37 protein-coding genes and 1 pseudogene are annotated in these 48,537 nt (G+C 70.9%); 17 read left to right on the forward strand and 21 right to left on the reverse strand.

Annotated features, from left to right (window positions below):
• Positions 1-25: 25 nt before the first annotated feature.
• The gene (locus tag IEZ17_RS12045) at positions 26-1,687 is read right to left on the reverse strand and encodes a Stk1 family PASTA domain-containing Ser/Thr kinase (protein WP_189299342.1); all 1,662 of its coding nucleotides are present in this window, start codon (positions 1,685-1,687) and stop codon (positions 26-28) included.
• A 313-nt stretch (positions 1,688-2,000) separates the two neighbouring features.
• Here IEZ17_RS12045 and IEZ17_RS12050 point away from each other — a divergent pair, with 313 nt between their 5' ends.
• The gene (locus tag IEZ17_RS12050; protein ID WP_189299344.1) at positions 2,001-3,596 is read left to right on the forward strand and encodes a protein kinase domain-containing protein; all 1,596 of its coding nucleotides are present in this window, start codon (positions 2,001-2,003) and stop codon (positions 3,594-3,596) included.
• A gap of 29 nt (positions 3,597-3,625) precedes the next feature.
• On the opposite strand, the gene IEZ17_RS12055 is transcribed toward IEZ17_RS12050, so the two are convergent.
• From IEZ17_RS12055 to IEZ17_RS12065, 3 genes are all read right to left on the reverse strand, one after another.
• The gene (locus tag IEZ17_RS12055) at positions 3,626-4,669 is read right to left on the reverse strand and encodes a phosphotransferase (protein ID WP_189299346.1); all 1,044 of its coding nucleotides are present in this window, start codon (positions 4,667-4,669) and stop codon (positions 3,626-3,628) included.
• A gap of 52 nt (positions 4,670-4,721) precedes the next feature.
• Complete coding sequence (locus IEZ17_RS12060) at positions 4,722-5,138, reverse strand: pyridoxamine 5'-phosphate oxidase family protein (protein WP_189299348.1); 417 nt, start codon at positions 5,136-5,138, stop codon at positions 4,722-4,724.
• Between the two features lie 127 nt (positions 5,139-5,265).
• The gene (locus IEZ17_RS12065; RefSeq protein ID WP_308427636.1) at positions 5,266-5,925 is read right to left on the reverse strand and encodes a response regulator; all 660 of its coding nucleotides are present in this window, start codon (positions 5,923-5,925) and stop codon (positions 5,266-5,268) included.
• 325 nt (positions 5,926-6,250) lie between these two features.
• Here IEZ17_RS12065 and pdhA point away from each other — a divergent pair, with 325 nt between their 5' ends.
• The 3 genes from pdhA to IEZ17_RS12080 are packed head-to-tail and all read left to right on the forward strand — an operon-like array spanning position 6,251 to position 9,951.
• The gene (pdhA, locus tag IEZ17_RS12070) at positions 6,251-7,468 is read left to right on the forward strand and encodes a pyruvate dehydrogenase (acetyl-transferring) E1 component subunit alpha (RefSeq protein WP_189299352.1); all 1,218 of its coding nucleotides are present in this window, start codon (positions 6,251-6,253) and stop codon (positions 7,466-7,468) included.
• A 2-nt stretch (positions 7,469-7,470) separates the two neighbouring features.
• Positions 7,471-8,454, forward strand: coding sequence for an alpha-ketoacid dehydrogenase subunit beta (locus IEZ17_RS12075; protein ID WP_189299354.1), 984 nt, complete (start codon positions 7,471-7,473; stop codon positions 8,452-8,454).
• 21 nt (positions 8,455-8,475) lie between these two features.
• On the forward strand, positions 8,476-9,951 hold the full coding sequence (locus tag IEZ17_RS12080; protein ID WP_189299356.1) for a dihydrolipoamide acetyltransferase family protein: 1,476 nt from the start codon (positions 8,476-8,478) through the stop codon (positions 9,949-9,951).
• Between the two features lie 88 nt (positions 9,952-10,039).
• On the opposite strand, the gene IEZ17_RS12085 is transcribed toward IEZ17_RS12080, so the two are convergent.
• Complete coding sequence (locus IEZ17_RS12085; RefSeq protein ID WP_189299358.1) at positions 10,040-10,216, reverse strand: hypothetical protein; 177 nt, start codon at positions 10,214-10,216, stop codon at positions 10,040-10,042.
• Positions 10,217-10,421: 205 nt separating this feature from the next.
• On the opposite strand from IEZ17_RS12085, the gene IEZ17_RS12090 reads away from it, so the two are divergent.
• The 3 genes from IEZ17_RS12090 to IEZ17_RS12100 all read left to right on the forward strand — a co-directional run bounded on the left by IEZ17_RS12090 (position 10,422) and on the right by IEZ17_RS12100 (position 13,455).
• Positions 10,422-11,282: a GNAT family N-acetyltransferase gene (locus IEZ17_RS12090; protein ID WP_189299360.1), complete on the forward strand. Its 861-nt coding sequence runs from the start codon at positions 10,422-10,424 to the stop codon at positions 11,280-11,282.
• Between the two features lie 137 nt (positions 11,283-11,419).
• Complete coding sequence (locus IEZ17_RS12095) at positions 11,420-12,112, forward strand: GntR family transcriptional regulator (RefSeq protein ID WP_189299362.1); 693 nt, start codon at positions 11,420-11,422, stop codon at positions 12,110-12,112.
• 89 nt (positions 12,113-12,201) lie between these two features.
• Positions 12,202-13,455, forward strand: a complete 1,254-nt coding sequence (locus tag IEZ17_RS12100; RefSeq protein ID WP_373299800.1) for an MFS transporter — start codon at positions 12,202-12,204, stop codon at positions 13,453-13,455.
• A gap of 303 nt (positions 13,456-13,758) precedes the next feature.
• Here IEZ17_RS12100 and IEZ17_RS12105 read toward each other — a convergent pair whose 3' ends face one another.
• Positions 13,759-14,583 carry a maleylpyruvate isomerase family mycothiol-dependent enzyme gene (locus tag IEZ17_RS12105; RefSeq protein ID WP_189299366.1) on the reverse strand — a complete coding sequence of 275 codons (825 nt, stop codon included), beginning with the start codon at positions 14,581-14,583 and terminating at the stop codon, positions 13,759-13,761.
• A gap of 242 nt (positions 14,584-14,825) precedes the next feature.
• The gene (locus IEZ17_RS12110) at positions 14,826-15,356 is read right to left on the reverse strand and encodes an LURP-one-related/scramblase family protein (protein WP_189299368.1); all 531 of its coding nucleotides are present in this window, start codon (positions 15,354-15,356) and stop codon (positions 14,826-14,828) included.
• Between the two features lie 64 nt (positions 15,357-15,420).
• On the opposite strand from IEZ17_RS12110, the gene IEZ17_RS12115 reads away from it, so the two are divergent.
• A complete protein-coding gene (locus tag IEZ17_RS12115) occupies positions 15,421-17,247 on the forward strand; it encodes an NHL domain-containing thioredoxin family protein (protein WP_189299370.1) in 1,827 nt (608 codons plus the stop codon).
• A 52-nt stretch (positions 17,248-17,299) separates the two neighbouring features.
• Here the strand turns inward: IEZ17_RS12115 and IEZ17_RS12120 are convergent, their stop codons facing one another.
• The 7 genes from IEZ17_RS12120 to IEZ17_RS12150 form a co-directional block, all read right to left on the reverse strand.
• A complete protein-coding gene (locus IEZ17_RS12120; protein WP_189299372.1) occupies positions 17,300-17,920 on the reverse strand; it encodes a DUF4232 domain-containing protein in 621 nt (206 codons plus the stop codon).
• A gap of 145 nt (positions 17,921-18,065) precedes the next feature.
• Positions 18,066-18,947 carry a helix-turn-helix domain-containing protein gene (locus IEZ17_RS12125; RefSeq protein WP_189299374.1) on the reverse strand — a complete coding sequence of 294 codons (882 nt, stop codon included), beginning with the start codon at positions 18,945-18,947 and terminating at the stop codon, positions 18,066-18,068.
• 158 nt (positions 18,948-19,105) lie between these two features.
• Positions 19,106-20,008 carry a hypothetical protein gene (locus tag IEZ17_RS12130; protein WP_189299376.1) on the reverse strand — a complete coding sequence of 301 codons (903 nt, stop codon included), beginning with the start codon at positions 20,006-20,008 and terminating at the stop codon, positions 19,106-19,108.
• Between the two features lie 353 nt (positions 20,009-20,361).
• Positions 20,362-21,189: a DUF4232 domain-containing protein gene (locus tag IEZ17_RS12135; protein WP_189299378.1), complete on the reverse strand. Its 828-nt coding sequence runs from the start codon at positions 21,187-21,189 to the stop codon at positions 20,362-20,364.
• Positions 21,190-21,352: 163 nt separating this feature from the next.
• On the reverse strand, positions 21,353-23,320 hold the full coding sequence (locus IEZ17_RS12140) for an AfsR/SARP family transcriptional regulator (protein ID WP_189299379.1): 1,968 nt from the start codon (positions 23,318-23,320) through the stop codon (positions 21,353-21,355).
• A 1-nt stretch (position 23,321) separates the two neighbouring features.
• Positions 23,322-24,617, reverse strand: coding sequence for a M18 family aminopeptidase (locus IEZ17_RS12145; protein ID WP_189299381.1), 1,296 nt, complete (start codon positions 24,615-24,617; stop codon positions 23,322-23,324).
• Positions 24,618-24,924: 307 nt separating this feature from the next.
• Positions 24,925-26,751, reverse strand: coding sequence for an acyl-CoA dehydrogenase (locus tag IEZ17_RS12150; RefSeq protein ID WP_189299383.1), 1,827 nt, complete (start codon positions 26,749-26,751; stop codon positions 24,925-24,927).
• 191 nt (positions 26,752-26,942) lie between these two features.
• On the opposite strand from IEZ17_RS12150, the gene IEZ17_RS12155 reads away from it, so the two are divergent.
• The 3 genes and pseudogenes from IEZ17_RS12155 (at position 26,943) to IEZ17_RS12165 (ending at position 29,684) form a co-directional block, all read left to right on the forward strand.
• A complete protein-coding gene (locus IEZ17_RS12155; RefSeq protein WP_043265151.1) occupies positions 26,943-27,419 on the forward strand; it encodes an SseB family protein in 477 nt (158 codons plus the stop codon).
• Between the two features lie 144 nt (positions 27,420-27,563).
• Positions 27,564-28,359 (forward strand): annotated as a pseudogene (locus IEZ17_RS12160) (pirin family protein).
• Between the two features lie 161 nt (positions 28,360-28,520).
• Complete coding sequence (locus tag IEZ17_RS12165; RefSeq protein ID WP_189299385.1) at positions 28,521-29,684, forward strand: AI-2E family transporter; 1,164 nt, start codon at positions 28,521-28,523, stop codon at positions 29,682-29,684.
• Here the strand turns inward: IEZ17_RS12165 and IEZ17_RS12170 are convergent.
• Positions 29,600-31,786, reverse strand: a complete 2,187-nt coding sequence (locus IEZ17_RS12170; RefSeq protein WP_189299387.1) for an ATP-binding SpoIIE family protein phosphatase — start codon at positions 31,784-31,786, stop codon at positions 29,600-29,602. The genes IEZ17_RS12165 and IEZ17_RS12170 overlap by 85 nt on opposite strands.
• 270 nt (positions 31,787-32,056) lie before the next feature.
• Here IEZ17_RS12170 and aspS point away from each other — a divergent pair, with 270 nt between their 5' ends.
• Positions 32,057-33,844, forward strand: a complete 1,788-nt coding sequence (gene aspS, locus IEZ17_RS12175; RefSeq protein ID WP_189299389.1) for an aspartate--tRNA ligase — start codon at positions 32,057-32,059, stop codon at positions 33,842-33,844.
• A gap of 126 nt (positions 33,845-33,970) precedes the next feature.
• On the opposite strand, the gene metG is transcribed toward aspS, so the two are convergent.
• The 3 genes from metG to IEZ17_RS12190 all read right to left on the reverse strand — a co-directional run bounded on the left by metG (position 33,971) and on the right by IEZ17_RS12190 (position 39,244).
• A complete protein-coding gene (metG, locus tag IEZ17_RS12180) occupies positions 33,971-35,686 on the reverse strand; it encodes a methionine--tRNA ligase (protein ID WP_189299391.1) in 1,716 nt (571 codons plus the stop codon).
• A 285-nt stretch (positions 35,687-35,971) separates the two neighbouring features.
• The gene (locus IEZ17_RS12185) at positions 35,972-37,567 is read right to left on the reverse strand and encodes an MFS transporter (protein WP_189299393.1); all 1,596 of its coding nucleotides are present in this window, start codon (positions 37,565-37,567) and stop codon (positions 35,972-35,974) included.
• A 186-nt stretch (positions 37,568-37,753) separates the two neighbouring features.
• Entirely contained in the window at positions 37,754-39,244 is a 1,491-nt protein-coding gene (locus IEZ17_RS12190; protein WP_189299395.1) for a vWA domain-containing protein, read from the reverse strand.
• 743 nt (positions 39,245-39,987) lie between these two features.
• Here IEZ17_RS12190 and IEZ17_RS12195 point away from each other — a divergent pair.
• Positions 39,988-41,271: an alpha/beta hydrolase gene (locus IEZ17_RS12195; protein ID WP_189299397.1), complete on the forward strand. Its 1,284-nt coding sequence runs from the start codon at positions 39,988-39,990 to the stop codon at positions 41,269-41,271.
• A 120-nt stretch (positions 41,272-41,391) separates the two neighbouring features.
• On the opposite strand, the gene IEZ17_RS12200 is transcribed toward IEZ17_RS12195, so the two are convergent.
• A complete protein-coding gene (locus tag IEZ17_RS12200) occupies positions 41,392-42,195 on the reverse strand; it encodes a polysaccharide deacetylase family protein (protein ID WP_189299399.1) in 804 nt (267 codons plus the stop codon).
• Between the two features lie 286 nt (positions 42,196-42,481).
• Here IEZ17_RS12200 and IEZ17_RS12205 point away from each other — a divergent pair, with 286 nt between their 5' ends.
• From IEZ17_RS12205 to IEZ17_RS12215, 3 genes are read left to right on the forward strand one after another with little or no spacing between them, the layout of a single operon-like run.
• Positions 42,482-43,213, forward strand: coding sequence for an ABC transporter permease (locus IEZ17_RS12205; protein ID WP_189299401.1), 732 nt, complete (start codon positions 42,482-42,484; stop codon positions 43,211-43,213).
• On the forward strand, positions 43,210-43,884 hold the full coding sequence (locus IEZ17_RS12210) for an ABC transporter permease (protein ID WP_189299403.1): 675 nt from the start codon (positions 43,210-43,212) through the stop codon (positions 43,882-43,884). Before IEZ17_RS12205 ends, IEZ17_RS12210 begins: the two co-directional genes overlap by 4 nt.
• Positions 43,881-44,873 carry an ABC transporter substrate-binding protein gene (locus tag IEZ17_RS12215; protein ID WP_189299405.1) on the forward strand — a complete coding sequence of 331 codons (993 nt, stop codon included), beginning with the start codon at positions 43,881-43,883 and terminating at the stop codon, positions 44,871-44,873. Before IEZ17_RS12210 ends, IEZ17_RS12215 begins: the two co-directional genes overlap by 4 nt.
• A gap of 128 nt (positions 44,874-45,001) precedes the next feature.
• On the opposite strand, the gene IEZ17_RS12220 is transcribed toward IEZ17_RS12215, so the two are convergent.
• A complete protein-coding gene (locus IEZ17_RS12220; RefSeq protein WP_189299407.1) occupies positions 45,002-46,159 on the reverse strand; it encodes a betaine/proline/choline family ABC transporter ATP-binding protein in 1,158 nt (385 codons plus the stop codon).
• Between the two features lie 185 nt (positions 46,160-46,344).
• Here IEZ17_RS12220 and IEZ17_RS12225 point away from each other — a divergent pair, with 185 nt between their 5' ends.
• Positions 46,345-47,286, forward strand: a complete 942-nt coding sequence (locus IEZ17_RS12225; RefSeq protein WP_229852180.1) for an NADP-dependent oxidoreductase — start codon at positions 46,345-46,347, stop codon at positions 47,284-47,286.
• Positions 47,287-47,467: 181 nt separating this feature from the next.
• Here the strand turns inward: IEZ17_RS12225 and IEZ17_RS12230 are convergent, their stop codons facing one another.
• Entirely contained in the window at positions 47,468-48,439 is a 972-nt protein-coding gene (locus tag IEZ17_RS12230; RefSeq protein ID WP_189299409.1) for a hypothetical protein, read from the reverse strand.
• Positions 48,440-48,537 lie beyond the last annotated feature (98 nt).

Consider the following 48,537-nt stretch of genomic DNA (forward strand, 5'->3'; position numbering starts at 1 on the left):
CTCCGCCGTCTGCTGTCCGCTGCCGTCAGTTGCTGCGGCCGGTCGAGATGGTCAGCTGGATGGTGTCGCCGCTGTTCGGGTCCCACCAGCTGATGGCTGCCGGGGTCTGGTCCGTGACGGTGTTCTTGGCCCAGAGCGAGTCGTTCTCTTCCCTGACGACCTTGTACTTCCAGCCGGCCGCCTGGATGCACGCCTTGACCGAGTCCAGGTTCTTGTACTTGAAGGACGGGACGAGGATCTTGCCCTTGTCGCTGTAGCTCTTGGCCGGGCTGGTGCACTCGGACGCCAGGATCGTCGCCGTCTTGTCCTCGGGCCGGACGCTGTTGGTCGGCGACGGGGTGTAGGAGTACGGCGTGTACGACGACGACGGGGAGCCACCGCCGTCGTCACCCGAGCTGCCGGCGCTCAGGCCGATACCGATGGCTATCGCGGTGACCACGACCACGCCGACCACCGCCGCGACGATGATCACCGGGCTGTTGTTCTTCCGGGGCCGCGGGCCACCGGCCGACGGCATCGAGCCGGTCACCGGCGGCACCGGCGGCCCGGTGAACGGCGGCGGGGCCTGGAAACCGGCGTTGGCGAACGGCGCCGGGGTCGGCGCCGGCGTCGGGAAGGCGTTGTTCACCGGCGGCGGCGTCGAGGGACCGAAGGCCGCCTGCGTCGGCTGGTACGGCTGCTGGACGTTCGGCGGGACCGGGGTCTGCGGGGTGCCCGACGCGGTGGGGAACACCGCGGAGGACACCGACGAGCCGCTGGTGCGGGCGCGCGGGCCCTCGCTGATGATCAGCGGCGTCGCCCCGGACTGGGCGGACCCGGCGATCCGCAGGCACTCGTCCCGCATCGCCTCCGAGGTCGGGAACCGTTCGTTGGGGTTCTTCTTCAGCGCGCGGGCCACCAGCGCATCCACGGCCGGCGGCAGCGAGCGGTTGATGCTCGACGGGACCGGCGGCTCTTCCTGGACGTGGGCGTAGGCGATGGCCAGCGGGGAGTCCGCGTCGAACGGCAGCTGGCCCGTCAGCAGCTCGAAGAGCATGATGCCGACGGAGTAGAGGTCGGAGCGCGCGTCCACACCGCGGCCCAGTGCCTGCTCGGGCGAGAGGTACTGCGGGGTGCCGACGACCATGCCGGTCTGCGTCATGGACGTCACGCCGGACTGCATGGCGCGGGCGATACCGAAGTCCATGACCTTGACGACATTGCGCTTGGTCATCATGACGTTGCCCGGCTTGATGTCCCGGTGGACCAGGCCCATCTCATGGCTCGCCTCCAGCGCGGCGAGCACATCGGCGGTGATTTTCAGCGCCTTTTCCGTCGGCATCGCGCCGTGCTGGGCGATGTCGGTGTCCAGCACGGAGCGGAGCGGCTGCCCGGAGACGTACTCCATGATGATGTACGGCACCATGCCGCCGTCGAGCTCGTCCTCGCCGGAGTCGAAGACCGAGACGATGTTGGTGTGCGTGAGCTTCGCCACTGACTGGGCCTCGCGCCGGAAGCGTTCGCGGAACGCCTGCTCGCGGCCGAGTTCGGTGTGCAGGGTCTTGATTGCGACCTCGCGGTCCAGCACGCTGTCGTAGGCGAGGTGAACGGATGCCATGCCGCCGGCTCCGAGAAGATCACGAAGCTGGTAACGTCCACCGCCGACCGAACGGCCCTCGAATTGGCCCTGAGCGCCGTCCTGGCTCATGGTTCCGCTTCCCCCTAGGCGCACTGCCCATATGTGTGGCAATCAAAATCTGGAATTCCGCAGCCAAGTCTGCCCCAGGCCGCGGACACGTCAAGCTGTGTGCCCGTTCCGTGACCAGATGTGCAAGATCCGATCACGGGTAGGAGAGGTTTCGGCCTTCCGGTCACCCCTGGTGAACTTGCCACACTTGGTGGGTGGAGGGTTTGATGGCCGGTCCACGACGGACCGGTGGGTGCCGAGGAACCTGTAGCGTGCTCTAGCGAAGACCGAGACCTTACCGCTGTAACGCGGATCGATTCGACGGCGAGGACCGATGGCACCGACGCAGCGCCCCCAGGGGCCGTCCGATCCTGACGCCACCGGCTCCAATGTCCCGGACGCACCGGAGATGTGGGGTAACGGCGGACTGGTCGGCGACGGCCGCTACCGGCTGACGCGCCGGCTGGGCCGCGGCGGCATGGCGGAGGTGTTCGCGGCCGAGGACGTACGGCTGGGCCGGACCGTCGCCGTCAAGCTGCTGCGCGCCGATCTCGCCGAGGACCCGGTGTCCAAGGCGCGCTTCACGCGTGAGGCGCAGTCCGTGGCCGGGCTGAACCACCACGCGGTCGTCGCGGTCTACGACTCCGGTGAGGACTTCGTCGGCGGCAACACCGTGCCGTACATCGTGATGGAGCTGGTCGAGGGCCACACCATCCGCGATCTGCTGCTCAATGCGGACGCCCCGCCGCCGGACCAGGCGCTGATCATCGTCTCCGGCGTCCTGGAAGCGCTGGCCTACAGCCACCAGCACGGCATCGTGCACCGCGACATCAAGCCCGCGAACGTGATCATCACGAACAGCGGCGCCGTGAAGGTCATGGACTTCGGCATCGCTCGTGCGCTGCACGGTGCGCAGTCGACCATGACCCAGACCGGCATGGTCATGGGCACGCCCCAGTACCTCTCCCCGGAGCAGGCGCTCGGCAAGACCGTCGACACCCGCTCCGACCTGTACGCGACCGGCTGCCTGCTGTACGAACTCCTCGCGCTGCGGCCTCCGTTCACCGGTGAGACCCCGCTGTCGGTCGTCTACCAGCACGTCCAGGACATGCCGGTGCCGCCCTCCGAGGTCGCCGAGGCGGTGCCGCCGGAGCTGGACGGCCTGGTCATGCGGTCGCTGGCCAAGGACCCCGACGACCGCTTCCAGACCGCCGAGGAGATGCGCGGTCTGGTCCAGTACTCGCTCCAGATGCTGCACGAGCAGGGCGGCCACACCGGCACCTGGAACACCGGCCCGGTCGCGATGCACGACGGCGGTCACACCATGGCCCTCCGCGGTGGTGGCGGCGCCGGTGAGACCACGGCGCTGTCGCACCCGGACGCCGGCCGGACCGCGGCGCAGCCGATCGTCGCGCCCGGGATGCGGGACGACGAGGGCGGGCACCGGTCGGGCAAGGGCGGTCGCGGCAAGGTCTGGCTGATCGCGGTGCTCGCACTGATCGCCATCGCGGTGGGCGTGGCCTTCGCGATGCAGAACACCAGCGGCCAGAAGCGCAAGCACCAGCCCCCGGTGGTCCAGTCGCCGTCGGTGTCGCAGTCCGAGGAGTCCAGCGCGCCGCCGACGGACGAGCAGACCACCCACGAGACGTTCCCGGGCAGTTCGACCGGCGGCGGGAACACCTACACCCACCGGCCGAGCCACCGGCCCAGCGCCCCGCCGTCGTCCGAGCCGCCCAGCTCGGAGCCGCCGACCTCGGCACCGCCGAGCTCCGAGCCGCCGACCTCGGCGCCGCCCAGCACCACCACCGGCGGGACCACCAACGGTGGCACCACGAACGGCGGGACGACGAACGGCGGCACGACGAACGGCGGGACCGGCAACGGCGGGATCAACAACGGCGGTACGACGCTCGGTACGACCGGCGGCTGACCCGCCGCGGACGGGCTGACCCGCGTGGGTCAGCCCGTGAACGCCTTGCGTACGGCCGGGTATTCGCGGGTCCACCACACCGCGAGCGCCGCTGCCGCGGGGAACTGCGGATCGGTGCGGCGGTCGCCCAGCCGGTAGCGCCAGGTGAGCATCCAGAAGTCGTTCAGCCGCTCCCACCACACCCGGTGGACGGCCGCGGCCAGTTCGTCGGCATCGGCCCCGCAGACGGCCCGGTAGGCGCTCGCGTACGCCGCGACCTTGGCCAGGTCCAGGGTGCCGCAGGGGCGGACGAAGAAGATCGCGGCGGCGCGTACCGCTTCCTCGGCGCGTGGTTGGACGCCCAGCCGGTCCCAGTCGACGATCGCGGTCGGTTCCGTGCCGCGGTAGAGCACGTTCAGCGGATGGAAGTCGCCGTGAACCCAGCCCGCCGGGGGTTCCGCGCCGGCCGGCGGACGGCGGTGCGCCTGCCGGTCCAGCAGGGCCCGGCGTTCCAGGAGCCGGTGCTCGGCGAGCTCGTCGAAGCTGGTGCGGGGGCGGGCGCCGCGGGCCAGGGCCAGCAGTTCGTCGATGGTCTCGAAGGTGCGCTCGGGGTCGGCGGCGGCGTCCGTGCCGGGTGGCCGCGGCGGGGCCGGCTCGTCCGCCATGACCTGGGCCAGCGCGGTGTGGACGAGGCCGAGCAGGGCGCCGAGCCGGCGGGATTGGGCGGCGGTCAGCGCGGTGCCGCCCAGGTGCCGGCCCTCGATCCAGGGGTGCAGGGCGTAGCAGCGGCCGTCCAGGACGGTGACGGTGCCGCCGTCCGCGTCGGCGACCGGCGGGGCGACGGGCAGGCCGAGCCCGGCGAGCCGGCGGGAGGCGCGGTGCTGGCGGGTGAGGGCGGCGCGGTCGCCGTCGAGGTGGTGCTTGAGGAAGTAGCGCCCGCGGGTGGTGGCGAGGAAGTAGCCGTGGTTGAGCAGGCCCTCGGCGACGGGTTCGCAGGAGAGCGGCGCGCCGGCGCGGTCGTAGTGGCGCAGCAGGGATCCGAGGGTGTCACGGTCGGGCGTCGCCGCCGGCCGGACTACAGATGAGCGCAGCACGCGCCAGATGTTAGATCAACTACGCCCACTGGAGTGGGTATTCCGGAAAGCCTTACAGAGGGTGTGCATATCGGAAGACCGGTACGTCCGTGAGGTAATGCATCGTCACGAACTCCGGCTCGATCCGCAGGAAGACCGGGTCGAAGGGCGCCCCGTCGGCCAGCCGCGGGGTGCGGCCGAACAGCTCGCGCTCGGCGGGGGTCGGCAGGATGACCCGGGCGGTGCCGGTGAACTGCACGGACCAGGTGTCGGGTTCGCCGCTGTTGACGTTGTCGGCCTCGTACGCGACGACGCTGCCGTCCAGGGCCTGGTGGTAGCCGTAGCCGCGGTGCAGCCGCAGGATCAGCCGGCCGTCGACGACGATGTGCCGGGTGACGGTGGTGAAGGGGAGCGCCCGACGGCTGGCCGATACGCGCCCGTAGGGGGTGCGGCTGAGCAGCTCGATGGAACGGAAGTCGTCGGTGGGCATGGTTCCACCCTGCCCGCCGGGCGCGTCGGTGGGTAGGGGCGGCAGCCCCGGAGCCGTGGGACGTTGGTCCTTTTCCCCGGACGCGGTCTCGCCGGTGCCGCGGCCGTGGCCTGCGCTCAGGGCCTGGTCAGCGCCGTTCGGCCTGCATGCGGGCGACATAGGCGGCGGCCTGGGAGCGGCGTTCCATGCCGAGCTTGGACAGCAGGCTGGAAACGTAATTCTTGATCGTTTTCTCGGCGAGATGGAGCCGTTCGCCGATTGCGCGATTGGTCAGGCCCTCGCCGATGAGATCGAGGATCTTGCGTTCCTGCTCGGTGAGATTCGCCAGCCGGTCGTCGCCTTTCGCGGTGTTCCCGTCGCGCAGCCGTTCCAGGACGCGGGCGGTGGCCACCGGATCGAGCAGCGACTTTCCGGCTGCCACGTCGCGGACCGCGGAGAGGAGTTCGCTGCCCCGAATGGCCTTGAGGACATATCCGGACGCACCGGCCATGATCGCATCGAAAAGCGCCTCGTCATCGGCGAACGAGGTGAGCATCAGGCATTTGATGTCCTCGTTCTGGGCGCGGATCTCACGGCAGACCTCGACGCCGCTGCCGTCCGGGAGCCGGACGTCGAGCACCGCCACGTCCGGACGCGTCGCCGGGATCCTGACCAGCGCGTCTGCGGCCGTGCCGGCCTCGCCGACGACCTCGATGTCCTCCTCGACCGACAGCATTTCGTGGACGCCCCGCCGGACCACTTCGTGGTCATCGAGCAGGAAAACCGTGATTTTTCCGTCTTCGCGCACCTTCCCAGTCTCACACATCAACCCTTCCCGTGCTCCAGGTCACCGATATAACGTGCCGTTGTCCCGGTGGCCTGCAACGCTGTGACCAGGAGTTGTTACCGGCCTTCGCGATTTACTTGGAAATCCAAGCAAAATCGCAGGTCAGAGCGGTTTCCACTTACCCATTGGCAATGGGTAACGTGCAATGAGCAGGCCACTCCGGGCGCTTTGTTCCACCCGGATCCGGCCGCGTTCGCACACACCCCGTGCGCCGTATCGGATACCGGGTGAGCCGCAATACGGCCACCGGCGGACCCCGGGGGCCGGACAGACGGAGGAGCAGCACGTGACCGTGGAAGGCACTGCCGAGCGGAAAACCGCCCGCGGCGGCAGCAAGCGCACCACCGCCAAAAAGGCGACGCCGACGAACAAGGCGCCGCAGTCCAAGGCCGGGAACAGCGGCCGTGCGGACCAGGCGGAGCAGGACCAGCTCGTACAACTGCTGACCCCGGAAGGGAAGCGGGTCGAGCACCCGGATTACGCGATCGATCTTTCTCCCGAGGAACTGCGCGGGCTGTACCGCGACATGGTGCTGACGCGGTGCTTCGACGCCGAGGCGACCACGCTCCAGCGCCAGGGAGAACTGGGCCTGTGGGCCTCGCTGCTGGGCCAGGAGGCCGCCCAGATCGGCTCCGGCCGGGCGCTGCGCGACGACGACTATGTCTTCCCGACCTACCGCGAGCACGGTGTGGCCTGGTGCCGTGGCGTCGACCCGACGAACCTGCTGGGAATGTTCCGGGGTGTCAATCACGGCGGTTGGGACCCCAACAGCAACAACTTCCACCTCTACACCATCGTGATCGGTTCGCAGACGCTGCACGCGACCGGCTATGCGATGGGCGTGCAGAAGGACGGCGCGGATTCCGCGGTCATCGCGTATTTCGGTGACGGCGCCTCCAGCCAGGGCGATGTCGCCGAATCCTTCACTTTCTCCGCGGTCTACAACGCTCCGGTCGTCTTCTTCTGCCAGAACAACCAGTGGGCGATTTCCGAGCCCACCGAGAAGCAGACCCGGGTGCCGCTCTACCAGCGCGCCCGCGGCTTCGGCTTCCCCGGCGTACGGGTCGACGGCAATGACGTACTGGCCTGCCTGGCGGTGACCAAGGCGGCACTGGAGCGGGCCCGCACCGGCCAGGGCCCCATGCTCATCGAGGCGTTCACCTACCGGATGGGTGCGCACACCACCTCCGACGACCCGACGAAGTACCGGGCCCACGAGGAGACGCTGGCGTGGGAGGCCAAGGACCCGATCCTGCGGCTGCGGACGTATCTGGAGTCCGAGGGCTTCGTCGACGAGGCGTACCTCGCCGCGATCGACGAGGAGAGCGAGGCCCTGGGCAAGCGGGTCCGCGATGTCGTACGGGCGATGCCCGACCCGGACACCATGGCGATCTTCGAGAACGTCTATGCCGACGGGCATGCGCTCGTCGATGAGGAGCGCGCGCAGTTCGCCGCGTACCAGGCGTCGTTCGCCGACGCCGATGCCATCGCGGAGGGGAACTGACCATGGCCGTCTTCGAGAAGATCACCATCGCCAAGGCGATCAACGCCTCGCTGCGTGCCTCCATGGAGGCCGACCCCAAGGTCCTCGTCATGGGCGAGGACGTCGGCAAGCTCGGCGGCGTCTTCCGCGTCACCGACGGCCTCCAGAAGGACTTCGGCGAGGAGCGGGTGATCGACACCCCGCTCGCCGAGTCCGGCATCATCGGCACCGCGATCGGCCTGGCCCTGCGCGGCTACCGCCCCGTTGCCGAGATCCAGTTCGACGGCTTCGTCTTCCCCGCCTACGACCAGATCGTCACCCAGCTCGCGAAGATGCACGCGAGGGCGCTCGGCAAGGTCAAGGTGCCGGTCGTCATCCGCATCCCGTACGCGGGCGGCATCGGCGCGGTCGAGCACCACTCCGAGTCCCCCGAGGCGCTGTTCGCGCATGTCGCGGGCCTCAAGGTGGTCTCCCCCTCGAACGCCTCCGACGCCTACTGGATGCTCCAGCAGGCCATCGCCGGCGACGACCCGGTCATCTACTTCGAGCCCAAGCGCCGCTACCACGACAAGTCGCGGCTGGACACCGAGTCGATCCCGGACCCGCTGCACAAGGCCCGGATCACCCGCACCGGCTCCGACCTCACCCTGGCCGCCTACGGTCCGATGGTGAAGGTCTGCGAGAACGTCGCCAACGTCGCGGCCGAGGAGGGCAAGTCGGTCGAGGTCGTCGACCTGCGCTCGATCTCCCCGATCGACTTCGACACCGTGCAGTCCTCGGTGGAGAAGACCGGCCGGCTGGTCGTGGTCCACGAGGCGCCGGTCTTCTTCGGCTCCGGTGCGGAGATCGCGGCCCGGATCACCGAGCGCTGCTTCTACCACCTGGAGGCACCGGTGCTGCGGGTCGGCGGCTTCCACGCCCCGTACCCGCCGTCCAGGCTGGAGGACGAGTACCTGCCGGGACTGGACCGGGTGCTTGACGCCGTTGACCGCGCGCTGGCGTACTGAGGGCTGAGGAGAGCCGTGACCATGACTACAGGAACCGCCGGCGCCGCGAACGCGCAGCGCATCCGCGAGTTCAAGATGCCCGACGTGGGCGAGGGGCTCACCGAGGCCGAGATCCTCAAGTGGTACGTCAAGCCCGGTGACACCGTCACCGACGGCCAGGTCGTCTGCGAGGTCGAGACCGCCAAGGCCGCCGTCGAACTGCCCATCCCCTACGACGGGGTGGTGCATGCGCTGAACTTCGACGAGGGCACCACCGTCGACGTCGGCACCGTGATCATCTCGGTCGACACCGACCCGGGCGCCGGGCCCGTCGCGGGGCAGCCGGGCGAGGCCGCCGCGCCCGCCGAGGAGGAGGCCGAGCCGCAGGGCCGGCAGGCCGTGCTGGTCGGCTACGGCGCTGCGCCGGCCTCGACCAAGCGCCGGGCGCGCAAGGTGCCGCCGGCCGTCCCGGCGCAGCCGGAGCCGGTGACCGCCGGGCTCCAGGCGGAGCTGAACGGGCGGACCGCATCCGCTCCGGTGGCCACCCCCGTGGTCGTCCCGGAGGTGCCCGCGGTGCCGGCCGCTCCTGCGCCGTCCGCCGACCGTCCGCTGGCCAAACCGCCGGTCCGGAAGCTCGCCAAGGACCTCGGCATCGATCTGGCGACGGTGGTCCCGACCGGCGCGGGCGGGATCATCACCCGCGACGACGTGTACGCGGCGGCCACTGCCGCCGCGGCTCCGCCGGCCGCGGTGCCCGTCGTCGCCGAGGTGAGCGCACCGGCCGCGGCGGCGCCCGCCGGGACCTTCGACGCGGCGGCCCGCGAGCGCCGGGTGCCGGTCAAGGGCGTGCGCAAGGCCACCGCTCAGGCGATGGTCGCCAGCGCCTTCACCGCGCCGCATGTCACGGAGTTCATCACCGTCGACGTGACCCGCACGATGAAGCTCGTCCAGGAGCTGAAGCAGGACCCGGACATGGCCGGGCTGCGCGTCAATCCGCTGCTGCTGGTCGCCAAGGCGTTCCTGGTCGCGCTCAAGCGCCACCCGGAGGTCAACGCGGCCTGGGACGAGGCGAATCAGGAGATCGTCTACAAGGACTACGTCAACCTCGGGATCGCGGCGGCCACGCCGCGCGGGCTGATCGTCCCCAACATCAAGGACGCGGGCGCCAAGACGCTCCCCCAACTCGCCGCGGAACTGGGCGAGCTGGTGGCGACCGCCCGCGAGGGCAAGACCTCTCCGGCGGCGATGTCCGGCGGTACGGTCACCATCACCAACGTCGGCGTCTTCGGCGTCGACACCGGTACGCCGATCCTCAACCCGGGGGAGTCGGCGATCCTCGCCTTCGGTGCGGTCAAGCTCCAGCCGTGGGTGCACAAGGGCGAGGTCAAGCCGCGCCATGTCACCACCCTCGCGCTGTCCTTCGATCACCGGTTGATCGACGGCGAGTTGGGCTCCAAGCTCCTCGCGGACATCGCGGCGATTCTGGAGCGGCCCAAGCGGTTGATCACCTGGGGCTGAGCCGGCGGAGCCCATAGCGGCATCAGGGGCGGTGTTCCACGTGAAACGGTCGGCGCGTTTCACGTGAAACACCGCCCCCGGCCATTGCTCAGCCCCGGATGATCTCCACAGCGCGACCGAAGTGCGCCACGGGCCCCGTCGGGGCGGACGGATCGGCCTGTGCGGCGCCGCGGGTCAGTGCGGTGCCTGCCCACAGGGCGGCGACGATCAAGGCCAGTACGACGGCGTTCCGGGCGCGGCGGCCGGTGTTCGTGCTGGGCTGCATGGTCAACTCCCCTTGTCCTGCGGAGCCGCATCGACTCCATGCCTCCATTCACCCACGGCATCCCGGCCCGTCCGTACGCGCCAGGTACGGACTCTCGTCAGCCTTGAGTCGGACCGGCGGTCCTCCTGGAGACCCCCTTCCGGCCGGGGCGCGGTCGGCCGGAAAGGGTTTGCCGCCGTTGGCCGGGCTGCCTACGGTCGGCGAAATGAGCAGTCAAACGATCATCCGGCGCTATCGGCCCGCCGACCAGGACGCGGCGACCGACCTGTGGTCCCGGGCTTCACGGCAGGCGCATCCGTTCATCGAGGGGGAGGGCGGGGGCGAGCGGGCCCGCCTCCTCCGTGAGGTGCATCTCGTCGAGGCCGAGAACTGGGTCGCCGAGCGCGACGGCACCGTGATCGGGCTGCTCGGTCTGCTGGGCGGCGGGACCGGGAACGACGGGGGCGCCGAGGTCGGCGGGCTGTTCGTGGCGCCCGAGGCGCAAGGCGGCGGCACCGGGCGGGAGCTGCTGGAGCACGCGGCGGCGCGGTACGGCGCGCTGTCCCTGGAGGTCTTCGAGGAGAACGCCCGGGCCCGCCGCTTCTACGCGCACCTGGGCTTCACGGAGCGCGGGCAGCGGACCGACGAGCAGACCGGCCATCCGCTGATCGCCCTGGAGCGCCAGGCGCCGCTGAAGTCGGTGTCCTGGCTGCATGTCCGCGACGGCCGGCTGCTGAGCGTACGGACGCGGGGGAACGACACCTTCTACCTCCCGGGCGGCAAGTACGAGCCGGGCGAGACCGCCCGGGAGGCGCTGTCCCGTGAGCTCTCCGAGGAGCTCGGCCTGCGCATTCCCGTGGAGGAGCTGACGGAGGCGTTCGTCGTCCACGCCGTCGCGCACGGCAAGAACGGCCGGCGGCTGCACATGACCTGTTTCACCGGCGGGCCCCAGGACATCGCACCGGCTCCCGGCCGGGAGATCGCCGAGTACGCCTGGTTCGACCGCGAGGGGGCGCGGACGCGGTGCGCGCCCGCCCATGGCCAGGTGGTCGAAAGGCTGATCGCCCAGGGGCTGATGCACGGCTGAGGTGTGGGCGGCCGGTGCCCGTGCGCGGGCCCCGGCCGTTCCGCTCATAACGCTTCTACCAGGACAAACACCCTGTGGATTGTCCGTATCGCGGAATGGCGTGACGGTCGCATACCTGTTGTATCTATCCTGTGCGCATGCCGTCAGCGTCCACGCCCACCGCTCCCACAAGGGAGACCGGTCCCGTTCCCGCCAAGCAGCCCCCCGCCGCCGAGCGGGTCTACGCGCACATCAAGGACGCCGTTCTGGAGCGCCGCTACGAGGGCGGCATGCTGCTCACCGAAGGGGAGCTCGCCGACGCCGTGGGGGTGTCGCGGACCCCGGTGCGCGAGGCGCTGCTGCGGCTGGAGGTCGAGGGGCTGATCAAGCTCTACCCCAAGAAGGGCGCCCTGGTCCTGCCGGTCTCCGCGCAGGAGATCGCCGATGTCGTCGAGACCCGGCTGCTGGTGGAGAAGCACGCGGCGGCCAAGGCGGTGCCCGCGAGCGAGACGCTGATCGAGGAACTCGGCGCGCTGGTGGAGACCATGCGCGAACAGGCCGCGGCCGGCGATCTGGCCGCCGTCTCCGTCACCGACCGCGCCTTCCACGCCGCCATCGTGCGCAGCGCCGGCAACCAGATCCTGGACCGGCTCTACGAGCAACTGCGCGACCGGCAGCTGCGGATGGGCGTCGCGGTCATGCACGCCCACCCCGACCGGATCGCCAAGAACATCGCCGAGCACACGGAAATCCTCGAAGCGCTGCGCGCGGGCGACGCCGACGCGGCCACCGACGCCGTACAGCGGCACGTCAGCTGGGTCCGCAATCTCGCGCAGGGGGACGTGCGATGAATGAGAGTGCCGACACCTCCGCCGGCGGTGGCATAGGCGGAGGCGCCGCCCGGCTGCTGCCCTCGGACCCGCCCGGCGGCCGTAAGGCGATGGCGGTCTGGGGCATCGGCGTCGCGGTGTACTTCGTCGCGATCACCTATCGCACGAGCCTGGGCGTGGCCGGCCTGGACGCCGCGGAGCGCTTCCACATCAACGCCTCGGCGCTGTCCACCTTCTCGATCCTCCAACTGCTCGTGTACGCGGGCATGCAGATACCCGTCGGGCTGCTGGTCGACCGGTTCGGCGCCAAAAAGGTGCTGACCCTCGGCGTCGTCCTCTACACCGTCGCGCAGTTCGGCTTCGCGCTCTCCGCGTCGTACGCCATGGCGCTCGGCTCCCGCGCGCTGCTCGGCTGCGGTGACGCGATGACCTTCATCAGCGTGCTGCGGCTTGGCTCGCGGTGGTTCCCGGCCCGCCGCGGCCCGATGATCGCGCAGATCGCCGCGCTCGTCGGCATGGCGGGCAACCTGATCTCCACCCTCGTCCTGGCCCGGTTGCTGCACACCTTCGGCTGGACGACGACCTTCGCCGGCAGCGCGCTGGGCGGTATCGCCGTACTGGTCCTGCTGCTGCTCTTCCTCAAGGACCACCCCGAGGGCTTCGCGCCGCCGCCCGCGCCCGCCGAGCACAGCGGTGCCGTGTTCGTGCGCCGGCAGATCGCGGACGCCTGGCGCGAGCCGGGCACCCGGCTGGGGATGTGGGTGCACTTCACCACCCAGTTCCCCGCGATGGTCTTCCTGCTGCTGTGGGGGCTGCCGTTCCTCGTCGAGGCGCAGGGCCTCTCCCGCGGCACGGCCGGTGAACTGCTCACGCTCGTGGTGCTCTCCAACATGGGAGTGGGCCTGGTCTACGGGCAGGTCATCGCCCGCCACCACGCGGCCCGTACGCCGCTGGCCCTGAGCACCGTCGCCGCCACCGCCCTGCTGTGGACCCTCACCCTGTGCTGGCCGGCCGCCCACGCCCCGATGTGGCTGCTGGTCGTGCTCTGCGTGGTGCTGGGCGCCTGCGGTCCCGCCTCGATGATCGGCTTCGACTTCGCCCGGCCCGCCAACCCGCCGGAGCGCCAGGGGACCGCCTCCGGCATCGTCAACATGGGCGGCTTCACCGCCTCGATGACGACCCTGCTGGCCATCGGCGTCCTCCTGGACGCCACCGGCGACGACTACCGGATCGCCTTCTCCTCGGTCTTCGTGCTGGAGGCCATCGGCCTCTCGCAGATCCTGCGGCTGCGCCGGCGCGCGGCGCGGCGCGAGCGGGAGCGGCTGGTCGTTAGCAGGGTGGAGGCGGTTCACGTCCCCGCGTGACGGGCGCCGGTGCCGGTGTCGCCGTGCGCCGGTGCGCCCAGGAGCGCCGTCCGGGGATGCCCCATCTCCCGGAAGGCGGCGGGGAGTTGGCGGCCCGGGTGGGGAGTGGCTCCGGTTTCACGTGAAACCGCGCAGGCCGTTTCACGTGAAACGGATAACTCCCCGCTCGTCGTCCAGTCGACGGGCAGCAGCCTCGGCGCATTGAGGCTGTGCTCCGCGGGGCCACGGGTCCGCATGTCCGCGTCCAGGGGAACGCCCCGTCAGGACCACCCGTTCCCGCCGGGGCGTGCTGCCGGGGAGCCGCTACGGCGTCACCGCGAAGTTGTCGAGGATGGCCTGGGCCAGCTCGTGGTCTCCGTCGATCTTGATCTGCTCGGCGATGGCCGCCGGGCGGACCCGGCCGCAGGCCAGCCGGTGGAAGGTGTCCCAGTCCATGGCGAGCGTCACTGTCGGGCCGAGCGAGACACTGCCGTCGATCGTCGCCTTGCCGTCGGCGCCGACCCGCACCGTGCGCATGAACTCCACCGGGCCGGTGATGTCGAAGACAACGGCCGAATCAGCGGGCGCCTGCGCCCGCTTGGCGACGATGCCGGGCAGCACCCGCACCAGCAGATCGCGGGTCACCTGCGCGCCGGGGGAGTCGGCGTTGCCGGGCTTGCCGAGCGCCCGGCGCAGATCCTGCTCGTGCACCCAGACATCGAACGCTCGCTGCTCCAGCACGAATTCCAGCGTCCGGTCCTCGTCGAGCGGGCTGCGCACCACGGCGTCCGGCTGGCGGGACTCGTTGCGCAGCTGCCGGGACCGCCGGATGACGGTGTATTCGAGCTCGCTGAGCATCTCCGGTGCGGTGTGGTGCCGGCGGACGTCGACCTGGACCTCCATGCGGCGGGCCGACTCGCTCCGTACGTGGTAGAGGTCGCGCGGCAGTGTGTGGATCGGCCGCGGGTCGCCCAGCATCTCGCATTCCAGGCCGATGACGTGGGAGACGACATCGCGTACGGACCATCCTGGGAGGTCCGTCGCCCTGCTCCACTCCCCCTCGACGAGCGGCGTCACCAGCTCTGTTATCGCTTCTATGGAATGCGTCCAGGCATCGATGGAGGACTGAAGGCTGGGATGGACGGTCACGGGACCCCTCGGACGGTTCGTACGCGGGCTGCTGTCTGTGCAGTTAAGTTACTTTGCGCACGGGCACCCCGGCAGTGCTTTCGGGTGACCATCGTAGGTGGATGTTTGACGGGGGAGCCGTTCGAAAGCTTTGGCGGTGGTACTGTGCGCGGTTCGCCGATCCCGAACGGTACGGAACTGGCGAAATCGGTCAATTCCCTTCGGAGGTGGGCCGCTTGGCCGCACCCGCCCCGGCGGCCGGCTCAGTGGTCCCCGCGCTCCCGCTCGGCCATCCGGATCACGCATACCGCGATGGCGATCAGCAGCGGCGGATCGGCGTCCTCCCGTACGACATTGACCGCATAGGTGTCGCGTACGGTCAGCCAGCGCCGGGAGATCTCGGCGAGCAGTTCGCCGTCGTACTCGACCGCGAACTCCCGGTCCAGGATCTTGCCGCTGACGTCCAGCTCGGTGCCGTCGACCAGCTCCACGCGGTAGTGGTGGCGCAGCAGCGACAGCCGCTTGCGCCTGATCGTGGCCAGCGGTGCGTCGTCCCGCTCGATCGTCATCGCATCGCGCAGGCCGAGCATCTTCTTGCGGATGGTGATCAGGACCCGCCGCTCGGTGTCCTTGAGCTCGAAGGTCTCCCGCAGGCGCAGCGCCTTCCCGTCCACCAGGAAGGCGTGCCGACCGTGGTCGTCGTCGACCCAGTAGTCCTCGCCGATGCCGAAGATCCGGTCGTGCACGAAGTACTTGCGGGAGCGCGGGGAGTGCTCCCCGTGGGATTGCAGCATGGGTGACGTGTTCCCCCTGGCCCCTGCGGAATGCGGGCGCACCGGAGTGACGTTGAATGTCCACATGGCTTCACGTGCGCGCGTCCGGGCCCCCGAGCTGATCGGCAAGGGCGGCTGGCTCAACACCGGCGGAAATGATCTCACCCTCTCCGACCTGCGAGGACGCATTGTCATCCTCGATTTCTGGACCTTCTGCTGTGTGAACTGCCTGCATGTCCTGGACGAGCTGCGGGAGCTGGAGGAGCGGCACCGCGACTCGGTCGTGATCATCGGCGTGCACTCCCCGAAGTTCGTGCACGAGGCCGAGCACCAGGCGGTCGTGGACGCCGTCGAGCGGTACGGCGTCGAGCACCCGGTCCTCGACGACCCCGAGCTCGCGACCTGGAAGCAGTACGCGGTGCGGGCCTGGCCGACGCTCGTGGTGATCGACCCCGAGGGCTATGTGGTCGCCCAGCACGCGGGCGAGGGCCATGCGCACGCCATCGAGAAGCTCGTCGAGGAGCTGATCGCCGCGCACGGCGCGAAGGGCACGCTGCGGCGCGGCGACGGCCCGTACGTACCGCCGGAGCCGGTCGCCACCGACCTGCGCTTCCCCGGCAAGGCGGTGCGGCTGCCCGGCGGCACCTTCCTCGTCTCGGACACCACCCGGCATCAGCTGGTGGAGCTGGCGGCCGACGGCGAGCAGGTGCTGCGCCGTATCGGGAGCGGTGAGCGCGGGCTGGGCCCGGACTCCTTCAACGAGCCGCAGGGCCTGGCGCTGCTGCCCGACGGCACGGTCGCCGTCGCGGACACCGTCAACCACGCCGTCCGGGTCTTCGACCCCGAGAGCGGTGCGCTGGAGACGGTCGCCGGCACCGGCAGGCAGTGGTGGCAGGGCTCGCCGACCTCCGGGCCGGCCCGCGAGGTGGACCTCTCCTCGCCGTGGGACCTCGCCTGGTGGCAGGACCGGCTGTGGATCGCGATGGCCGGGGTGCACCAGCTGTGGACGTACGACCCGGCGGACGGCACGGTCGCGGTCGCGGCCGGCACGACCAACGAGGGGCTGGTGGACGGGCCCGCCGCGGAGGCGTGGTTCGCCCAGCCCTCCGGGCTCGCGGCGGCCGGCGACCGGCTGTGGATCGCCGATTCGGAGACCAGCGCGGTGCGCTGGATCGAGCGGGCGGCGAGCGCCGGCGACGGCGCTGCGGGGGACGGTTTCGTGGTCCGCACGGCTGTCGGCACCGGGCTCTTCGACTTCGGGCACCGCGACGGCGACGCCGCGCAGGCCCTGCTCCAGCACCCGCTGGGCGTCACCGCGCTGCCCGACGGCTCGGTCGCCGTCGCGGACACCTACAACCACGCGCTGCGCCGCTTCGACCCCGCGAGCGGCGAGGTGACGACGCTCGCGACCGATCTGCGCGAACCGTCCGCGGCGGTGCTCGCCGACGACGACATCGTGGTCGTGGAGTCCGCGCGGCACCGGCTGACCCGCCTGCGGCTCCCCGAGGAGGCGGTACGCGTCGAGGCGGTGGCCCACCGCACCCGGCGCACGGCCACCGACGTCGCCCCGGGCGGCCTCCGGCTGGACGTGGTCTTCCAGGCCCCCGCCGGCCAGAAGCTCGACACCCGCTACGGCCCCTCGACGCGGCTGCTGGTCAGCGCGACGCCGCCGGAGCTGCTCGCCGACGGTGCTGGTGCGGGCACCGATCTCGTGCGGGACCTGGTGCTGGCGGACGGTGTGACCGAGGGCGTGCTGCATGTCTCGGCGATGGCCGCGTCCTGCGACGACGCCCCGGACATCGAGTACCCGGCCTGCCATGTGCACCAGCAGGACTGGGGTGTTCCGGTCCGGATCACCGACGGCGGCGCGGCCCGGCTGGGGCTCGTCCTGGCGGGGCTGGACGCGGAGTAGCCCGGACAACGGCGTGGCCCCGGCCTAGGAGGCCAGGGCCCCGCGTGCCGGATCAGTTGCCGACGCCGGCTTCCAGCCTGGCTCCGGAGAGGCTGCTGTTCCAGTCGCTGACCTTGCTCCGGCCGACGGAGATGACGTCGCGCTTCTCGGCGAAGTCGAACGTCACCGGCGACCCGGTGGACCGCGCGAACCGGACGGCCACGTTCTCCTGCCGAGTGCCCAGAGCGGCGGGGGTGTTGGTCGGGATGACCGCGTAGGCGGTGTCGCGGGGGCGGAGGGTGACCTGGTGGCTCCACCCCTCCTTCACCGGCGGCAGCGGGGTCTTCGCCTGGTTGAAGGACAGCAGCGGCGCGCCGTACAGCGTGCAGCTCAATGTGCTGGAGGAGTTCCGGTACCGCACGGAGACATACCCCTTCGGCCCCGTCTGCTGGTTGAACTGCAAACGGGACGTGGAGAGGGAGCAGGACGTCGTACGACCGTTGCGACGGGCCGCGGCGCCCGCTCCCGCGCCCGCTCCCGCGCCCGCTGCCGCTCCGCCGACGATGCGGTGCTTGCTCTTGGAGGCCGAGGACGAGCTCTTGTGTGTTTTCGAGCTGTTGCAGCCGGTCAGGGCGAGCGAGCCGGCCAGTCCGAGGGCCAGCGCGGCGCAGGCGGTGGTGCGGCGTGCGGTCATGAGAGGTCCCCCCCGGGGAGTCACTGCGGTCAGGTATGGGTGTCTGTCATGGCGTCGCCACGCTATCCACCGGCGTCCACAGGGACCGGGCGGGTGCGCCGCCGGGCCGGTGTCCGTGCAGGTCGGACGGGGTACGGCCGGAAATTCACGATCCGTCCCGGCAGCGGGGCAGTGCCGCGTTCGCCAGCTGTTCCGGGCGGATCCGGATGCCCGGCATCCAGACCTGCCCGCCGCCGTGGTCGACCCGGAACCACACACTGCTGTGCCCGCCCATCTCGTCGGTGACGGTGACACCGTCGGCGCTCTCGCAGACGGCGTGCAGCACATCGCCGTGCCAGACATGGCCCACCACATTGGGCCGCAGATACGGCGCGTACGGATCACGGGCCAGCCCCAGCCCGCAGTAGTCGCTGCGGCTGTGCTGGCAGGCCCGTTCGACGTTGTTGACGGTGATCATGGCGGAGCCGCTTCCGGTCGACGCGCTCGATGCGGCCGGCGCCCGGCCGCCGCCCCCCGCCGGACCGCCGCCGTCCGGGGCGGTCAGCGCCAGGACGGCGAACGCGGCACCGGCCAGCACGGCGGCGGTGCCGAGCCCGGCGAGCAGCAGCCGCAGCCGGCGCCGGGCCGGTGCCGGGCCCTCCGGTTCCGTCCGGTGGTCGGGACCCGGCGCGGCCCCGTCGCCGGGCTCCGGTGCGGGCACCGGCGGCGCGTCCGCCGCCTCCTGGGCGCGGTGCAGCAGCTCCACCAGCGCGGGCATCCGGTCCTCACCGGTGAACGAGAGCTTGCACCACTGCACCAGCAGCCGCTCGTCGGGCAGGCTCTGGCCGCGCAGATAGCGCGAGAGGGACGACCGGCTGGCGGGCAGCCGTCCCGCCAACTCCTGAAGGCTGTAGCCCAGTTCGCCGTGCATCCGGCGCAGGGCGGCGACGAAGTCCCGTACGGGTCCGGAGAGTTCGGCGGGGAGCGGGGCCAGTGGCTTGCGGCGGACATGGGCGGCGTCGTTCTCATGGCCAGGCACGTCTCGCATTCCAGCACAGCGGACATGCGCGCGCGAGGGGCACTTCCGCTCCCCTGTGACGGAAGTGCCCCTCGTTACGCGATCCGGAACGCACCCGGATCGCTCTGTGAAGTGGCAACAGATTCCGTGCCCCGGATCCATCCCGGAACACGCCCCCCCACTACGGGTCAGTCGCCGAACTCCACGGGACGGTAGGGCTTGAACCGGGCGTCGCCGCCCGGCAGGCCGTAGGTCAGGCTCCGGTGGTCGGTGCCGTGGCCACCGCGCTGCTCGAATGCGGTGTACGAGGAGTGCGCGGCGTTGTTCCACTTCTCGAAGATCACGACATGCCGGTTGTTGTGGTCGCCGATCGCGTCGACGAGCAGGTCGCCGGCCTTCAGTTCGCCGAGCGGTATCGGCCGGGTGAGGCCGCGGTCGGTGGCCAGCCCCACGGTGTTGGTGCCCGGCGCCGGCAGCCCGAGCGCCATCGACACATAGCCCGAGCAGTCCTGGCGGTAGCCGTCCTTCCAGAACTCGGCCTGGCTGTACGGGACCTGGGCGCCGTTGTCGGCGGTCAGCCAGGTGGCGGCGCGCGCCAGCATCTCCTGGCGGCTGCGGCCGGGGTGCGGCGGCGGTGCGCCGTGGACCGGTATGCCCGGCAGCCGGTCCTGCGGGACGGCCACCGCGACCACGCTGAGGAACCCGCCGACCGGCCCGGTCAGATGCGCCATGTACGTCGAGCAGGCGCCGCCCTCGCACACCCGGTGGCCGGTGTCGACCTGGTAGTCGGCGGTGATCCGGTCCTGGCCCGCCGCGGTCTTGTTGATCATTCCGACCGCGGGGGAGACGGTGTCGGCCGTGGCGTGCACGATCCAACGGGCGCCCCAGGTCGGGAAACTTGCGGCGGCGGCCACTCTTCCCGGGGCCGCGGTCTCGCTGCCGTGCGCGGTCCCCGCGATCCCGGCGACGCCGATGCCGGCCGCGGCGACCGCGGGCAGCACTCTGCGCACCACGGTCCGGCGGATCGCGGATGCTGTGCCGTCCGCGGGGGTTGTGCCGCCCCCCGGGTACGTGGTGCCGTGCTCGTCCATGCCGGTTCCCCTCCGAATCGGTCCGGTCCGTATGGCCGGTTGCGGCGACGGAGACCATGGTGGGGCGGGCGCGCGTCGCGGTCCGCGGTTCCGCGTCCCATGGGACGTACCGCCCGCCGGGCAACGCTGTGACCTGCGAAGGCGCGGCGGGAGAGACGTCATTGCGGGACACCGGGCGGGCCGCGTGGGACATGACGGGACAGCCGCAGCCGGTCCGGAAGCCGCCCGGACACCGTGCGGGAGCCGCCCGGCCGGCCCTCGGCCCGGGGACAGACGAAGGGGCGCCCGCAGGGGGAGTCGCGGGCGCCCCGCTCAAGGGAGCGACGGATCGGCCTGCCAGGAGGCGGGCCGGCCTACCAGGAGGCCGCGTCGCTCGGGTCCGCCTGCCAGTACGACACCCGGGCGCTGTCGTCGATGTAGGCCGAGCCGCCCGGCAGCGCCACCTTCGCCGCACCGCCGACGCTGCCCTTGCCGTCACGGCCCGCGACCCAGACGGACAGCGAGGTGACCGTGCGGCCGTGCGCGCCGCCGTCGCCACCGGACGTCATCACCCCGGCATAGCCGGACCGGCCCGGCGCGAGGGTGACCACGGCCTGCGGCTTGCTGTCCGGCAGGTCCGGGACCGGCGACTGGGCGTCCTCGAACGCCAGGACCGGGGCGGCGTAGAGGTCGCAGGTGGTACCGGAGGTGTTGGTGGCCTCCAGCAGCAGATGGTTGATCGGCCGGGTCAGCGGCTTCGCCACGATGCGGATCCGGGAGGCGTCGCACGCGGTGTGCCCGGCGCCCCGCCCCCGGCCGGCGGTGGACCCGCCCGGCGCATGCGAGCCGCGCTGCCGGGCAGTGCCGGCCGAGCCGTCCGTCACGGTGGCGTTGCCGCCGCGGCCACCGGACGCATTACCCTTCGCGGCGCTCCCGCCGCCGCTCACCGAGGCGTTGGACTCCTCCGTGCCCTGCGTACCCTGCGTACCCTTCGTGCCGTTGGCCGCCGGGTCCTTGGCGTCCTGGGGCGCGGGGTTGAACGGCTTCGCGGCGCTGGTCTTCAGCGGGTCGTCCTGGCCGCCGCAGGCGGTGAGAGCGAGCGCGGCGACGGCGGTCAGTCCGGCCGCCGCGATCCGCACCGTACGGCGGCGGGCGGTGCGGGGCGTACGGGTGGTGCGGGCGTGGGCGTCGGTGTGCGGCATGTCGGTCTCCCCCGTGGGCAGCGCGCCGTACGGTGCGCTCTGCGGTGCGGCCGGGTGCGGTCCGGCCCGGCCCGGTCGTCCTGCGGTCTGTCCACAAGACTGCCGCCCGCCGCTGGCGTGCCGCTAACGCTTGCCTAACGGCCGCCGCCCGCCGCCACGGCGCTCAGCCGCCACCACCGCCGGAGCCCTCGCCCTGCCCGCTCCCCTCACCGCGCTCACCGCGCTCATCGCGCGCGAACAGCTGCGTCAGCGTGCTGATCGTGTAGACGTCGGTGGCCTCTTCGTCCACCAGATGCATCTCGGCGAGCCGCTCCAGGCCGTCCTGGGTGCGCTCCGGGTCGTAGCCGGCGAGCGCCGCCGCCACGGACGCGTTGAGATGGCCGTCCGCGCTGGTCGCCAGCGCGCTCAGCAGCCGGGCGTCATCCGCCGACAGCCGGGCGACGGACATCCGCAGCGCCGCGGCGATCCCGGTGTCCTCCGCCGACAGCAGCGCCAGCCGCCGCCGTTCGTCGCGCAGTGCCGCGGCCAGCCGGGCCAGCTTCCAGCGCGGCCGGGCGGTCAGCTGGGCGGCGGCGGCCCGCAGCGCCAGCGGCAGCCCGTCGCACAGCGCCACCAACTCCTCGGCGGCGGCCGGGTCTTCCGCGACCCGCTCCGGCCCGAGCATGGCGCCGAGCAGCGCCGCGCCCTCCTCGTGGCCGAGCACCTGGAGGCTCACCGGCCGGGCGCAGTCCGTGGCGACCAGGCCGTCGAGCCGGCTGCGGCTGGTGACGACCGTGGCGCAGTGCGGGCCGCCGGGCAGCAGCGGGCGCACCTGCGCCGAACTCCGGGCGTTGTCGAGGACGACCAGCAGCCGGCGGTGGGCGACCAGCGAACGGAACAGTGCCGAGGCGGCCTGCGCGGATCCGGGCACCCGCTCGGGCGGCGTGCCGAGCGCCAGCAGGAAGTCGCGCAGGATCTCGGCCGGCGCCGCCTCGTCGCCCTCGCCGAAACCGCGCAGATCGGCGAAGAGCTGCCCGTCGGGGAAGGCCCCGGCGTGCAGATGCGCCCACTGCACGGCGCAAGCGGTCTTGCCGACGCCGGCCGGCCCCGCGACCACCGCGAGCGGGCTCTCCCCCGTCGTACGGTCCGTCAACGCATCCGTCAGCGCGCCGAGTTGGCCCTCCCGGCCCAGGAAGCGGGCGGGCGGACGGGGCAGCAGCCGCGGTGCCGCTCCGGCCCGCCCGTCCCCGCGGCCCGTCCCCGTCGTCGTGGCCTCCGCGGGGGCCGCAGCGGCGCCGGCATCCCCGGTCGGCTGCTCCTCCTGCGCGTGTTTCACGTGAAACGACGACCCGCCCGCGGAACCGCTGTCGGCCCCGCCCGCGGGTGCCGCAGCCTTCCGGCCGCCATCCGCCGCCTCCGCGCGGAGAATCTCCTCGTACGCGTGGCGCAGCCGCTCGCCGGGATCCACGCCCAGCTCCTCGTTGAGCAGCCGCCGGGTGCGGTGGAACCACTCCAGCGCGTCGGACTGCCGCCCCGTACGGAACAGCGCCCGCATCAGCGCCGCGATCAGCCCTTCCCGCAACGGGTGGGTGACGGCCGCGGAGTAGAGGATCGCCGCGGCCTGTTCGTGCTCGCCGAGCGCGCCGTGGGCCCGCGCCAGCGTCTCGACGGCGGTCAGCCGGCGCTCCTCCAGCGCATGCGCGGCGGCGGCGAAGGGCGGGCTGCTGACCGTGCCGGTCAGCGCGGGGCCGCGCCACAGCCCCAGCGCCTCGCGCAGCAGCGACACGGCGTCGGCCGGTGCCGCCTCCGGGCGTGCCAGCGCCACCAGTTCACTGAAGCGGTGGGCGTCGATCAGTTGCTCCGGCAGCCGCAGCAGATAGGCGGAGCCGTGCGTGGCCAGCTCGATGCCGTACGTCTCCGCACCGCCTGCGGCCAGCGTCGCGCGCAGCCGCGAGACATGCCCCTGGACGACCGTCCGGGCGTGCTCAGGCGGCTCGTCCTCCCACAGGGAGTCGATCAACTGCTCCAGTGGGACGGTGGTGTTGGGCTGGAGCAGCAGCAGCGCCAGCACACTGCGCCGTTTGGCGGGCCCGAGCGACAGCTCCCCTGAGCCGGTCGTCACGGCGATCGGGCCGAGCAGTGAGAATTCCAACTCAGCCCTCCAGGAAGGCCGTCAGGGCGTTCGCCAGCAGATACGGGTCCTGGGCGCCGCACAGCTCGCGGGCCGAGTGCATGGACAGGATCGCCACGCCGATGTCGACGGTCGCGATGCCGTGCCGGGCCGCGGTGATCGGCCCGATCGTCGTGCCGCACGGCATCGCGTTGTTGGACACGAACGACTGCCACGGCACGCCGGCCCGCTCGCACGCCGCCGCGAAGACGGCCCGCCCGCTGCCGTCCGTCGCATACCGCTGGTTGACGTTCACCTTGAGGATCGGCCCGCCGTTGGGCATCGGGTGGTGCCCGGGGTCGTGCCGCTCGCTGTAGTTGGGGTGGACGGCGTGACCGGTGTCGGACGACAGGCAGACGGTGCCGGCGAAGGCCCGCGCCCGGTCCTCGTACCTACCGCCGCGGGCGAAGACCGAGCGCTCCAGCACCGTGCCGAGCAGCGGGCCGTCGGCGCCGGTGTCCGACTGGCTGCCGTTCTCCTCGTGGTCGAAGGCGGCCAGCACCGGGATGCCGGTCAGGCTGCTGCCGGCGGCTGCCGCAGCGGCGAGCGCGGCCGTACCGGCGTGCACGGACAGCAGGTTGTCCATCCGCGGCCCGGCGACCAGTTCGCGGTCGCGCCCCAGATAGGCGGGGGGCTCAACGCTGTGCACCATCAGGTCCCAGCCCTTGATGTCCTCCGCCGGGACCCCGGTCTCCTCCGCCACGAACGCGATCAGATCGCCCTCGGCGACCTCGCCCAGGCCCCAGATCGGCGTCATATGGCGCTGCTTGTCGAGCTTGAGCCCGTCGGTGTTCACCGAGCGGTCCAGGTGGACGGCGAGCTGCGGCACTCGCAGCAGCGGCCGGTCCACGTTGACCAGCCGGTGGCTGCCGTCGCGCAGCGTCACCCGGCCGCTGAGCCCCAGATCGCGGTCGAGCCAGGTGTTGAGCAGCGTGCCGCCGTAGATCTCGACGGCGATCTGCCGCCAGCCGCGGGCCCCGGTGTCCGGGATCGGCTTGACGCGCAGATTGGGCGAGTCGGTGTGCGCTCCGACGATGCGGTACGGGGTCGCGGGAGTTGCGCCCTCGGGGACGTACCACGCGATGATGGCGCCGCCGCGCAGCACGTACTTGCCGCCGCTCTCGCCGCCCCACTCGTCGGTCTCCGCCACCTGCCGGAAGCCGGCCTTCTCCAGCCGCTCCGCCGCGTTCGCCACCGCGTGGTAGGGCGACGGGCTGGCGGCGAGGAAGGACATCAGGTCGTCGGTGTGGCCGCGGTCGAAGCGGGTGGAGTTGGTCATGGATTCAGCATAAGGAGCGAAGTCCGCTATTCCCCGTGCCCCGGGGGCGCGACTCCGTTGCCTTCCGGCCACGATTTCCGCATTCCAGGCCGCCGACCCCACTGGAGCGAACGATTCCGTTTCTGGCCGGGCGCACCGGCCCCAGCCGGCTCGTCCGCCTCATCCGGCCCGGAACGACGACGCCCGCCTCCTCGGGGGAAGGGAGGCGGGCAGCCATCAGTCTGGTCGCCGATTCTGAGAGCTCTCTAAGAAAGGCGTGACGGTCCGGGAACAGGCCCCGGACCGTCGGGACGTGAGGGAGCGTCGCTCAGAACGCGGCCTCGTCGAGCTCCATCAGCGACTGGTCGACGGACTCGGCCAGCCCGCGCTGCACCGCGACGCCCGGCAGGACGTTGTGCGCGAAGAACTTCGCGGCGGCGATCTTGCCCTCGTAGAACGGCTTGTCCTTCGAGGACGCACCGGCCAGCTTCCCGGCCGCCACTGCCGCGCCCTTGAGGAGCAGGTAGCCGATGACGACGTCACCGGAGGCCATCAGCAGGCGGGTGGTGTTCAGACCGACCTTGTAGATGGACTTGACGTCCTTCTCCGTGGCGGCGAGGTCGGTCAGCATGGCGCCGACGATCGCCTCCAGGTCGGCGGCGGCCTTGGCCAGCTCGCCGCGGGCCTGCTCCAGCTCCGCGCCGCCCTCGGCGTCGGCCAGGAACTTCTTGATCGTGTCCGAGAGCTGGGTCAGCGCCGCGCCCTGGTTGCGGACGATCTTCCGGAAGAAGAAGTCCTGCCCCTGGATGGCGGTGGTGCCCTCGTAGAGGGTGTCGATCTTGGAGTCCCGGATGTACTGCTCGATCGGGTACTCCTGGAGGTAGCCGGAGCCGCCGAAGGTCTGGAGCGACTGGGCCAGCTGCTCGTAGGACTTCTCCGAGCCGTAGCCCTTGACGATCGGCAGCAGCAGGTCGTTCAGCGCGTTCTCGGCGGAGGCGTCCTCGCCGGCGGCCTCCTTGATGAGGATCTCGTCCTGGACCGTCGCGGTGTACAGCACCAGGGCGCGCATGCCCTCGGCGTACGCCTTCTGCGTCATCAGCGAGCGGCGCACGTCGGGGTGGTGGGTGATGGTGACGCGCGGCGCGGCCTTGTCGGTGAACGCGGCCAGATCCGGGCCCTGCACGCGCTCCTTGGCGTACTCCAGGGCGTTCAGGTAGCCGGTCGAGAGGGTGGCGATGGCCTTCGTGCCGACCATCATCCGGGCGAACTCGATGATCCGGAACATCTGGCGGATGCCGTCGTGCTTCTCGCCGATCAGCCAGCCCTTGGCGGGGTGGCGGTCGCCGAAGGTCATCTCACAGGTGTTGGACGCCTTGAGGCCCATCTTGTGCTCGACGTTGGTGGCGTAGACGCCGTTGCGCTCGCCCAGCTCGCCGGTCTCGAAGTCGAACTCGTACTTCGGCACGAGGAAGAGCGACAGGCCCTTGGTGCCGGGGCCGTGGCCCTCGGGGCGGGCGAGGACGTAGTGGAGGATGTTGTCCGTCATGTCGTGCTCACCGGACGTGATGAAGCGCTTCACGCCCTCGATGTGCCAGGAGCCGTCCTCCTGCTTGACGGCCTTGGTGCGTCCGGCACCGACGTCCGAGCCGGCGTCGGGCTCGGTCAGTACCATCGTGGAGCCCCAGGCCTTCTCCGTGGCGAGCTTCGCGATGTGCTTCTGCTGCTCGGTACCCTCCTCGAAGAGCACACCGGCGAAGGCCGGGCCGGAGGCGTACATCCACACCGCCGGGTTCGAGCCCAGGATGGACTCGGCGAAGGCCCACAGCAGCGAGCGCGGCGTGGTGGTGCCGCCGATCTCCTCCGGGACGCCCAGGCGCCACCACTCGGCGTCCATGTAGGCCTGGTAGCTCTTCTTGAAGGTGTCCGGGACCGGCGCGGTGTTGGTGTCCGGGTCGAAGACCGGGGGATTCCGGTCGGCGTCCGCGTACGAATCGGCCAGCTCGTTCTCCGACAGCCGGGCGATCTCGGACAGCACGCTCTTGGCGGTGTCGACGTCCATCTCCGCGAACGGTCCGGTGCCGTACACGCTGTCACGGCCGAGCACCTCGAAGAGGTTGAACTCGATGTCGCGGAGATTCGACTTGTAGTGCCCCATGGGTACGGCTCCGTAAGGGTTCGGGAGGGCCTCTGTGCGAGGACGGACCTCGATGCGAGGAAGGGACCTCGATACGCAATACCTGCAAGTAGTCATGATGATGCTACCCGCGGGTAATAAGAAGCAACCCCTAACGGCCGATCTGTGACGAGCGTCCCCCGCGCAATCCCCGAATCAGTACGCTGTGGCGCATGTACGGCTACGACCAGAACGCGGGTGCCGGGCAGCAGCAGTACGGAGCTCCGCCGCCCCCGCCGCAGCAACCGGCCCCCGGGGGCTACGGCGAGCAGCCGCTCTATCCCGAGCCGTCCCCGCCCTCCCTCGCCGACGCGGTGCGCGCCTTCACCACCGGCTCGATGTCGGCCGAGGACTTCCAGGGCATCTTCTCGACGTCGAAGGTCTACTGCCCGCGCGGTGACAACCCGGGCTTCCTGGCGCTGCACAACACCCAGCAGCCGGTGATCCCGATGTTCACCTCGCTCAAGGAGCTGCGCCGGTACGCGGGCAAGGAGTCCAAGTACTTCGTGATCACCGGCGCCGAGGTGCTCGATCTGCTGCCCACCGGCTACGGCTTCGTCCTCGACATGGAGGGCGACCACCGGATGGTCTTCGATGCCAAGGCTGTGGAGCAGATGGTCGACTTCGCCATGCGGCGCATGTACGGCTGACCCCGACTCTCTGTACTTCACCTTTTTTCACTCCCGTCCGACCTGCGGAAACAGCAATACGGCGCATGTGGGAATGCCGCACGCCTTGCATGTTGTTCAGGATTCAACTAACTTATTGAATCGCGAACGATCGAGGAGGCCGTCATGCCCGCTGTGACCGTAGAGAACCCGTTGACCCTGCCGCGGGTGGCCGCACCCGCCGGCGTGCACACCCGGCCCGTGCTGACCGTCGCCACCGCTCCGAGCGGCCACGTATCTGATCGACGGCACGTTCGTGCACCGCGACTCGCACGGTGGCGGGGGCGTCATCAACGACGGCGACACCCAGTGGATGACGGCGGGCTCCGGCCTGCTGCACATCGAGGCGCCGCCGGAGTCGCTGGTCATGTCCGGCGGCCTCTTCCATGGCCTCCAGCTGTGGGTGAACCTGCCGAAGAGCGACAAGATGATGGCGCCGCGCTACCAGGACATCGGCGGCGGCCAGGTGAAGCTGCTGACCTCCGACGACGGCGGCGCGCTGTTGCGGCTGATCGCCGGTGACCTCGACGGCCACCGGGGGCCGGGCGTGACCCACACTCCGATCACGATGATGCATGTGACGGTGAACCCGGGCGCCGAGGTGACGCTCCCCTGGCGCACGGACTTCAACGCCCTTGCCTATGCCCTGGCCGGCCGCGGTACGGCCGGTGCGGAAGGCCGCCCCTTCCACATGGGCCAGGCGGTCGTCTTCGGAGCGGGAGACGCGATCACGATCCGGGCGGACGAGAGTCAGGAGTCGCGCAGCCCGAACTTCGAGGTCGTGCTGCTGGGCGGGCTGCCGATCCGCGAGCCGATGATGCACTACGGCCCGTTCGTCATGAACACCCACGCCGAACTGGCCCAGGCTTTCGAGGACTTCCAGGCCGGACGGCTTGGAACGATACCCGCCGACGCGCGCTGAGCGGCCCGCCGCGGAAGGGAGTCGGGGGCGGCGTTTCACGTGAAACGCCGCCCCCGCACGCGTGTTTCACGTGAAACGCCGGCCCGTGCGCGGTGCGCCGGTACCGCTGCCACCGCGCCCCATGCCCGTCAACTGCCGCACAGGCGTGGTGGACTGTCGAGGTGCGAAACGACTCGGATCAAGACCGGAGCGGCGCCGAGCCCGGCCGGCCGCCGCACGACAGGCAGCCGCTGCTGCCGATCGAGGCCCGCCGGGCCGCGGCCTGGTGCGCGGCGGTGCTCCTGGTCGCGGCCGTGCTGGGCGTCGGGGTGTGGCTCTGTGTCGAGCTGAGCGCCGCAGTCACGCCCGTCCTGCTGGCGCTGCTCGGCAGCGCGCTGCTCGGGCCGCTCTACCGGCAGCTGGTGTCGATGAAACTCAACCGTTCGCTGGCGGCCGGGCTGACCTGCGCCGTGCTGGTGGTCGTGGTCGGCGGCGCCGGATACATCGTGGTCAGCGCGCTGGTCGACACCGGTGACCAGATCCTCGCGTCGCTCAAGGACGCCGCCTCGGACCTGTCCAAGCACTTCGGCATGGCCGGCAACTCGCTCAGCGACCTCGCCACCAACGCCAAGACCCTGGTCACCAAGTTCGGCGGCACCGCGGCCTCGGGGCTGCTGGCCGGTGTCAGCATCGTCGGCCAGTTCATCGCCGCGGCGGTGCTGGCCCTGCTGCTGACGTTCTTCTTCCTGCGGGACTCGGACAAGGCCGTCCGCGCGCTGCATGACTGGGCGCCGGGCGACTCGGCGCCGCAGCTGGAGCGGATGGCCCGGCGTGGCTTCCAGTCCATCGAGGGCTTTATGCGCGGCACCACCGTCATCGCGCTGATCGACGCCATCTGCATCACCGTCGGACTGCTGATCCTCCAGGTGCCGGGCGCCCTCGGCCTGGGCGCGCTGGTCTTCGTCGGCGCGTATATCCCCTACCTCGGCGCGTTCATCTCCGGTGCGGTGGCGATCCTGGTGGCGTTCGCGGACCGCGGCATCGTGATCGCGCTCTGGGCGCTCGGCGTGGTCGTCGCCGTACAGGTGCTGGAAGGCCATGTGCTCCAGCCGATGATCCAGAGCCGCACGGTGCAGATGCACCCGGCAGTGGTCATGCTGGCGATCACGGCAGGTGCGAGCGTCGCCGGCATTCTCGGCATGCTGCTGTCCGTACCGCTGACCGCAGCCGCCTCCGGTGTGCTCCACGAGCTGCGCAAGGGCTACGCGGCGGACTCCGGCACCGGCTCCTCCGGACCCGATGACACCGGGCCGGACGGCTCCGCCACCGCTCCGGCGTCCTCGTAGAGCTCGAACCAGGTCGACTTGCCGTCCCCGCGCGGGTCCACTCCCCACGCGGCGGCCAGCAGCTCCATCAGCACCAGACCCCGCCCCGAGGACGCCAGTTCGCCGGGCCTGCGGCGGTGCGGCAGCTCATCGCTCCCGTCGGCGACGTCGACCCGGATGCGCCGGCCGCCGCGCTCACCGGAGATCTCGGCGACCAGCAGCGCGTCCCCGTCGGTGTGCATCAGCACGTTGGTGACCATCTCGGAGACCATCAGCACCGCCGAGTCGACCTGGTCCGGGTCGGCCCAGTCGTGCAGCACCGCGCGGAGCTGCCGGCGTGCTTCGGCTATCCGTTCCGGCTCGGCCTGGGCGACGGAGAACACAGTCCGCCGTACGGGCTGTTGCGCGAGCCGCCCGCCGGTGCCCACCCCGCAGCTGCCGCCGTGGCGGGAGAGCAGCAGGACGGCGATGTCGTCCTCGCGGCGGTCCACCAGCGGCCCGGTGGTGTGGTGCGAGGACGGGCCGTGCACGGCCTGGACGAGGGTGTCGGCGAGCCGCTCCAGACTCTCACCGCCGGTCTCCTCTGCTCCTGCGTCATGTCCTTCGAAGATGTCGCGCAGCCTGGCCCAGCCGGTCTCCAGGTCGTGCCCACCGGTCTCGATCAGCCCGTCGGTGCACACCAGCATGGTCTCGCCGGGTTCCAGGACGAGCCGGGTGGTGGGGTAGTCGGTGTCCGGGTCGATGCCGAGCGGCAGCCCGCCCGCGGTGGGCCGGACCAGCATCGTGCCGTCGGCCATCCGGATCGCCGGGTCGGGGTGGCCGGCCCGCGCGATGTCCAGCAGCCCGGTGGCCGGGTCCACCTCGACGTACAGGCAGGTTGCGAAGCGCTGGTCCTCACCGTGGCCCCGGAGCTCGGTCTCGTTGATCCCGGCGAGAAAGCGCGAGGCGCGGGAGAGGACCGCGTCGGGGTGGTGGCCCTCGGAGGCGTAGGCGCGCAGCGCGATCCGCAACTGCCCCATCAGGCCCGCGGCCCGTACGTCGTGCCCCTGGACGTCCCCGATGACCAGCGCGATCCGGCCGGACGGCAGCGGGATCATGTCGTACCAGTCGCCGCCGACCTCCAGCCCGCCACCGGTCGGCACATAGCGGGCCGCGACCGTCATCCCCGGGATGTCGGGCTGCACCGTCGGCATCATGCTGCGCTGCAACCCCACCGCCAGCTCGTGCTGCGACTCCTGCACACCGGCCCTGGCCAGCGCTTGCGCCAGCATCCGGGCGACGGTGGTCAGCACCGAGCGCTCGTCGGGTGTGAAGGCGACCGGCTGGGCGAAGCCGGCCATCCAGGCGCCGATCGTGCGGCCCGCGTTGACCAGCGGCAGAAACGCCCACGAGGTCCGCCGGAAGCGGGCGGCCAGCGGCCAGGTGGAGGGGTAGCGGCGCCGGTACTCCTCGGGGGTGGGGAGGTAGATGGCCCGGCCGGTCCGGATGACCTCGGCCGCCGGATATTCGGTCTCCAACGTCATGCCGGAGAACGGCCGCTCGTCGCCGGGGCGGTGGCCGTGGTGGCCGATGACCGAGAGCCGGTCGCCCTCGATGCCGAAGACCGCCAGGCCGTCCGGCATGAACCCCGGCATGGACAGTCCGGCCGCGACCCGCAGGACCTCGGCGGTCGACCGCGCCTCGGCCAGCGCCCGGCCCGCGTCCAGGAGGAACGCCTCGCGCGAGCGGCGCCAGTCGCCGGTGATCGGGGTGTGCGCCGCGGACGTGCCGGGCTGCGGTTCGGGGACTTCCTGGAGGGTGCCCACCAGATCGAAGTCGCCGTTGACGATCCGGGGCCGGGAGCGGGTGCGGACGATGCGCAGCACCCGCCCGCGCTCGTCGACGATGCGCAGCCGGGCCTCGGCGAGGGTTCCTTCGGAGACGGCGAGCTGGACGACGCCGTTGATCTCGGCGAAGTCCACGGGATGAAAACGGGACCGCACCGCGGCCTCGGTCAGCTCCACCGGCTCGGCGGGAAGCCCGAGGAGCCGGGCCGCTTCGGCGTCGAGGGTCACCCGGCCCGATGCGTTGTCCCAGCGCCACAGGCCGGTCGCGATGGCGGCCAGGAGATCCTCGGTGCGCATTGCATCACTTTATGTGGGTTTGCCGAAGCCCGGCCAACGAGCCGGACGTGACCGTCGTCGCAGCAGGGGTGCCCGGTCTCACGTCGGAGAGGGCCTGATGGGGATATGTCAACCAGGTCATAGGGGCCGGGCGGTAACCTGGAGCGGTTATGCCATTCCTGGGGTGGTCTTCGGGTGATCCACAAGGCGATCGATCGGGCGTTCGAGTCTCGTGTCGCCCCTTCTCTCCCGACAGCTCCCCACCTCGACTCGCGACGACTTGGATGAGCGATGCATCGGTACCGGTCCCATAACTGCGGCGAGCTCCGAGCCGCGGACGTCGACACCGACGTCCGCCTCAGCGGCTGGCTGCACAATCGACGTGACCTGGGCGGCATCCTCTTCATCGATCTGCGCGACCACTACGGTCTCGTGCAGCTCGTCGCCCGTCCCGGCACCCCCGCCAACGAAGCGCTCGGCTCGCTGACCAAGGAATCCGTCGTCCGGATCGACGGCAAGGTCAGCGCGCGCGGCGCCGACAACGTGAACCCCGATCTGCCGACCGGTGAGATCGAGATCGAGGTCACCGAGGTCGAGGTGCTCGGCTCCGCCGAGCAGATCCCGTTCACCATCAACGCGGAAGACGGCGTCAACGAGGAGAAGCGGCTCGAATACCGCTTCCTCGACCTGCGTCGCGAGCGCATGCACCGCAACATCATGCTGCGCACCGCCGTGATCTCCGCCATCCGCCACAAGATGGTGGCCCTCGGCTTCAACGAGATGGCGACCCCGATCCTGTCCGCGACCTCCCCCGAGGGCGCCCGCGACTTCCTGGTCCCCTCCCGCCTGCACGCCGGCAAGTTCTACGCGCTGCCGCAGGCCCCGCAGCAGTTCAAGCAGCTGCTGATGATCGCCGGCTTCGACCGCTACTTCCAGATCGCGCCGTGCTTCCGCGACGAGGACGCCCGCGCGGACCGCTCGCCGGGCGAGTTCTACCAGCTCGACATCGAGATGAGCTTCGTCGAGCAGGAGGACGTCTTCCAGCCCGTCGAGAAGCTGATGACCGAGCTCTTCACGGAGTTCGGCAACAGCCGCACGGTCACCTCGCCCTTCCCGCGCATCCCGTTCCGCGAGGCGATGCTCAAGTACGGCTCCGACAAGCCGGACCTGCGCGCCGAGCTGGAGCTGGTGGACGTCTCCGACGTCTTCGAGAACTCCGGCTTCAAGGCGTTCGCCGGCAAGCACGTGCGCGCCCTGGCCGTGCCGGACACCGCTGACCAGCCGCGGAAGTTCTTCGACCAGCTGGGCGACTTCGCCGTCCAGCAGGGCGCCAAGGGCCTGGCCTGGGTCCGCGTCGGCGAAAGCAACGCGCTGACCGGCCCGATCGCCAAGTTCCTCACCGACGAGGACATCAAGGCGCTGGTCGTGGCCCTGGACCTCAAGCCCGGCCACGCGGTGTTCTTCGGCGCCGGCGAGTTCGACGAGGTCTCCAAGATCATGGGCGCGGTCCGTGTCGAGGCCGCCAAGCGCGCCGGCCACTTCGTCGAGGACGAGTTCCGGTTCTGCTGGATCGTCGACTTCCCGATGTTCGAGAAGAACGCGGACACCGGCCAGATCGAGTTCTCCCACAACCCGTTCTCCATGCCGCAGGGCGGTCTGGAGGCGCTGGAGACCAAGGACCCGCTGGACATCCTCGCCTGGCAGTACGACATCGTCTGCAACGGCACCGAGCTGTCCTCCGGCGCGATCCGCAACCACGAGCCGGACGTCATGTACAAGGCGTTCGCCATCGCCGGTTACGACAAGGAGACCGTCGAGGCCGAGTTCGGCGGCATGCTCCGCGCCTTCAAGTTCGGCGCCCCGCCGCACGGTGGCATCGCCCCCGGCGTCGACCGCATCGTGATGCTGCTGGCCGACGAGCCCAACATCCGCGAGACCATCGCCTTCCCGCTCAACGGCAACGCCCAGGACCTCCTCATGGGCGCCCCGAGCGAGGTCGACGAGGCGCGCCTCAAGGAGCTGCACCTGAGCATCCGCACGGGCCCCGCGAAGCCGACGCCGTACAAGCCGACGAAGTGACGCCGAGGAGCTGAGGAGGGGCCCGGAACCGCTCGGTTCCGGGCCCCTTCGCCCACCGGCCGCACACACGACGACGCCCCCGGACCGAACCCGGCCCGGGGGCGTCGCACATGCTCGGGGTGCGGCCTACTGGTCCCCGCCGCCGAACCGCTCCCGGTACGCCGCCAGATCATCCTCGGTGATCTTCGCGAACAGCACCGGCGGCACCGTGAACGGCGTCCCGGCGGGGACGGCCGCCAGCGCCTTCGCCTCGTCCTGCGAGACCCATCGGGCGGTGTCGTTCTCCAGGGCGAACGCGCTCCGCATGGCCTTGGCCGACGCCGGAATGAACGGCTCGGAGACCACCGCGTAGAGGTGGATCAGGTTCATCGCGGTCCGCAGCGTCAGCGCCGCCGCGTCCTTGTCGGTCTTGATCTCCAGCCACGGGGCCTTCTCCTCCAGGTAGGAGTTGCCCGCGCTCCACAGGGCGCGCAGCGAGGCCGACGCCTTGCGGAACTGGAGCGCCTCCATGTGGCCCTCGTACTCCGCCAGCAGGCCGGCGATCTCCTCGCCCAGCTTCTGCTCGGCGGCCCCGGCCTCGGCGCCCGCCGGCACCTCGTCGCCGAACCGCTTGCGGGAGAACGACAGCACGCGGTTGACGAAGTTGCCGAGCGTGTCCGCCAGGTCCTTGTTGACCGAGGACGAGAACAGCTCCCAGGTGAAGGAGGTGTCGTCCGACTCCGGCGCGTTGGCCATCAGGAAGTAGCGCCAGTAGTCGGCCGGCAGCAGCTCCAGCGCCGCGTCCGTGAAGACGCCCCGCTTCTGCGACGTCGAGAACTTCCCGCCGTAGTAGTTGAGCCAGTTGAACGCCTTCAGGAAGTCGACCTTCTTCCACGGCTCGCGGGTCCCCAGCTGCGTCGCCGGGAACATCACGCTGTGGAACGGCACATTGTCCTTGGCCATGAATTCCGTGTACCGGACGTCGTCGGCCTCGTACCACCACGACTTCCAGTCGCGCTCCTCCGGCGCCTGGTCCGCCCACTCCTTCGTCGAGCCGATGTACTCGATCGGCGCGTCGAACCAGACGTAGAAGACCTTGCCCTCCGCGGCCAGCTCCGGCCACACATCGGCCGGCACCGGGACGCCCCAGTCGAGGTCGCGGGTGATCGCCCGGTCCTGGAGCCCCTCGGTCAGCCACTTGTGCGCGATGGAGGAGGCGAGGGTCGGCCACTCCTTGCTGCCGTTGCCAGCCAGCCAGCCCTCGACCTCGTGCTGGAGCTTCGACTGGAGCAGGAAGAGGTGCTTGGTCTCGCGGACCTCCAGATCACCGCTGCCGCTGATCGCCGACCGCGCGTCGATCAGGTCGGTCGGGTCGAGGACCCGGGTGCAGTTCTCGCACTGGTCGCCGCGGGCCTTGTCGTAGCCGCAGTGCGGGCAGGTGCCGACGATGTAGCGGTCCGGCAGGAAGCGGCCGTCGGCGTTCGAGTAGACCTGGCGGATCGCCCGCTCCTCGATGAAGCCGTTCTCGTGGAGCTTGCGCGCGAAGTGCTGGGTCAGCTCCACGTTCTCCGGCGACGAGCTGCGCCCGAAGTAGTCGAACTCCAACCCGAAGCCGTCGTAGATCGCCTTCTGCTTGTGGTGCTGCTCCGCACAGAAGACGTCGACCGACTGCCCCGCGTCGTTCGCCGCCAGCTCGGCCGGCGTCCCGTGCTCGTCCGTCGCGCAGATGTAGAGCACGTCGTGCCCGCGCTGCCGCATATACCGGGCATACACATCGGCCGGGAGCATGGACCCCACCATGTTGCCCAGGTGCTTGATCCCGTTGATGTACGGAAGGGCGCTGGTGATGAGGTGTCGAGCCATTGCCGGCTGCTCCCAAGTCGCTACGGTGAGTGAGGATTTGCTTTACGGAACGTCAATATCGTACTGGACGGGATGGTGGCGGCTGCGAGGGGATTTTCGGGGGCGGACGGGGCGCCGAGGCCGGGAACCGACGGGGATTCCGGACCTGCTCCGTTTCACGTGAAACGCACCCCCGCATCCCCATCGTCACGTGCACCGCAAGCGGCAGGTACGGCGTGTTTCACGTGAAACGGACCGGTGGCCGCGGCCACCGGTCCACTGCGTGCCTCGCCGCTCAGGGGACGCTCACACTCCCGCCCCCGCCGACTCCGCGCCGTCCGCCGTCCGTACCGGCCCGCGCCGCGGCGCCTTCCCGTTGACCACCACGCCGGCGACGACCGCGGCCAGCAGCATGATCCCCGACCCCACCCCGATCGCCGTGGTGAACCCGTGCACCACCCCGTCCTTGATGATCCCGGCCCGCGTCGACGGATCCAGCCCGAGCCGCCCGGTGCGCCGGGCTGCGTGTGCCAGATGACCGGCGATATACGTCGCACTCGTCGACGCCGCGATGGTGTTCAGCAGCGCCGTACCGATCGAACCCCCCACCTGCTGCGCGGTGTTGACCGTCGCCGATGTGACCCCGGCGTCCTGCGGGGCCACCCCGGCCGTCGCCGTCGCCATCACCGGCATGAAGATCAGCCCCATGCCCAGGCCGACCAGGAGCTCGGCGGGCAGGACATGCGAGGCGTACGCAGGCGTCGCGGTCAGGAACCGCAGGGTGAACAGCCCCGTCGCCGCGAGCAGCGCACCCGGCACCATGAGCAGCCGCGGCGCCAGCCGGTGCAGCAGTCGCGCCGAGATCTGCGTCGATGCGACGACGATGGCCGCCGTCATCGGCAGAAACGCCAGCCCTGCCTTGATCGGCGAATACCCGAGGACGATCTGCAAGTAGTAGGTCAGGAACAGAAACATCCCGAACATCGCGATCACGGCCAGTGCCATGGTCAGAAACGCACCGCCGCGATTCCGGTCCCGTACGACCTGCAAGGGCAGCAGGGGGTGCTGCGCCCGGGTCTGCCACCAGGCGAAGGCGCCCAGCAGCGTCGCCCCCCACACCAGCATGCCGACGACCAGGCCGTTCCCCCATCCCCGGGGTGCCGCCTCGCTGCACCCGTAGACGATCGCGACCAGACCACCGCACCCGAGCGCCACGCCCGGTACGTCCAGCTGCACCCGCCCGCGGCCACCCCGGTCGCGCAGGAGGACGGCCGCACCGATCCAGGCGACCACCGCGACCGGCACGTTCACGTACAGGCACCAGCGCCAATTCACGTACTCGGTCAGCAGCCCGCCGGCGAGCAGCCCGATCGCCGCACCCCCGCCCGCAATCGCCCCGTACACCCCGAACGCCTTGCTGCGCTCCCGCCCCCGCGTGAAGGTCGTCGTCAGCAGTGACAGCGCGGACGGCGCCAGCAGCGCCCCGAAGGCTCCCTGTAGGGCCCGCGCCCCGAACAGCATCCCCGGCCCCGTGGCCGCACCCCCGATTCCCGACGCGAGCGCGAAACCCACCAGCCCGACCATGAACGTCCGCTTCCGCCCCACCAGATCGGCGATCCGCCCGCCCAGCAGCAGCAATCCGCCGAACGCGAGGGTGTACGCGGTGATCACCCACTGCCGGTTCGTATCGGAGATCCCCAGAGCCTGCTGCGCCGACGGCAGCGCGATGTTCACGATGGTCGCGTCCAGCACCACCATCAACTGCGCCATCGCGATCACGCCGAGCCCCCACCACCGACGGGGATCGGGCTCGCCCGGCGGAGCACCGCCAGGGGTACCGGTGCCGGCACCCGGAAGAGCTCCGGCGCTGCCCTCTTCACCTTCGCCGCTCGGGTGCCTCATCACGACCCGCCTCACAACTGGATCAAACGGAGCGCTCCATCTCTTCAGCGTAGGTAAGGGGGTGGGGACTCGCCCGTTGTGCGGGCGCGGCGCGGTGCGGGGCCGGTGCTGTGCGGGGAAACGGCGCCGGCCGCGGGCGGGCCCGGTGGGGCCCGGCCGCGGCCGGTGGGACGCCTGAGTGGCGGTTCAGTTGTCCTTGAGGACGCCGGCGGTACGGGCCTCGGTGAGCCACTCGGGGAACTCGACCATCAGCTGCTGGTAGAACGCGTCGTGGGAGAGGCTGCGGGGGTCGCGGCCGGCGTGGAAGAAGCCGGCGTTGTCGACGGCGCGCTTCTCCGGGACGGTCAGGTCGTCGAGCTTCCGGAGGAAGTCGAAGCCCTTGGCCTCCGGGTCACCGAAGCCGATGAACTGCCAGAAGACGGGCAGCCCGGCCGCCTCGCACAGCGCCCGCTCGGCGGCCGGCTTGGAGGTCGGCGCGCCGTCGGTCTGGAAGATGACGAACGCGGGGTCCGTGGAGCCGGACTTCTTGTAGTGCTCCACGACGGACTCGATCGCCCAGTGGTAGTTGGTACGCCCCATGTGGCCCAGACCGGAGTGCAGTTCCTCGATGCGGCCCTCGTAGCCGGTGAGGTCGAGGTCGGCGGTGCCGTCGACGTCGGTCGAGAAGAAGACGACCGGAACGGTGGTCTTCTCGTCGAAGTGGGCGGAGAGGGCGAGTGCCTGCTCGGCGAGGTGCTGGACCGTGCCGTCCTTGTAGTAGTTGCGCATCGAGCCGGAGCGGTCGAGGACGAGGTAGACGGTGGCGCGCTGGGAGGCGAGCTGGTGCTTCTCCAGGGTGGCTGCGGCGGAGTCGTAGAGGGGGAGGAGCGCGGGGGCGGTGGCGGCGAGGGGGTGCGAGGCGCTGGGGGCAGGAGCCTCCGACGCGGCCGTGGCGGCGGCCTCGGTGTCCGCTGCGGCGGGCTCGGCGACCGGTTCCGCCGCGGGAGCGTCCTCGGAGGCTTCGGCAGCCGCGACCACTACCTCTGCCGCAGCCTCTGCCTGAGGCTCCGCCTCAGCCGTGGCCTCGGCCTTGTCCTCCGCGGCCTCTTCGGCCTTCGCCGGCTCTGCCGCTGCCGCGGCCTCTTCCTCCGGCTTCGGCTCGTCCTTGACCGCGTTCTCGACGCGATCCTCAGCCTCGGTCTTGGTCTCGTCCTCGGCCTGTGCCGTCTCCACCGGCGCGACCGGCGCCGGGTTGTCGAAAGCCCGGCTGACGAGGTCGGATGCGGCCTCGTCCTCGGCCGTCTCCCCCGTCGCTTCCTTCGTCGCTTCCCCGGCCTCGGTCTTGTCCGCGGTCTCTTCGGCCGGCTCCGTCGCCTCCGGCTCGACGGCCGGCTCGTCCCGTACGACGGCCTTCTCGCGCACCGAAGGCTCCGGCGCACGGTCAACCGGGCTTCCCTGTGCCGGGAGTGTGGCCGTCGCCGGCAGCGGCGCCGGTTCGGGGGTCTCGCCCGGTGCCGTACGGGCCGCCGGGACCTCGGCCTCAGGAGCGCGGGGGGTCGGGGCCGGGGTGGACTCCTCGCGCGCCTCCGGGATCGTTGCCGATTCCGGCTTGTCGGCACCGCTCCGGGCCGCGCCGGATTCCTCGCGGGTCGCCTTGGAGCGACCGAAAGCGTTGCGCAGCAGACTCCGAATGCCCATCGGCGGACCTCTCTTGCGTGTGGTGGGTGCGGCGAATGTCCGTGAAGCACGGACATGTCCCTGACCAGGACGGATACGTAAGGGTAGCGGCCTGCACCGGTCTCTTCGTGGGAACCCGCGCCTCGCATGGTGGGCCATACGGGGGTGTTGTGCGGGGAGGTGGTTTCGGCCAGCGCATCGAAGGCAGGGAAAGAGCGCGGTGCGCGGGGGAAATAGCGGGATCGACCTTTGGGGAAATGACACTTGATCGTTGATAAGGGACGGTTGCGATCGTTCCTCTGGCTGGACTTGACCCCTTGTGTGGTGCGGTAGTGGCGTATGGGGCGTTCAATGCGAGGGGCAGTGAATTTGTCGGTGTTGTCACCTGGGTGCTGTTGCGCGCCGGGGCCGTAGCTTCAACTGCCCGGGCGGGGGCCGCAGTTCGTCTGCCCGCTCGGTGACCCACCGGTATCGGCGCCGAGGGCGATCGGTGCCACCGGCCGCCGTGGTCGCCGGTGTCGCGTTTCACGTGAAACACGTGCGTGGATCTTCGATCTCGTACGTACGTGCCTGCCCCGTTCGCACACATCACGCCGGAGAAACGAACGGGCAAGAGGTCGGTAAGAAATAACTCGTGCAGGTATCCGATTCCCCGATGGGCTCGTCTTCTCCGGTGACCATTGTCCTGAGCCGCCCGTTGTGCCTCGGGGGGCGGCCGGTAAGAAGGCAAGAACCCTTTCGAGGGTGACGGGAGATGTGGGCGCATGGGGCTGACCAGTCAGTCGCTCGAAATCACGGTGGTCGTGCTGGCGGTGGCGTGTGTGGCCGCGACCGTGTGGCTCTGGCCGCGGTTGTCGCGGAACGGGTGGCGGCAGGTGCTGGGCAGGCTGGGAGCCATCCTGGTTACCCAGGTGTCGATCGTGGCCGCGCTCGCCCTCGCCGTGAATGCGAACTTCGAGTTCTACGGCAACTGGGACGAGCTGCTGGGCAACAACGACCAGGCCCCGGCCTCGGTGAGCCAGGGGGACGGGCAGTACGCCACGGTCGGGAACATCAAGGGCGGACTGGTCCAACCGGCAGGCCCACAGGGCCTCGACCGGGTCACCGGGCTGCCGAAGGGTCCCGCCGACAAGGTGGGCAAGGTCGAGTCCGTGCGGATCGTCGGCCGGCGTACACGGGCCATTAACCCGGGCTTTGTGTATTTGCCGCCGCAGTATTTCCAGCAGCAGTTCCACCGGCAGCGGTTCCCCGTCATGGTCGTTATCAGCGGCTATCCGGGCGGAATCATGAATCTCGCCCAGCATCTCCAGATTCCGCAGAATGCGGGCCGGTTGATCGCCGAGGGCAAGATGCAGCCGACGGTGATCGTGATGGTCCGGCCGACGATCGCGCCGCCGCGGGACACCGAGTGCGTGGATGTGCCGGGCGGACCCAAGGCCGAGACGTTCTTCACCAAGGACCTGCCGGACGCCATGAAGTCGGCTTACCGGGTCGGCCACGACCCCAGCGCCTGGGGCGCGTTCGGGTACTCGTCCGGTGGCACCTGCTCGCTCCAGCTGGCGATGCGCAACCCGAAGGCGTACACCTCGGCGGTATCGCTCTCCGGTGACTACGCGATCAAGGACGACCTCACCACCGGCAGCCTCTTCGGCCCCGGCCCGACGGGCGCCCAGCGCGAGCGCGAGCACGACCTGCTGTGGCGGTTGCAGAACCTGCCCGCGCCGCAGATCTCCGCGCTGGTGGCCAGCAGCCGCCAGGGCGAGTCGGACTACGGCGAGACCATGAAGTTCATCCAGGCGGCGAAGCCGCCGATGACGATCGACTCCATCATCCTGCCGCACGGCAGCCACCAGTTCGGGACCTGGCGCCGCGAGGTCGTACCGGCCCTGGAGTGGCAGAGCCAGCAGTTGACGTTCCCGCAGGACACGGAGGCGGCCACGCCGCAGAAGCCGGCGCCGGGCCAGGCGAGGAGCATGCCGTCCAAGGAGCAGCAGCCCGCAGATGACAAGGCGCACAAGCGGGTTGAGGCGGAGAGCCCGCAGGGGTGATGCGCAGGCCGTAGCGCGCGGCACCGCGCGAAAGGGGGCGCCGGCACGGTCCGGCGCCCCCTTTCCGTGTACGGCCGTCCCCTGAGTGCGGCCGTACGCCCCGCCCCAACGGGGCCCCGCTCAGGGCCGGTAGACTATCCCCGGCTCCGGCTTCGCCGGGGACAGCAGCTGGGAGACCGTGACGACCGTGTAGCCGCGCTTCTTCAGTTCCTTGAGGATGCCGGGGACGGCCGGCACGGTGCCCTTGTAGATGTCGTGCAGCAGGATGATGCCGTCGCGCTCGGTCTGGTCGAGGACCCGCTTGGTGATCAGGGCCGAGTCATTGGTCTGGTAGTCCTTGGCGGTCACGCTCCAGAGGACCTGAGCCAGGCCGAGGTCCTTGCTGATCTTGGAGACCTCTTCGTCGGTCCTGCCCTGCGGCGGACGCATCAGCTTGGGGGTCTTGCCGGTGATCTTGCGTACCGCGTCCTGGACGCGGGACAGCTCGCGCCTGGCCTCGTCCGGCTTGATCTTGGTGAGGATCTGGTGCGACCAGGTGTGGTTGGCCAGCTCGTGGCCCTCGGCGTCGATCCGCTTCACCTCGGCGGGGCGCTCGGCGATGTGGTTCTTGCCGAGCATGAAGAAGGTCGCGTGGGCCTTGTTCTCCTTGAGGATGTCCAGCAGGCGGTTGGTGTTCTCGCTGGGGCCGGCGTCGAAGGTGAGCGCCACGCACTTGGCCTTGCGGCAGTCGACGTCGCCGCCGCTGTCCGCGCCCCGGGCCTTCGCGTCCTGGGCCCTGCTGTCGGCGGCCGGGGCGTCGGCCCGTGCGTCGGCCGGCGCGGTGACGTCGTACGAGGCGCAGCCGTTGAGGGCCAGGACCAGGGAGGTGGCCGTCAGCAGCCCGGCGAGGGAGGTGCGGCGGGCCGCGGATATCTGCTTCGGCATGGGATGTCTTTCCTGGTCTCGTCTCGGGTTCGTGCGGGCTTTCTGCGGGACTCCGCGGACGTGGGTGCGGCGCGCACGTCCGTGACCTGCGCTTTCGGGCACGGCGAAGCGGGCGGACGAACCGTGGCCCGCTGCGCCGACCTGTGGCCGTACGGGCTTCAGCGGCTATACATAGATAGTACACACCATGTGTATAGGTGGGGTGGATAGGTGCCGCGAGTTCGGCGGCAGCCCGATCGGACGCACCCCGCGCGACACCCCGCCCGGCCCGGGGTGGACTTCTACCGTGACCGCACCGCCGGACGACTGCCTGGCCCGTAACGACTGGATCTGCGGCGACTACCTGAGCACCCGCCGGCAGATCCTGCTCGACGCGGTCGGGCAGCACGTCCAGCTGACGGTGGTCTCGGTGGCGCTCGGGCTGGTGATCGCCCTCCCGCTGGCGCTGCTGGCCCGGCGCCGGCGCTGGACGATCGGGCCGGTGCTCGGCATCACCACCGTCATCTACACGATCCCGTCGCTGGCGATGTTCTCGCTGCTGCTGCCGGTCTACGGGCTCTCCGCCACCCTCGTCGTGGTCGGACTGGCCCTCTACTCCCTCACGTTGCTCGTCCGGAACATCCTGGCCGGGCTGGACGGCGTCCCGGCCGAGGCCAAGGAGGCCGCCCGGGGCATGGGGTACGGGCCGATGCGGCAGCTGCTGACGGTGGAGCTGCCGCTGGCGGTGCCCGCCGCGATGGCCGGGCTGCGGATCGCGACGGTCTCCGCGGTCGCGCTGACCACGGTCGGGGCGATCGTCGGCTACGGCGGGCTGGGCAACCTCATCTACGCGGGCATGAACGCGTTCTTCAAGGCGCAGGTGCTGACCGCGTCCGTGCTCTGCGTACTGATCGCGGTGGTCTTCGACGTGCTGCTGCTCGCTGCGGAACGCCTGCTCACCCCGTGGCGGCGGGTGGTCCGGAGGCCCCGGTCCGCACGTGGAAGGCGGTTGCTCACCGCCTCCGGGCGGCGGGCATGAACACCCTCCCGGCGGTCTGGTCCTGGCTGACCACCGCCGCCAACTGGTCCGGCGAGAACGGCATCGGCCACCGGCTGGAGCAGCATCTCGTCCTGACCTTCGCCTGTCTCGCCATCAGCGCGCTGATCGCGCTGCCGATCGCGCTGACGCTGGGGCATCTGGGGCGGGGCGGCGCGCTGGCGGTCAACCTCGCCAACGTCGGCCGTGCGGTGCCGACCTTCGCCGTTCTCGTCCTGCTGCTGCTGACGCCCATCGGGCGGCACGAGCAGTGGCCGACGGTCATCGCGCTGGTGCTGTTCGCCATTCCGCCGCTGCTGACCAATGCGTACGTCGGCATGCGAGAGGTCGACCAGGACGTGGTGCGGGCCGCGCGGGGCATGGGGATGACCGGGGCGCAGCTGGTGTGGCGCGTCGAGGCGCCGCTCGCCTTTCCGCTCGTCCTGACCGGCGTCCGGATCGCCGCCGTGCAGCTCGTCGCCACCGCCACACTCGCCGCGCTGGTCGGCGGCGGCGGGCTCGGCCGCATCATCACCGCGGGCTTCAACCTGGCCAGTACCCCGCAGGTGGTGGCCGGGGCGGTGGTGGTCGCGGTGTTCGCGCTGCTGATGGAGGCCGCATTCGAGCTGGCGCAGCGGTTCGCACCGGTGTGGGTGCGGGGGCGGACCCGGTGAGACCGGCCCGTACGTCCGTCCCGTTCCCCACGGCCCGCAGCCCTGTCCTGACGGCACTGTCCGCGCTGATCGCGCTGGTGGGTCCGACGGCGTGCACCGGCGGGCCGTCGTTGGAGAACCGCGGCGCGATCACCGCCTCGCCCGGCAACAGCCGTGATCTGTCCGTCGGTTCGGCCGGCTTCACCGAGAGCGAGCTGCTGGCCCAGATGTACGCGGCACTGCTCCGCCGGGCCGGCTACCACACGGACATCCTCACCGTCGGCAACCGCGAGCTGTACGAGCCCGCGGTCGAGTCCGGCCAGATCGATGTCGTGCCCGAGTACGCCGCCACCCTCGCCGACTGGCTCAACGCCAAGGAGCATGGCCCGAAGGCCGCCCCGGTCGCCTCCCCCGACCTCGGCGAGACCATGGCCGCACTGCGCCGGCTGGCCACCCCGCGCGGCCTGACCGTGCTCCCGGCGGGCCGGGCCGTCGACCAGAACGCCTTCGCGGTGAGCGCCGCGTATGCCGCCGAGCACCATCTCAAGACCCTCAGCGACCTGGGACGCGCCAAGCTGCCGGTCCGGCTGGCGGCGGGCGACGAATGTGTCCAGCGGCCGTTCTGTGCACCGGGGTTGAGGAAGACGTACGGGATCGACATCACCGCGGTCGACCCGAAGGGCGTCGGCACCACCCCTGCGAAGCAGGCCGTGCAGAACGGTCAGGACCAGATGGTGCTGACCACCAGTACCGACGCGACCCTGGACCAGTTCGGGCTGGTGGTCCTCGACGACGACAAGAAGCTCCAGAACGCCGACTATGTCGTGCCCGTCGTCAATCGCGCCCGCGCCGGCAGCGCCCGCCCGGTTGCCGCGCTGAACCGCCTCAACACCGTGCTGACCACTGCTGATCTGGCCAACCTGAACGAACAGGTCGACAGCTGGCGACGGCTTCCGGCAGACGTGGCACACAACTACCTCGTGTCGAAGGGGCTGTTGAGGAAAAGCTGACGGAGGCGGCGTGGCGTTTCACGTGAAACGTCAATGATATGCAGGTGTTTCACGTGAAACAGGGCACCATCCCTCATGTTTCACGTGAAACGCCACGTTCCTGCCGTACGACGCCGTGTGGGCTCGCCTCACTCCGTCGGGACGGAGTCCACCTCTGCGCGGCCCCGCGGCACTCCCCGCTCGTCCGGGGAGATGGTGCGGCGCAGCGCTTCGTGGAGGGTGGTGGGGGTCAGCACGCCCAGGAACCGGTGGCCGTCCAGGACCGCGATCCAGCCGGCGTCATGCTTGAGCATCTCGCTGAAGGCCGCCTTGAGGGTGCCCGTCACCGGGACCCATGCCTCCATCCGTCGGGCGTGGTCGGCGACGGTGCCGCCGGCGCCGGCCAGCTTCTCCGTGCCCACCCAGCCGTGCAGTGCGCCGTCGCCGTCCAGCACCACCGCCCACCGCGCGCCCTCGGACCGCAACCGGGTCACCGCCTCGGCGGCGGGCTCGGCGAGTCGGGCGAACGGCGGGCGCTCCAGGTCGTCGCGGTCGATACCGGTGACCGAGAGCTGCTTCAACGCCCGGTCGGTGCCGACGAATTCGGCGACGTACGGGGTGGCGGGGGCGCCGAGCACGCTCGCCGGGGTGTCGTACTGCTCGATGCGGCCCTGTCCGTAGACCGCGATCCGGTCACCGAGCCGGATGGCCTCCTCGATGTCATGGGTGACCAGCAGCACCGTCTTGTGCATGGTGGCCTGGAGCCGCAGGAACTCCTTCTGGAGGCGCTCGCGGACGACCGGGTCGACCGCGCCGAACGGCTCGTCCATCAGCAGCACGGGCGGGTCGGCGGCCAGCGCGCGAGCCACCCCGACCCGCTGGCGCTGGCCGCCGGAGAGCTGGTCGGGATAGCGCGAGCCGTAGACGGCGGGGTCCAGCCCGACCAGGTCCAGGAGTTCGGCGGCCCGCTCGCGCGCCCTGGACCTCTTCCAGCCGGTCAGGAACGGCACGGTCGCGGTGTTGTCGAGGACGGTGCGGTGCGGAAAGAGACCGGTCTGCTGAATGACATAGCCGATGCGGCGGCGGAGCTTGACCGGATCGACGCCGGCGATGTCCGAGTCCTCGACGAAGATCCGGCCCTGGGTGGGGTCGATGAGCCTGTTGACCATCATCATGGTCGTCGTCTTGCCGCAGCCCGAGGGTCCGACGAGGGTCACCAACTCGCCCTCGCCGACCTCGAAGGAGAGGTTGTCGACGGCGGTGGTCCCGTCGGGGTAGCGCTTGGTGACGGAGTCGAACCGGATCATTGCGCCATTGAATCCCGCGGTCCGCCACCGGTCCCGTCATGCGGGCAATCGAGTGGGCAGGCCGATACGGGACGGGGGCCGTAAGAGTTGCTTCCGGGGCACCGCCTCCCGTCCTGCCGCGTCCGGCCCCACCCCCGTGCTTACGATCCACCCGGCCTCCTCGGACGGGTGGAAGGGAACGCCGCATGAGAGCCGTAGCAGTCAGCGCATTCGGTGAACAGCCGCAGCTCATGGATCTGCCGCAGCCCGAGCCCGGGCCCGGGGAGGTCCTGGTGCGGCTGGCCGCCGCGGGACTCAACCCGGTCGACTGGAAGCTGGCCGACGGCATGTTCGGGGACGCAGTGAAGGCCGCCTTCCCTCTGGTCATGGGGACGGACGGAGCGGGCGAGGTGGTCGCGGTCGGGCCCGGCGTACGGCGGTTCACCGTCGGCGACCCGGTGTTCGGCCAGTTCCAGCGGCCGGAGCAGGGCGGCGGCTCGTACTGCGAACTCGCGGTCGCCGACGAGAACTCCATCGGGCCGGCCGCCCGCAGCGTCACCTACGCGACCTCGGCCGCCGTGCCGACGGCCGGGATGACCGCCTACAACCTCGTCGAGGAGACCCGGATCGGCGAGGGCCGCTGGGTGCTGATCGTCGGCGCGACCGGCGGGGTCGGCACCTTCGCCACCCAGCTCGCGGCCGGCCGCGGGGCCGAGGTGATCGCCACCGCGCGGCCCGCCAAGGCGGAGCTGATGCGGACCCTGGGCGCCGCGGAGACCGTGGACCACACCGCGGGCTCGGTCGCCGATCAGGTCCTGGCGGCGCACCCGGACGGGGTGGACGTCCTGATCGACATGACCAGCGGTCCGGAAGAATTCATCGAGCTGACCCGGGCCGTGCGGGACGGCGGCACGGCCGTCTCACTGATCGGCTCGGCCGACGCCGATGTGCTCACCGAGCACAATCTGCGCGGCTTCAACTTCGTCAACCGCCCGTCCCCGCAACTGCTGGACATCCTCGCCGGCCATCTCGACGCGGGCCGTCTGACGGTTCTCGTGGGCCGCGAGGTCCCGCTGGAGGAGGCCCCCGAGGAGCTGGCGGCGAGCCGCACCGGACGGGCGCAGGGGAAGACCGTCCTGGCGATCTGAGACCGCCCGCCCGCGGAGCGTCTTCCGCGTCAACTCCTACGGCCTCACGGGGGCGTTGGAGGTGTCCCGCACCGCGCACAGGGGCTCGGTGGGGTGCGCGTTCCGCTCGTCGGTGAGGTTCTGCTCCTCGATGGGGTGGTCGCCGTCGCCGCGGTCACGGGGGCCCGCTGGGAACCGGAGGTCAGGCGGGTGAGCGGAGCACGCGGGTGGTCAGCGGGCCCGCGGCGGCGATCGCGAAGACAAGGGCTCCGCCGCCGATGGCGCACCACACGCCGGTGCGCAGCGGGTCGGTCAGCGCGTCCGCGTACGCATCGGCGGCCGGCCTGGAGACCGAGGCGGGCAGCGCGTCCAGGACCCGGGTGCGGACCAGCGCCAGCGCCGCGGCCAGCAGGGCGCAGGCCACCGTGCAGCCCCCCGCCGCGCAGATCAGCGCCCGGCGCCGGCGCCGGGCCAGCAACAGCCCGGCCAGCAGGCAGAGCGCGGCGGCCGGCGGCAGCACCAGTGCCCCGGTGCGCGCGACCTGGAACCCCGCGCGAAACCGCGGCACGTCCGGCGATCTCAGCAGCACGATCGAGGCTCCGGTGCGGGGCATCCGGCGGGCGATGTCGATGCCCAGGCCGTTGCCGCTCAGCTGGTGTTTGACGCGTTCGACCACCGGGGTGAGGTCGAGGGTGACGGGAGAGTCGACCGAGGTGGCCAGCGTGCCGTCCAGGGCCTGGTGCGCGGTGCGGTGCACACCGGTCCAGACGGAGGGAAAGGTGCGGCCGGTGACGACCTGGCGGACCTGTTTGTCGACGAACTCGCGGATGCCGCGGGTGAACTTCCGCCGCAGTGCGGGCCGTTCGGCCCGCGGGACGACCTTGAGCAGCCCGTCGAGCCGGACGTGGGGCATCACGCCGTTGGTGACGTCGTCGACGATGGCGTTCTGGACGGCGCGATTCCCGGCGAGCGGGGCGACCGCGGCCACATAGCTGTCGGTGTCGGTGAGTTCCGCGCGGGCCCATACGGCGGTCAGGCTCAGCGGCAGCAGCAGCGTCCCGACCAGCAGCAGCACCCCGCCGGCCAGCGAGCGTCCGCGGCGCGGCGGCTGCCCGGGAGGGCACCGCGCCGCCGTCACCCGGCCGTCGGCGCGTACGGGTGCGCTCGCTGACATCGCGTCCCGGTCCTTCCTGAAACGGCGGACTACGGCCACGCTCCAGGCAAGTCCGTGGGGCGCCCGGCCGCGAGCGGGGCCGGTGCCAATGGGTGACC

The organism is Streptomyces albospinus (assembly GCF_014648695.1).
GTDB classification, from domain to species: domain Bacteria; phylum Actinomycetota; class Actinomycetes; order Streptomycetales; family Streptomycetaceae; genus Streptomyces; species Streptomyces albospinus.

Coding starts and splice junctions, on each gene's coding strand:
- IEZ17_RS12045 (WP_189299342.1), bottom strand. CDS start 1,687: ATGAGCCAGGACGGCGCTCAGGGCCAATTCGAGGGCCGTTCGGTCGGC.
- IEZ17_RS12050 (WP_189299344.1), top strand. CDS start 2,001: ATGGCACCGACGCAGCGCCCCCAGGGGCCGTCCGATCCTGACGCCACC.
- IEZ17_RS12060 (WP_189299348.1), bottom strand. CDS start 5,138: ATGCCCACCGACGACTTCCGTTCCATCGAGCTGCTCAGCCGCACCCCC.
- IEZ17_RS12075 (WP_189299354.1), top strand. CDS start 7,471: ATGGCCGTCTTCGAGAAGATCACCATCGCCAAGGCGATCAACGCCTCG.
- IEZ17_RS12080 (WP_189299356.1), top strand. CDS start 8,476: ATGACTACAGGAACCGCCGGCGCCGCGAACGCGCAGCGCATCCGCGAG.
- IEZ17_RS12085 (WP_189299358.1), bottom strand. CDS start 10,216: ATGCAGCCCAGCACGAACACCGGCCGCCGCGCCCGGAACGCCGTCGTA.
- IEZ17_RS12090 (WP_189299360.1), top strand. CDS start 10,422: ATGAGCAGTCAAACGATCATCCGGCGCTATCGGCCCGCCGACCAGGAC.
- IEZ17_RS12095 (WP_189299362.1), top strand. CDS start 11,420: ATGCCGTCAGCGTCCACGCCCACCGCTCCCACAAGGGAGACCGGTCCC.
- IEZ17_RS12100 (WP_373299800.1), top strand. CDS start 12,202: ATGGCGGTCTGGGGCATCGGCGTCGCGGTGTACTTCGTCGCGATCACC.
- IEZ17_RS12110 (WP_189299368.1), bottom strand. CDS start 15,356: ATGCTGCAATCCCACGGGGAGCACTCCCCGCGCTCCCGCAAGTACTTC.
- IEZ17_RS12115 (WP_189299370.1), top strand. CDS start 15,421: ATGGCTTCACGTGCGCGCGTCCGGGCCCCCGAGCTGATCGGCAAGGGC.
- IEZ17_RS12120 (WP_189299372.1), bottom strand. CDS start 17,920: ATGACCGCACGCCGCACCACCGCCTGCGCCGCGCTGGCCCTCGGACTG.
- IEZ17_RS12125 (WP_189299374.1), bottom strand. CDS start 18,947: ATGCGAGACGTGCCTGGCCATGAGAACGACGCCGCCCATGTCCGCCGC.
- IEZ17_RS12130 (WP_189299376.1), bottom strand. CDS start 20,008: ATGGACGAGCACGGCACCACGTACCCGGGGGGCGGCACAACCCCCGCG.
- IEZ17_RS12135 (WP_189299378.1), bottom strand. CDS start 21,189: ATGCCGCACACCGACGCCCACGCCCGCACCACCCGTACGCCCCGCACC.
- IEZ17_RS12145 (WP_189299381.1), bottom strand. CDS start 24,617: ATGACCAACTCCACCCGCTTCGACCGCGGCCACACCGACGACCTGATG.
- IEZ17_RS12150 (WP_189299383.1), bottom strand. CDS start 26,751: ATGGGGCACTACAAGTCGAATCTCCGCGACATCGAGTTCAACCTCTTC.
- IEZ17_RS12155 (WP_043265151.1), top strand. CDS start 26,943: ATGTACGGCTACGACCAGAACGCGGGTGCCGGGCAGCAGCAGTACGGA.
- IEZ17_RS12170 (WP_189299387.1), bottom strand. CDS start 31,786: ATGCGCACCGAGGATCTCCTGGCCGCCATCGCGACCGGCCTGTGGCGC.
- aspS (WP_189299389.1), top strand. CDS start 32,057: ATGCATCGGTACCGGTCCCATAACTGCGGCGAGCTCCGAGCCGCGGAC.
- metG (WP_189299391.1), bottom strand. CDS start 35,686: ATGGCTCGACACCTCATCACCAGCGCCCTTCCGTACATCAACGGGATC.
- IEZ17_RS12185 (WP_189299393.1), bottom strand. CDS start 37,567: ATGAGGCACCCGAGCGGCGAAGGTGAAGAGGGCAGCGCCGGAGCTCTT.
- IEZ17_RS12190 (WP_189299395.1), bottom strand. CDS start 39,244: ATGGGCATTCGGAGTCTGCTGCGCAACGCTTTCGGTCGCTCCAAGGCG.
- IEZ17_RS12195 (WP_189299397.1), top strand. CDS start 39,988: ATGGGGCTGACCAGTCAGTCGCTCGAAATCACGGTGGTCGTGCTGGCG.
- IEZ17_RS12200 (WP_189299399.1), bottom strand. CDS start 42,195: ATGCCGAAGCAGATATCCGCGGCCCGCCGCACCTCCCTCGCCGGGCTG.
- IEZ17_RS12210 (WP_189299403.1), top strand. CDS start 43,210: ATGAACACCCTCCCGGCGGTCTGGTCCTGGCTGACCACCGCCGCCAAC.
- IEZ17_RS12220 (WP_189299407.1), bottom strand. CDS start 46,159: ATGATCCGGTTCGACTCCGTCACCAAGCGCTACCCCGACGGGACCACC.
- IEZ17_RS12225 (WP_229852180.1), top strand. CDS start 46,345: ATGAGAGCCGTAGCAGTCAGCGCATTCGGTGAACAGCCGCAGCTCATG.
- IEZ17_RS12230 (WP_189299409.1), bottom strand. CDS start 48,439: ATGTCAGCGAGCGCACCCGTACGCGCCGACGGCCGGGTGACGGCGGCG.